Raw genomic sequence first — 57,671 nt, forward strand, 5'->3', positions numbered from 1 at the left:
TGATTTTTTAACAATAAATGGTTTTAGTAAATTATGGTCTTTACCACAATAAATACTCCACGTAGTAATAGCTATATCAATATCTTCTGGCGTAAGTTTAACTTTATCTCTATAATGTTTTAACAACTGACCCGCATTAAGTTCGGTTAAGCCTTTCAAATTTTTATTTCTATCAACTTTACCGCTGCAAATCAAATAGAGGGGGAGATTGATTTTTTGTTTTTGGATTAGGCTTATTATAGCTATCATGTTGATATGGCAAAACAAATCGTATTCAAACCAAAGAATTATTTCTGAATATTTTTCTGGAGTATTTAACTTATCTAGCTCCGATTTAATTTCAGGTATTACTAAATCAATGTCATAAAAATCACTAAAAAAGCTTTTTCTGAGTTTGGAAAATTCATCTGAATATACTTGTTCTACCGTCGGTCCTTCACAAAGCATTTCTTGCCAAGTAAGTATGGTTCCCTCAATAGTTAGGTCATTGAGGCGGTTGGTTAAAACAGAACCATTGGTGATATGAAGCGGGTGCTTGTCCATAAATTAACCGCCTACGCGTTTTACATTAAACCCTTTGTTTTTTAGTATCTTCATAATTTTATCACGATAATCGCCTTGAATAATAATTTTATCGTCTTTAAAACTCCCACCAACACTTAGCTGGGTTTTAATTTCTTTAGCTAAAATTTTAAAATCTTCGGTAGCCCCTGTGTAGCCTTCTAAAATAGTTATGGGTTTGCCTTTACGCTTTTCGTATTTACAAATAATAGGGTCGTCTTGCATCCATATTTTTGATACATTGTCAGAATCATCTATAGATTCTTCCTGTTTATGATCTGGGAACAGGTTTTTTAATTGGTCTTGTAAATCCATGTTATTGATTTATTTGTCTGTTCGAGCGCAGTCGAGAACTATAAAAACATCTCGACTGCGCTCGATGGGACAACGTCATTATTTTTTAATTAAACCAAGTTCTATTAAGCGTTCAGTTAAAAATTCGCCAGCTGTAATATCGTCAAAAGCTTTCGGATTGGTTTTATCTACACAACCTTCTAAAACATCTAGTTTCATATCGCTTATAGGGTGCATAAAAAATGGAATGGAATAGCGTGAAGTTCCCCAAAGTTCACGAGGCGGATTGATAACACGATGGATGGTAGATTTTAATTTATTGTTTGTGTGCCTAGATAGCATATCACCAACGTTAATCATTAGTTCATCTGGTTCTGCAATGGCATCAATCCATTCGCCTTTATGGTTTTGCACTTGTAGTCCACGACCTTGTGCCCCCATTAACAAAGTAATTAAATTAATGTCTCCGTGTGCAGCTGCACGAACAGCTTCTTTAGGTTCTTCAGTAATTGGTGGGTAATGTATTGGTCTTAAAATGGAGTTTCCGTTGTGTATATAATTATCAAAATAAGTCTCTTCCAATCCTAAGTGTAACGCCAAGGCACGCAAAACAAACTTTGCCGTTTTTTCAAGCATTTGATAAGCTTCTTTTCCAACTTTATTAAATTCTGGTAATTCTTCAACGATTACATTTTTAGGGTATTCCGCTTCTAGCTTTGGATTGTCTTCAACATACTGTCCAAAGTGCCAAAACTCTTTTAAATCGCCTTCTTTTTTGCCTTTGGCACTTTCTTTTCCAAATGAAACATATCCACGTTGACCGCCAATACCTGGAATTTCATACTTCTGCTTCGTTTCAACTGGTAAATTGAAAAAACGCTTTACTTCATTATATAATTTATTAACCAAATCATCATCTAAAAAATGACCTTTCAATGCTACAAAACCAATGTCTTCATAAGCTTTTCCAATAGCATCTACAAATTTTTGCTTTCTAACAGCATCTCCCGATGTAAAATCATTTAAATCTACACTTGGTATTATATTCATGAGAAATCTTTTTAATTTGTTCTATAACAAATGTACAAAAACATTGTAAAGATTTACGCAATACAATCCAGTTTACTTTACAATTGAATTCCTTATTTTATGGTATATTTGATTTTAATCAAATGCCCAATTTATGAGTGATGCATCAGCTTCAAATAATATAATATTCAATACAAATCATCTTGATACAAATACATTATTAGATTTATACAAAGCTATTTTAAAACCAAGGTTGATAGAGGAGAAGATGCTTGTTTTATTGCGCCAAGGTAAAATAAGTAAATGGTTTTCTGGTATTGGGCAAGAAGCTATTGCTGTTGGGGTTACAATGGCGTTGTTTAATGAAGAATACATACTCCCAATGCACAGAAATTTAGGAGTTTTCACATCACGAAATATTCCTTTGTACAGGTTGTTTGCCCAATGGCAGGGTAAAGCTTCGGGGTTTACAAAGGGAAGGGATAGGTCGTTTCATTTTGGTGCTCAGGAATTTAAAATTGTGGGCATGATTTCTCATTTAGGACCACAATTAGGTGTTGCCGATGGCATTGCATTGGCTTCAAAGCTAAAAAACACCTACCAAGTTACTGCGGTTTTTACAGGCGAAGGCGGCACGAGTGAAGGCGATTTTCATGAAGCTTTAAACATAGCGTCGGTATGGGAATTGCCCGTTTTGTTTTGCGTGGAGAACAATGGTTACGGGCTCTCAACACCCACAAATGAGCAGTATAATTGCCAGCACATAGCCGACAAAGGCATTGGTTACGGTATGGAATCACATATTATTGATGGAAATAATATTGTTGAAGTTTATACAAAAGTTAGGGATATTGCCATGAGTGTTCGCAATAATCACAGACCTGTTTTATTAGAATTTAAAACTTTTAGAATGCGTGGGCATGAGGAAGCAAGTGGTACTAAATACGTGCCTCAGGAATTAATGGATACTTGGGCGCAAAAAGATCCCGTATTAACTTTTGAAATGTTTTTAAAAGCGCAAGGTATTCTAACAGAAAACGAAGATGCATTAATAAAAGATACTTTTTTAAATGAAATTAACGAAGATCTAAACATCGCTTTCGCAGAAGAACCTATCATTCCAAATGAAACTATCGAGTTGAATGATGTTTATAAAAGTTTTGAATATCAAGAAATTGAAAATAATTCAGAATTAAAAGAAATACGATTTATTGATGCCATTTCTGAAAGTTTAAAACAAAGTATGGAGCGTTACCAAGACTTAATACTTATGGGTCAAGATATAGCTGAATACGGTGGTGCTTTTAAAATAACCGAAGGTTTTGTAGAGCAGTTTGGCAAAGAACGGGTTCGAAACACACCTATTTGCGAATCGGCAATTATTGAGACAGGTATGGGCTTATCTATTGCAGGCATGAAAAGCGTGGTTGAACTACAATTTGCAGATTTTGTTTCTTCTGGTTTCAATCCCATAGTAAATTATTTAGCAAAATCGCATTACCGTTGGGGGCAAAATGCCCATATGGTTTTAAGAATGCCTTGTGGAGGTGGTGTCGCGGCAGGACCGTTTCATTCTCAAACCAATGAAGCTTGGTTTACTAAAGTGCCGGGGTTAAAAGTAGTGTACCCTGCATTTCCCTATGACGCAAAAGGCCTATTGAACACTGCTATTAACGACCCAAACCCTGTGTTGTTTTTTGAACACAAGGGCTTGTATAGAAGCATTCGTCAAGAAGTGCCAACCGATTATTATACACTGCCTTTTGGAAAAGCATCACTCATTAAAGAAGGCAGTGCAGTTACCATTATAAGCTATGGAGCAGCGGTACATTGGGTTTTGGAAACGTTGGATAATAATACAGATATTCAAGCTGATGTTATCGATTTACGTACGCTTCAACCTTTGGATACTGAAACTATTTACACTTCAGTTAAAAAAACAGGAAAAGCCATTATTCTACATGAAGACACGTTGTTTGGTGGTATTGCAAGTGATATTTCAGCTTTAATAATGGAGCATTGTTTTGAATTTTTAGATGCTCCTGTAAAACGTGTAGGTAGTTTAGAAACTCCTATTCCTTTTGCTTCACAATTAGAAGCACAATATCTTCCTAAAAACAGATTTGAAACAGCTTTAAATGATTTAGTTAAATATTGACTAAATGACTGGTGTTAAGGCGTTTGTAATGAAAAAATGTCAGTTTTACTGAAAATTTTTCAGTTTTTACCAATTGGTATTTTATTTGTTTATAGTCTATAAAATTAATTGTATAACTTTAAAATATTTAATTATGAGTACTTTAATCCCAACAGTTAAAAATGGCAATAAAAAGCCAGCAGAATCTAATTTTAATTTATTACCAAGTTTACCATCTTGGTTTGATGATGTTCTAGGTAAAGGACTAGGAACAGAATTTATGTCAAACTTTAATACAGGCATCACTTTGCCAGCGGTTAATGTTATTAATTCTGATAATGAATTTGTAATAGATATGGCGGTTCCTGGATTGAAAAAATCCGATTTCGAAATTAATATCGATAATAATGTATTATCAATAGGTGTAGAAACAAAAACAGAAAACAACGAAAAAAAAGATAACTACACACGTAGAGAATTTGGATACTCTTCATTTAAAAGAACATTTACCATTCCTGATTCTGTAAATTCAGATAAAATTTCGGCAGATTATTCAGATGGTATTTTAAAAATCCATCTACCAAAAAGAGATGAAGCCAAAAGAAAGCCTGTAAAGCAAATCAAAATTTCTTAGCATAAGGGGGCAAAAAAGCTCCCTTTTTTATTGCAATATATTCGTAGAGTAATTTTGTATATTTAGAAATTAAAAATGTGATATGTATAAAAAGGCTCTTATAATACTGGTTTTAGTTTTTGCCTTTAGTTGTAAAAAAAAAGAAGTTCCTTTTGAAGCTAATTATGATTGGTACGATTTAAAAGTCACAGCTTCGGCATACAATTCGGTTGTTTCGCAAACCGATTCCAATCCACATATTACTGCGTTTGGAGATAGCTTAAAACCTGGATTGAACTACATTGCAGTATCCAAAGATTTGTACAGAAAAGGCTTAAAACATAATACGCCCGTAAAAATAAAAGGATTCGACAGTATCTTTTTTGTTAAAGACCGTATGCATCCACGATGGAAAAATAAAATAGATATTTATATGGGAATAGATGTTAAAGCTGCAAAAAAATGGGGTAGAAAAAAGGTCTCAATTTCCTATGGCATATTGAAACCTGTAGATAGTATTAAAAAGTAACCTTATTTAATTTCAGTTTCAATAAGCGTAAAAGGATACGCTTCTCTTACTTTTTTCAATTCTTCATTTGTTAGTTTGCCCGAAGGCTTTTTTAGCACGTGTGCAGAATAAGTGTTTCTTAGTTCATAATAAGCTTTTATTAATTCATTTTGTACAGCAACAAATTGTTTGTATGAAGTTTGTTGTCCGTTTTGCAAAGAAACAACTGCTACTTTCGGATTGTTTGATGCATCCAAAGATTTCTTGCCCGAGCAATATGAACAACTGCCATCACCATTATTATCAATAAAACTCTTGGTAATATCTTTTAAGCTTCAATAGAAACAATGTCTTTTCCAACCATTATTTCATCGTCGTTATTAATAACGATACGCAAAATATTTCGTTCGTTAACAGGACTTGTGCAATCTATTCCTGGAGGACATGCTTCAGGTAAAACTCTGTTAATTCCTTCGTCTGAAGAAATGGTTGCCGTTACCAAAAAGAAAATAAGTAACAAAAACGCAATGTCTGCCATAGACCCTGTATTTACTTCGGGCATTAATTTTGAATGTCTCATGATTTATAGTTTAAATGTTAATAAAAACCTAAATCACAAAAACAATACCATAAGCATAAGGGTATCAGAGGATTATAAATTGTATCTGAAAATAAGTAATGAACAATAGTGAATAGTGAATAGTGAATAAAATTTAGCTTTCGGAACGGTTTTTGTTAAATGATTCTAAAATAAAGGCGCTTACCAAGGTGATTTTAAGATAAAAAAATATCTTTGACAAATAATAAAGCCTTTAATTAGTATAAACCCAAAACTATTTTATAAAACTGATGAAGTTATTTTTATCATTTTTTATTTTCTTAACAGCAACGTTTTTTGCTAACGCTCAGATAGATAATCAAAAAAAATCTACAGCTATACCTGCGGTTGAAAGTAAAAAAGAAGTTGATAACACGCCCAAAATAATTCCTTCACAACCCGATAACACCAACAATAGAACTTTTGGAAGTTTAAACGTACCCAATCTGTCTACGGGTGTTGAAACCCCTAAAAAAGAGTTTTCATTATTTGGTGAAAAATTTGGAAATCCAGGAGAGCTATATGAAAAGAGACTTAACAAAAAAGAAGAAGAGTTAAAACCAGAAGGTCATGGTGAATATGCTGGTTTAAAAGAAGATGCATATTGGGGTGATTACAGAACCAAATCAGAATACATAGACATTTCATATAGAGACTATGGACAAGTTGATGGAGACTTTTTAAGAGTTTTAGTTGATGATGATATTATAAGGTCTAATGAAGGTTTAACTCAAAATTTCAATGGTTTTAGATTAAGGTTAAAAGAAGGACTGAATAAAATTGAATTCTATGCAATAAACGAAGGTTCGTTGCTTCCAAATACTGCTGAATATAGAATTGTTGACCAATGGAGTAAAATAATCACTGGTAAAATATGGGCGTTGTCAGCAAATGTAAAAGTTACTATTATTATCGTAAAAGAATAGATTTTTAATAAACAATCTTATCAATCATTTTTAATTCATCTTCAGTAAAACTCAAGTTATCCAAAGCTTTTACATTTTCCTTTAATTGATTGGCAGAACTTGCTCCTATTAAAACCGATGCAACTTGTGGTTGTCTTAAAATCCAAGCAATAGCCATTTGCGATAATTTTTGACCACGATTTTGTGCTATCGCATCTAAAAGTTGCACTTTTTCTAGATTATTGGTTACTGTATCAACATTCAAATACGTTAAATCTTTAGCAGCTCTAGAATCTTTAGGGATCCCTTTTAAATATTTGTCGGTAAGCATGCCTTGTGCTAAAGGAGAAAAAGCAATACAACCCACTCCGTTTTGGTCTAAAGTATCTAAAAGACCATTTTCAACCCAACGGTCAAACATAGAATAGCGTGCTTGATGTAATATAAAAGGTACATTTAAGCGCTTTAAAATTTTTGCGGCTTCTTGGGATTCCTTTGGTTGATAGTTGGAAATACCCACATACAAGGCTTTTCCTTGACGAACAATATCTGCTAATGCCCCCATAGTCTCTTCTAATGGCGTATCGGGGTCGGGTCTGTGGTGGTAAAAAATATCAACGTATTCCAATCCCATACGCTTTAAACTTTGGTCTAAACTCGAAATTAAATATTTTCTAGAGCCAAAATTCCCATAAGGACCAGGCCACATGTCATAACCTGCTTTACTGGCAATAAACAATTCATCTCTATAATTTTTAAAATCTTTTTTAAAAATGGTTCCAAAATTTTCTTCTGCAGAGCCATATGGAGGACCATAATTATTTGCTAAATCAAAATGGGTAATACCTAAATCGAATGCACATCTTAATACCTCTCTACCGTTTTGGATGTTATCAACAAATCCGAAATTATGCCATAAACCAAGTGACATAGCAGGTAAAAGCACACCGCTTTTTCCTGTTCGTTTATAGGTCATATTTTCGTAGCGACTAGAATTTGCTACATATTCTTTTGTTTCAGATTTATCGTTGATTTGCATATTCAAAAAAATTAAAGACCAAATATATAAATTACTTTTTTAGTAAAAGTGTTATACCCCATTTGATGCTATTTTATTAATAAAATTAAAATTCATTTGAAATTTTACAGCAAACATTCGTCATAAACCCTTTAAAGATGTTATTTTTGCACGCCTTATATTAAGAGATACATGTCCATATCAAAAACAGAATTAGAAGAAAGAAAAGCAGGTAAAGATTTATATAGCTACCAAAAAGGGGCTATAGATAAAATTTTTAAAGCTTTTGAGGAATCTCCTGACGATTATCATTTGCTCTACCAATTACCAACAGGTGGTGGTAAAACAGTTATATTTTCTGAAATTGTAAGACAGTACCTGAAGCACCACAAAAAGAAAGTGTTGGTAATGACACACCGTATTGAATTATGTAAGCAAACCTCTAACATGCTTACAGAATTTGATGTTGTAAATAAAGTAATTGACAGTAAAGCCGATTTAAGTGACCAAGGGAATTACAGCTGTTTTGTGGCCATGGTTGAAACCTTAAACAATAGGTTGAACGACGATAAACTCGATATTTCCGATATTGGTTTGGTTATTATTGATGAGGCTCATTACAATTCATTTACCAAATTATTTAAGTTTTTTAGTCAGTCGTTTATTTTAGGAGTAACGGCAACGCCTTTAAGTTCGAGTATTGAATTACCAATGACCGATAATTATGATGAGTTAATTGTTGGCGAAAGTATCGAGTCACTTATTGCAAACGGATTTTTGGCACAAGCCGAAATGTTTACCTACAACGTAGGCTTAACCTCGTTGGTAGTTGGAGCAAATGGCGATTATACAGTTAAATCATCAGAAGATCTGTACACTGACAACGACATGCTTACCAAGTTGTTACAGGCCTACGAAGAGCGTTCCAAAGGTAAAAAGACCTTAATTTTTAATAATGGTATAAACACATCCTTACATGTTTATGATACCTTTAGAAGAGCAGGCTATCCTGTGGCACATCTCGATAATACCAATACCAAAAAAGAGCGCGCCATGATACTTAAATGGTTTAAAAAGACACCTGATGCCATTTTAACATCGGTTAGTATTTTAACCACTGGTTTTGATGAACCTACAGTAGATAGTATTATTTTGAATCGTGCTACTAAATCGTTAACCCTTTATTATCAAATGATTGGTCGTGGTTCTCGTATTTTAAAAAACAAAAAAACTTTTAGTGTTATAGACTTAGGAAACAACTTTCACCGCTTTGGTCCTTGGGGAGATAATTTAGATTGGCAACGTATATTTAAGTCACCAAATTATTATTTAGATTCAATTTTAGGTGATGAAGAGTTGGAGAGCAATTTCAGATATGAAATGCCCGATGAATTGCGTGCAGAGTTTTCGAGGTCAAAAGAAGTGTATTTCGATATTCAAAAAACTTATGTAGATTCTATTAGAAACGGTGAGTCTTCAAAAGTGGTTTTAGAACGTTCTATTGAGCAACATGCAAAAATCTGCATAGAGAACAGTGAAGATGTTTATGATGCCTTAGGGTTGGCTAAAATGCTTGGTGATGATGTTGATTTTAGAATTCAACGCTATACAAAATGCATTAGCAAAAGCACCTTTAATTTTGTTGAATGGTTGAAAGACGATTATAAGAAAAAACTAAATTCGTATTTGCGATCTAATTTTGACACTGTTTTTGAAAATATTCATGGCTATCCTCCAGAAGATTAGTTAAATTAATTACGAATCAAGAATTACGGATTATCAATTGTTCTTTGTTAATTGTCAATTGATAATCGATAATTGTTAAAGAAGGCGTACATTTGCAGCATCGTAATTAAAAGTATGCCAACATTTTCAGATTTAGGGGTTCAAAAAGACTTTGTAAAAGCTCTTAAAGAATTAGATATTAAAACCCCAACCGATATACAGGAACAAGCCATTCCTGTATTATTGCAATCATCAACCGATTTTATAGGATTAGCACAAACTGGCACAGGTAAAACTGCGGCATACGGCTTACCTATTTTACACCAAATAGACACTTCTTTAAACCATGTGCAAGCGTTGATATTAGCGCCAACACGTGAGTTGGTACAGCAAATAAAGAAGCAGCTATTTAAGTTCACAAAATTTTCCGAAGAAAAAATATTTGCAGAAGGCGTTTATGGTGGCGAAAAAATAGACAAGCAAATTTCAGCTTTAAGAAGAACAACTCATATTGTTATTGCAACACCAGGACGCTTATTAGATTTAATAGAACGCGACCATGTAAACATAAAATACATTAAAACCTTAGTGTTAGACGAAGCCGATGAAATGCTAAGCATGGGTTTTAAAGAGGATTTGAATAAAATATTGAAATACAATACAGGTAAACGTCAAACATGGTTGTTTTCCGCAACTATGCCTGAAGAAATTCAGCGTATTATTAAAACTTATATGTCGCCAAATGCGGTTAGGGTAGAAGTAAACAGGAACGATTTGGTTAATGTTAACATTACTCACCAGTATATTTCAACCAATATTAAAGAAAAATTCAATATCTTAGTAACATTGTTAGGTAGAACAAAAGACGAACGAGGTATTATTTTTTGCAGAACAAAAGCAGGCACTAAAGATTTAACCGAAAAACTTCAAGACGAAGGCTTTTCAGTTGGTGCTTTAGAAGGTGATATGCAGCAAAAAGAGCGCGATAAAGTAATGCGTGCTTTTAAAAATGGTTCATTACGAGTTTTAATTTCTACCGATGTATCTGCAAGAGGTATTGATGTTGATAATTTATCATTTGTTATTCATCACCAACTCCCAGAACAATTGGAATATTACACACACAGAAGTGGTAGAACTGCACGAGCAGGGAAAAAAGGAAACTCCATAGCATTGATAATCCCTGGAGAATTACAAAAAATACACGATATTCAAAAGGCTTTGAATATTCAAATTAAAGAAACAATCATATAATTAATTAAACCCGTTAACATAAACAATGGCAAAATCACAAGTTACTTTTAACAAAATTGAAAAAGAGAAGAAGCGCTTAAAAAAACGAGAAGATAAGCAAAAGAAAAAAGAGGCTCGTAAAGCAGAAGCAAAAGACAACCCACAAGGTATCCAGTTTGCTTATGTAGATTATAATGGTAATTTAACCGATACACCTCCAGATCCTAATTTAAAAGTTAAGGTGGATGCAGAAAGCATTGAATTAGGTATTCCTAAAAAAGAGGATAGAGGTGAAGAAGAGCCAACAGGAAAAGAAGGTAAAGTATCATTTTTTGACACCTCTAAAGGTTTCGGATTTATTCTTGACAGTATCAATCAAGAAAAATATTTTGTGCACGTAAGTGGTTTGTTAGAGCCGATTAAAGAAAATGATAAAGTTTCTTACGAATTGGAGCGCGGTCAAAAAGGTATGAACGCAGTTCGAGTAAAAAAGATTTAACACTTTTTAATATATAGTCTATTTTAAGAATTTATGAGTATACCTCGTAAAACTATGCTCATAATATTGGCATTTTTTGCCATTTATATTATTTGGGGTTCTACATATTTGCTAAATAAAATTGTAGTTACAGAAGTAGCACCCTTGTATTTGGCTTCTATCCGCTTTTCCACAGCGTCTGTTTTAATATTTATAATTGCCAAGGTTTTAAAGCTTAGTTTAGTTATTAGCAAGAGGCAATTTTTAAACAATGTTTTTGCTGGTTTTTTATTTCTGGTGTATGGAAACGGTGTATTTGTATGGGCACTAAAATATGTTGATAGTGGTTTTGGAGCTTTAGAAGCATCTATCCAGCCATTAATGGTTTTGATAATGATGCGCATGATTGATGGCAAGAAAATTCAAAAAAAATCTATTATAGGTATTTCTCTGGGTATTATTGGCATGTATTTATTGGTTAGTCAAGACCAGATAGTTTTTCAAGAAAACAGTTTAATAGGTATTATCATGATATTTACCTGTGTAATTAGCTGGAGTTGGGGTAGTTTGTTTGTGGCAAGAGCCGAATTAGGCCCCAATTATTTTGTTAATACCGGTTACCAAATGCTATGCTCTGGTATATTACTTTCTTTTGTTAGTTTGTTGTTTGGCGAAGTTTGGCTATCTCCGCTACATTGGAGCGTTTCAGCTCAATGGTCAATGGGACTTCTTATTGTGTTTGGTAGTATTGTGGCATTTACAGCGTTTAATTATTTGCTTAAAGAAGTGTCTACCGAAAAAGTATCTACTTCGGCTTACGTGAATCCTGTGATAGCCTTAATTTTAGGATGGTATATTTTAGATGAACAGATAACGGGACAATCAGTAGTAGCCGCTATCATTTTATTAACAGGTGTGTATTTTATAAATTCTAGGCGTACCATAAAACCAAGAATGCATGGACGCTAAAAATGCTATAAAATTCATGATTTTAAGTACCATGGCATTTGCTTGTATGAATGCCGTTGTTAAATATCTAGACAATGTCAGCACCTATCAAATTGTGTTTTTTAGGTCGTTAGGCTCGCTATTCTTTACCTTTGGATATCTACTAAAAAACAAAATACCGTTTATTGGAAATAAGAATAAACTACTAATTTTAAGATCGTTAGTTGGAGCAACCTCCATGTTGTTTTTCTTTATGTCTGTTAAATATTTATCGGTTGGGACAGCTGTTTCTTTGCGTTACACGGCACCCATTTTCGCAGCCATTTTTGCCGTTTTTATTCTTAAAGAACAAATCAAGCCTTTTCAATGGTTGTTTTTTGTCGTTTCATTTATTGGGGTTTTGATTTTAAAAGGCATTGATAGCCAAATAGATACTTTTGGTTTATTGTTGGTTATAATAGCGGCGATACTTAGCGGCTTGGTTTATATTATGATTAACCAAATAGGGCAGAGTGAACACCCCGTTGTGGTTGTTAATTATTTTATGATTACTGCTATGATTTTAGGCGGCGTACTTTCTATTGGGAATTGGGTCACCCCATCAGGTATCGAATGGCCATTATTATTAAGTCTGGGTGTTTTTGGATATTTCGGACAAATTTATATGACCAAAGCATTTCAAACCGCTTCAACCAACATCATTGCGCCTTTAAAATATATAGAAGTTGTTTTTACCGTGTTATTAGGAATAACTTTATTTGGTGAGATATACACATTTTGGAGCTTATTTGGTATGGTTTTAATTATTTCTGGTTTAGTTTTAAATGTGTGGTATAAAGGCCGATTAAAACAATAAATTCAATATTTTTCAATTACAATTATACCTTAATTTGTAATTTGCAGCTTTAAAAAATCAGTTTTAATTACAATCGAATTATGGCATTTAAACAAAGTATTAATCAGGTTAGAAGACGGTTAATGCATAAAATTACTAGAAGTGTAGGTAATTCTCATTCGGAACCAAAAATTAAACCAGGGCAAAAAATTGATATCAAAAAGGTATTGATTATTAGACCCAATCACAGACTAGGAAACCAATTACTGTTAACACCTTTGGTCCAAGAGGTTATAAATACCTTTCCTGATTGTAAAATTGATTTATTTGTAAAAGGTGGCGTGGCATATCCTGTTTTTAAAAACTTTGAACACGTTAATAAAATTATTCAGTTACCTAGAAAACCTTTTAGCAATATACTAAAGTATGCAGGTGGTTGGGTTTCTATTAAAAGTAAGAAATACGATTTAGTTATTAATGGTGATAAAAACTCATCATCAGGGCGTTTGTTAACTCAAATTGCCAATGCGCCTTTTAAAGTTTTTGGAGATGTTAATGAGGTTATTCAAAAACAGTATCCAGATCACTTACATATTTCAAAATCTCCTATATATAACTTACGCCATTATTTAACAAAGTTGGGGTTTCCCGAAAATGATAATCCTGTTCCTGTTTTAGATATTAAATTAAGTGAATCTGAATTATCTAAAGGCAAGAAAATTTTAGACGACATTATAAAGAACAACAAAAAAACCATTTGCATCTACACCAATGCTACGGGCAATAAATGTTATTCTGAAACTTGGTGGGAAACCTTTTACAGGCGTTTACTAAAGGAATACCCAACATATAATATTATAGAAATGTTGCCTATTGAAAACATTTCGAAAATCAATTTTAAAGCTCCAAATTTTTACAGTAAAGATGTTCGAGAAATGGGTGCTATTATAAAAAATACGGCCGTATTTATTGCTGCCGATAATGGTGTTATGCATTTAGCCAGCGCATCTATTACACCAACGGTTGGATTCTTTTCGGTTACAAATCCTGATGTTTATGAGCCTTATGGCAATGGTAGTTTTGCTTTAAACACCAACGAAACTGATTTAGAAGATTGGATAAAAGCGCTTGACACCATATTAAAATAGGTTTATATCTATGTTTATCCATGTTAAAGGCAATCAATTCATAAAAAACAATCAACCCTATCATTTTATTGGTACTAATTTTTGGTATGGAGCACATTTAGCTGCAAAACAATCGGGTGATAGAGCGCGTCTTTTGAATGAACTTGATATTTTAAAGGAACACGGCATTACAAATTTAAGAATCATGGCAGGTTCTGAAGGTTCAAACCATTTGCCTTATAGTATTCCTATCTCCATGCAACCTGAACTTGGCGTTTATAATGATGATATTTTGGAAGGATTAGACTTTTTAATTGCTGAAATGCAAAAAAGAGACATGCACGCCGTATTATGTTTAAGCAATTTTTGGTACTGGTCTGGTGGCATGTCACAATTCCTTTCTTGGGTTACGGGTGAAGCTGTTCCGTATCCAAACGACACGAACGATTGGGAAAAATACATGCGTTTTACAGCTGAATTCTATACAAATGAAGCTGCTATTCAAGCATATAACAATCATTTAAAATTCATTATAGAACGTATAAACACCATTACCAATATCTCTTATTTTGAAGAACCAACTATTATGAGTTGGGAAATAGCTAATGAACCTTATGCGATCCAAAATCAAGTTGAATACCTTAAATGGATTGATAATTCCAGTTTATTGATAAAGCAATTAGCACCAAATCAAATGGTAACCATAGGAGGAGAGGGCAATACCCCATTTCCGTGGTTTACAAACAACAATAGTTTGACTGATTATAAGTTTGATGGTTTAGATTATATAACCATCCATATTTGGATTCAAAATTGGGAATGGTACAATCCAAAAAAGCATAACGAGACTTATAATGAAGCTTTGAAGAAAGCGAAAAACTACATAAACGAGCATTTGTCTATAGCGTCAACTTTTAACAAACCTATGGTTTTGGAAGAATTTGGTATTTCAAGAGATAATTTAGAACACACAAATCAATCACCTGTAAATCATAGAGATATGTATTTTAAAGACGTGTTTGATATTCTCTTAGAGAACATTAAAAATAAAACCAATTTTGTGGGCTGTAACTTTTGGGCTTGGGGAGGTTTTGGTAATGTAAACACCCCTGGAGAGGTTTCAAATAATAACATGGAATTTATTGGAGACCCCGCACACGAACCACAAGGTTGGTACAGTGTTTTTGAATCGGATGAAAGTACACTGCAACTTATAAAAACCTATAATTCTAAATTGAAAGAGTTAAATAATCTTGATTTATCATAAAAACCAATTACCTGTCAATCTCATTTTAACGTTTTTTATTACGTAAATTTACAAGTATTTAGTAATTTAGGAAGTGTTAAAAGTATTGAAAATGAAATCTGTTTATTTACTTATCGGGCTGTTTATAATCGCTATTACATCATGTAAATCGTCTAAACCTACTATAAATCAAACTGAAATAGATGCTTTTAATGCGATGGTAGCAAATAAACACTTCCGTATTGAATCGGATTGGGCATATCCACAAGTCACTAATGCTATGCAGCAAGTATTAAGTTCAGGATTATTACAACCTGGTAGTGCCGCAGGAAGTATTAATTTAATAGGGAATTCTAACTTTTTACGTATTTCTGGTGACAGTATCTCATCCTATTTACCCTATTTTGGTGAACGCCAAATGAACGTTGCTTATGGTGGAAGTGATAGTGCTATTCAGTTCAAAGGTTTAGTTGAAAACTACAAGGCCATACAAAACAACGACAATAGCTATACTATAAATTTTGAAGCAAAAAACAACTCCGAAAATTTTAATGTGTTTATAAAACTAAGTCCTAATTTAAACAGTAACATAACAATTAACGGTACGTCTCGAAATACCATTCGATACTCAGGTAACGTAAAACCAATTAACAATAAATAAATATATAAAATTATGAAGTTTACAAGAAAAGCAAGCGCTCAATGGAAAGGAAGCGGAAAAGATGGAAAAGGTACTGTAACCACAGCAAGTAATGTGCTTAACAAAACACCATATTCATTTCATACACGATTTGAAAACGCAGCAGGAACCAACCCAGAAGAATTAGTAGGGGCGGCCCATGCTGGTTGTTTTGCAATGCAACTAAGTTTTTTATTAAATGAATCAGGTTTCACTGCAACAACTTTAGATGTTTCTGCAACAATAACGTTTGAAGATGGCAGTATTGTTCTTATTGTTTTAAATTTAGAAGGACATGTGCCCGATATAAGCGAGAAGGAATTTGTACAAATAGCTACAAATGCTAAAGAAATTTGCCCAATATCGAAGTTATTAAATACAACTATAGAATTAAATGTAAACTTATCATAAGTTAAGACTGTTTTTAGATAAAAAAACGCGAAGCAATGCACAACTGCTTCGCGTTTTTTATTTATTTTTTTTAGCTCAAGAGACTGTTCCTTATTGTTTTATAAATTTAAATTGACTCCATTGGTTTGCCATCTTAACTTTTAAAATATATAACCCTGCATTGAAACCTTCTAAGGGGATACTTATTTTTCCGTTTTTAACTTGAGAAACTTTTGCATCAAAAGATTTTAATTTGCTTCCTAAAATATTGTAAATAGACACGTTGGCTTCACCACTAAAGTTATTTCCTAAAAGAACAAACAACTCTGTAGTTACAGGATTGGGATAGTATGCAATATCTAAACCTCCATCAGTTTCAAAATCATCAACCCCCAATGTGCTATCGGTTTGGTTGTTACTAATGTTTGCAACAAGACTATTAATATAAACTTCTACATTAGTATAGTTAGGATCTAAAGTATAGGTAATCCCATCAGAGGCATTATTGCTATTTAATCCATTGGCAGCTTCCCAAGTATCTGGCATGCCATCATTATCGGTATCGGTAGGAGCTGGACTGCTGTTGTAAACAGGCCATCCACCAACATCGCTCTGAGTATCAATAAGTCCGTTAGTACTTCCATTTGAACCTGTGTAAGTATACGTGCCATTTAAGGTTTCGTTTACAATTCTAGCATCAACAGCATCTCTAACTAAACTAGCACCAACGTAATTTAACACCTTATCATAAGCCACAGTAGCTAAACTAGTACTTATGGAGCCAGCATTAAATTCGGTATTAGATTTTAATTCGCTTTTACTTTTAGATGAAGGATTTGGATGCATGCCAACCCAGTTATCATTAGTAACCGTTGTATTTCCATTCACAAAATTACCATTGACATAAAACGAACCCCAAATACCTGCGGCTTGAGAATTACTGCCATTATCTGCATTGGGCGAAAATATACGAGCACTAACCCCCGATTTTGTTGCTGGACCTGGTTTGTAGTAATTATTAACCAAATCGTAGCGCCCGCCTTCACCAGCATAACCACTATTACCACCCCAATTATAAATAACATTATTACGAAAATCGATTAGCTCTAAATTAGCTTGGTTAGAATAACGACTTCCACAAAAACGCGGATTTCTACTATCGTGATGCGCCAATAAGTTGTGATGAAAACTAGCACCTTTACCACCCCAAATACCACCGTAACCATGTGTACCTTTAGCATGTACAGAAACTCTCAAACTTTCTGATAATACACACCATTGCATAGTGAAATTTGTATTATCATAAAATGAGGCACACTCATCGGTACTCCAACTCATCGAACAGTGATCTATAATAATGTTGCTTTTATTTCTACCATTTATGGCGTCGTTTTCATTAATGGTTTCATCGCCCATTCTAAATCGCATATACCTAATAATAACATTATTGGCATTTACTACTACGGTATAATTTTTTATGCAAATACCATCACCAGGGGCTGTTTGTCCAGCTATGGTTATATTATCATTATTTATACTAAGGTTAGAATTAAGAGCAATAATACCAGATACTTTAAACAATACAATTCTAGGGCCACTAGCTGCAACAGCAGCTCTAAAACTACCTGCTCCCGAATCGTTAAGATTAGTTACATAAATAACCTGTCCACCTCTACCTCCTGTTACGTTTTTTCCATAGCCATCTGCAGTAGGGAAGGCTAGAGAAGGGCTTGCAACGGGTGCGTCATTTACAGTTATAGTGCCACTTTTACTTGTGTTTAAGTTTCCTCCAACTGTTGAGATGGTATATGGAAACGAACCTGCTTCTGTAGGTGCTCCACTAAAAGTAACTTTACTTTGGCTGTTATCAATAACAACAGAAATTCCAGCAGGCATACCTGATACCGTTACTGTAGTGGCATTTTCCCAATTATAATAAAAACTTAGGATAGGGCTTCCCAAATTAACGGTTTGCGATGAACTGCCAGAACCATGTTTTATCAAAACGGCATCAGCTACAATGGTTTCTCCCTTGGCACTTAGCCAAAAAAGAGAAACAAAAATAAAGGGTAAAAATCTTTTCATTTTTTAATATTTAATTGCTTAGTAGTTAGTTGTGTTTTTCTGTTACTTCAAAGATATTCTAAAAGCTAGTATTTTATGTTAAATTAAAATATAAAAAAAGATAGAGATGAGTAAAAAGTGCCTCTGAGATAGTTTTTCTTGAAAGACTTTAAGAATGTCTTTTATCGATATTTTGTCATTTTAACGAGAATTTTTATAGTTTACATGATTTTTTAGGAAGTATCATGTGTAATTATTTAGTTTTAAACGAATTAAATAATAGTGCGCCCATGAAAAATCTATTAACCTTTTTCTGTTTTGTTGCTTTTGCAACGTCATTTCACACACTTATAGCACAAGAATATGCCAGTGTTTTAGACAATGTGCCTCTTAATTATAAGAAACAAAATCCTATTTATAATTTTTCTGAAAAGGAATTAACGAACACCGATACCGTTCCAGATTTCAACTCAAAACCCAATAAACTTAAAATATCGGGTACTATTTACCAAAGTGATGGAAAAACCCCTGCTAAAGACGTGGTGCTTTTTATATACCAGCCCGATGAAGATGGCAATTATGAAATTAAAAAAGACAGCAACCGCAAACGTTACGTACACCACCGCGCTTGGATAAAAACCGATGCCGATGGGCGATACACCTTTTATACTTTTATGCCTGGTAAATATTTGCGTAATAAAGAATTAAAGCAAATTCACCGTGTTATTAAAGAACCAGGAAAACCGGAATATGATATGGCTTCGTTCTTTTTTAATGACGACCCTTTATTACCAGACCTAACATTAACATGTCGTGCTCAAGCAGTACAAAGTATGTTACGATTAGAGAAAGCAGGCGATATGTATGTGGCAACAAAGGATATTAAGCTTACTAAAGACGTTTCAGTATTCCCATAAATTGTTATTTGTAAAACCTGATAGTTGGAGTCTGATAAATTACGATGTAATGATAAGTTATCATGTCCGAAATAAAAATATATAATCTAAGAATTGTACCTCCAAATCCCCTTTATACAGAGGTTAACAATTTCAAAAGCATATTTATTGACACCTTCGGGAAGCAACCGCTTTCCAAATCCAAGCCACATATCACACTGGCGGTATTTGAAATGGATGTACACTATCAAGAGTTTTTAATAAAAGCTTTTAATCAGCTATCGAGCATCAAACAATTCAAACTAAATATCCAAGAGTTTGATATATTTGATACTTCTAATGTTTTGGTTCTTAAAGTTCCCTCGACTGAGACTATAGAATATTTGCAAACACAAATTAAGATCCTTTGGATTAGAGAGCTTCACAGAAAGCATTCATCTCTTATAATACCCACGACACCATACATTACCATATCTAAAACCAATAGTAAAAAAATGCTGTATGACAGTTTAGATTTTTTTAGAAGAATTGATATCCCCAATAAACAAATTGATGTGAATCATTTGGTGCTCGTTTCAAGGCATAAAGGCCGCACTTGGGATTGGAAACATGACATTAAACTCTCTTAATTCTTACGGATAGCTGTAGAATTATTAATGAATTACTATTAAGTATTAATAAAAATGAAGTCTGTATAATAGTTCAACTTTAAGAATGGCACCATCTTTAAACGCTCATTCAATTGGTTTATAATTACTTGTATACAATCTTTGTATTAAAAAAAAGAAATTTTCATATATTATAAGTTATTATTCATCAAGTAAAATCAGCCAATATGCTACAAAATGTTTTAATAGCCCGCGACATATATGCATCAGAAGAACATAAAATGATGCAAAAAATGATTCAGGATTTCATCCACAATGAGATTATAGATCATATTGATACTTGGGAAAAAAATGGTATGGTAAGCCGAGACATTTGGGAACGCGCCGGAGCATTGGGTCTACTTTGTATTGATATGCCAGAACACTATGGTGGCACGGGTTTAGATTTCAGCTTTAGCGCTTTATTTATTGAAGAATTGGCAAAACAAGGCATCAACGGCCCCGGTTTTTCATTGCACTCTGATATTATTGCGCCTTATCTCTTAAAATATGGTAACGAAGCACAAAAGCTAAAATACCTACCCATTATGGCTACCGGAAAAATGATTACGTCGCTTGGTATGACAGAACCAAACTGTGGTAGCGATCTTAAAGCCATTAAAACAACTGCCGTAGATAAAGGAGACCATTATGTGGTAAACGGACAAAAAACTTTTATCACCAATGGTTATATGAGCGATATGAGCATCGTCGCCGTAAAAACCAACATGGGAACAGAGAAAGAAGGTGTGTCTTTATTGATTATGGAAAGCGCTTCTGATGGGTTTGAAAAGGGCATCCCTTTCAAAAAAATAGGCATGAAAGCCCAAGATACCTGCGAATTATTTTTGGACAACGTCAAAGTTCCAAAAGAAAATTTGTTAGGCGAAGAAGGCATGGGTTTTAAAATTATGATGACCGAATTGGCGAGAGAACGCTTAACCGTAGCGCTTAATGCTATTGGTGGGGCAGAAGGTGCTATCGAAAAAACCATTGAGTATACTTCTACAAGAACCGCTTTTAAACAACCCATTGCCAATTTCCAAAACACACAATTTAAACTGGCAGAATGTGCTACACAATTACAAATTCATCAGGCTTTTTTAGATCGCTGTACACGGTTATTAGTAAATCATGAACTTACTGCCGAAAGCGCCTCTATGGCAAAGTATTCAGCCACCGAAATGCACGGTAAAGTAGTAGATGAATGTTTACAATTATTTGGAGGTTATGGGTACATCTGGGATTACCCCATTGCCCGTATGTATGCTGATAATAGAGTCGCCAGAATTTATGCAGGCACCAACGAAATCATGAAATTATTAATCGCTCGTGGTTTGTTTAAAGAGTTGTTTCAAGAGATGAAACGTGCCAAGAGAAATAAATAATTTGAATTTAAAAGTTGTTTTAGAATTCCAAAATCGCACCTGTTTTATTTAAAAGTATGGCGTTGTTCTTCGGTAGCAGATGCTTTTAGCAAGTGGTTAAAAGTTCTAATAGAATCAAAATTTTTGGTAATGGCTTCCGATACCGCAACACCTGAAATACCCGTTTCTAAGATATATGTAACATCGTCTGTGGTGATGTCTCCAAAACCAACAATGGGTGTTTCCGTTTTTAAGGCGTCTATAATGGCGGTGTACCCATTTAAACCTAAAGCAGCACCTAAACCGGCTTCGGTTGTTGTTTTTCTAAAAGGCCCTAAACAAATATAATCAACATCTTTAGTAATTAATGTATTGCAATCTTGCAAGGTGTTTGCGGTACCGCCAATAATTTGCCAAGAAAACAAGTGCCTTCTAGCCACGGTAGGGCAAGGATCTGTTTTTTCTAAATGCACACCATCTGCTTTAACCGCTATCGCTATTTTATGATAGTCGTTAATAATTAACCGGGTTTGAAAATGCGATGTTATTTCTCTGGCTTCTGTAGCTAAATTTAAAAATTTCTTTTCTGATACATTTTTTAAACGAAATTGCACTAATTCGGCTCCAGATGTACACGCTTTTTGGATGTTTTCTAGAATCTCTTTTGGCGAGTTTCCCTGCGATATATAATGTAGTTTAGGTATAATCATGTCTTATATTTCTTGTAATTGGTAATATTCGTAAAGCATATTAAAATGAATTGAATCCCAAAAATACGATTATTATAATAGAGGATTTTGTTGCATAATTATTATTGAAATAATTCTTACAAAATTATATAGTATTTGTATTATAATGTTCTGCGCTATGTAACTTGAGCTTTGGTTAAAAGCAGGACAGAACGTTAAGAAGTAGTCCTGTGGACTATTTTAGCGAATGAGCCAGCTGGCGCTTTGGCATACTACTGTTTCTTGAGAAAATTTATTCTGAAAGTTTCTTTACAATGTTAAGAAACCGCTTACGGTTCACGCTCACCTATTTATTAAAATAGTGTATTCGAGTAAACACTCTTTTTATGCGATAACGTAAAAGGTGGAAGCATAATATGTATGAAAAGACTTTAAAATATTTTTATTATCTTTATTACCATCAATCAAGCCTTTATGTTATTTCCTTGTGTTTTTAAGCACTACTAGTAATTTTGAGGAAATACCCTTAACTATTGAGTTTCATAAGCCTTAACCTTAATTTTTGAATAGAACCAAGCTTTTTTCTATAAAAAGTGTTATGGAATTTGTATAGAAACAATTTTTATAATAGGTCATGGGAAATAGAATCATCAAATTACTTTTAATTTCTTTAATAACATTTTCAGTAGATGAGGCATCAGCTCAAAGCTCAATAAGTTTTAATGGTATAACAGATTATATTTCAGTTCAAGATAAACCGTCATTAGATATTAGTGCTGACTTTACAATCGAAGCTTGGATAAAACCTAATGATATATCTGGTGAGAAAACAATACTTATAAAGGGGAATAACGGGCAATGTGGAAATTATGGACTGTTTATTAAAGATGGTAATTTGGCATTTGTATCTGGTGGAGATTGTAATTGGGCTGTAAGTAGAGGAGTAAATTCGACGCTCCAAGTAGGAGTGTGGCAGCATGTAGCAGCTACTTCAAATGGAAATAATGTAAATCTTTTCATAAACGGTGTATTAAACGACACTTTAATTAGAAATGCTGCTGCTGGACCTATAAATAATGATGAATTATGGATTGGTCGCTCTATTTTCACAGTAACAAACTACTTTTTTAATGGGTTAATAGATGAAGTTAGAATATGGAGTGTAGTTAGAAGCTTAGCAGATATCCAAAATAATATCAATACTGAACTTTCGGGTTTAGAAACCAATTTGATAGCATATTATAAATTAGATGATATCGAAACCAATTGCGATGTTGAAGATTGTAGCCCAAATGAAAATCATGGAACTAGAATAAATATTAATGACAACAATAATCTACCAGCTTATAGTAATGAGCAACCTACCAACTTAGCAAATGTTGATTGCGGAGTAACCTTTAATGATTGTATCACATTTCAAGGTGAGTTTCAATTATTTGTTGATTCTGTTATGTTTAATTTGCAACCAGCCAATGCAAATAGTTTTTTAAACAATATATCCGAAGTTACTGATGTTATTCAAAATCTTCAATATTATTATGCAAACAGAAATCAAATTGTAGATGAGTTTTATGATTTCTTAGAAGATTTATGCACTACATACCCTAGTTTTTTCCAAATAAATCAAACTTTTGATGATGTACAATTCAAATATTTAGGCTCATTTAAAGAGCAGATTTATATGTATTTAAGAGATTATTTAAGGTATTATCCTGAAAAAGAACCACAATTATTAACTGCGCTAGATTTAACCAATTCTAATGCCACAAAATACTTTAAAATTTGGAATGATTATCAAATATTAGTAGTCGACAATTATAGCTTAAGTGAATTGCAATTAGATGTTATTGATATTATGCTTTCTACAATTCCAAGTTCTATAACTAATTTAGGAACAATTCTTTTTAGAGAATTTTATACTGATGATTATCAAAACGCAATCTATATAACGCAATTTGTCAGTGCTATTAATTCTTTTGGTAATTCTATAGGATCAGTCATTGATAATGGGTTTCCAAATAACTTTCAATCTTCAAATTCCGACCTTTTTACAATTGCATTAAGTCATGAAATTTGCCATACAGTTGATGCAGATTATATCACTTTTAATTCACGCCTTTTGAGTTGGAAGAACTCTTTATTTACTGCTGCTGGCACAACTTATAATGAGTATCTTAGAACAAAAGTGTTAGATGTAGGAGGTAATGATTTTTTTCAGATTTATCCTCAAGAATTTTTTGCGTCATTGGCCAATGTTTTTTATAACAATTCAATGTTAACGTTAGAATTAGCAATTGATAGATTTAATAGTGGCTTTAAACAGCCAATAAATCAATTTTTATTAATGGCTGATGCTCTTTCGTCTGAGGGTAATACCACACAGTTTTATCGGATTGATGAAAATTCAATTGTAAATTTAACTACTCATAATATTGAAAGAAATGCAAATGGATTTATAAGTAAACTTTATATAACCAATACTTGTGCAGTAGAATTCACATATGATACAAATAATCATGTAAGCTCTATGATTGTTCCAGATTTAAGTGGTTCAAATTGTGATACGGCACTTAGTATTGTAGAAAATACTTCTAATCAAAATCTTAAGGTTTACCCAAATCCAACTTCTGAATATATAAATATATATTATCCTTCAAATGAAAACTTCACAATTAAATTATGTGATCTATTTGGCAGGGTTATTCATCAAGAAAAGCACCCAAAATTTTTAGATATAAAACAACTAACTAACGGAACTTACTTTTTGCTAATACAAAGCAAAATAACAGGGCATATATCAATTAAAAAAATATTAAAGATTTAATTAAATATTAACCAACAAAAATAAAATATTATGAAAACAAAACTATTTTTATTCTTACTTCTACCAGCGTTAACTTTTGCGCAAATTCAGATTGGTTCAAATATTAATGGAGAAGCAGCTGGAGATTTTTCAGGCGATAGCCTATGCTTATCTGCCGATGGTACTATCTTGGCAATAGGTGCTTCAGAAAATGAAGGTGTTAATGGAATCGCCTCTGGTCATGTCAGGGTTTACGAAAACCAATCTGGAACTTGGGTGCAAATTGGCAGTGATATAGATGGTGAGGCAGCGGGCGATAATTCTGGTTTTAGCGTAAGTTTATCAAGTGATGGAAGTATTGTAGCGATAGGTGCATGGGACAATGATGGTGATAGTGGTACAAACTCAGGACATGTTCGAGTTTACGAAAACCAGTTTGGGAATTGGATTCAGGTAGGTGCAGATATAGATGGTGAAGCGGTAAATGACTTTTCTGGTGTAAGTGTGAGTTTATCAAGTGATGGTAGTATTGTTGCAATTGGTGCTGAAAGTAATGATGGCGCAAACGGTACAGATTCTGGCCATGTACGAGTTTATGAAAACCAGTCTGGGAATTGGGTTCAGATAGGAGCTGATATAGATGGAGAAGCTGCAGATGACTATTTTGGAACAAGTGTAATTTTATCAGATGATGGAAGTATTTTAGCAGTTGGAGCTCTTGGAAATGACGGTGCTAATGGTATTGATTCAGGACATGTACGAGTTTATAAAAACCAAAGTGGAAATTGGATTCAAATAGGTTCTGATATAGACGGAGAAGCAGCAAATGACTTTTCTGGATCACCAATTAGTCTGTCTGCTGATGGGAGTATAGTTGCCATAGGTTCTAATGAAAATGATGGTGCCAATGGTACAGACTCTGGTCATGCTCGTGTTTATGAAAACCAAAGTGGGAATTGGGTTCAGATAGGTTCTGATATAGATGGTGAGGCTGCTGGTGATGGGTCGGGAGTTAGTGTGAGTTTGTCTGATGATGGAAGTATTCTGGCAGTTGGAGCCTTTTTCAATGACGGAGTAAATGGTATAGACTCTGGGCATGTTAGAGTTTACCAAAATCAAGCAGGAAATTGGACGCAAATAGGTGTAGACATCGATGGAGAAGCTGTAGATGACTATTCAGGGTTTAATGTAAGTTTATCCTCAAATGGAACAGTTCTAGCAGTCTCAGCGGATAGTGATACTAACGGTATAGATTCTGGACATGTTAAAGTATATGATTTACTTTCAGTTTTATCAACTAAAAACTTTAATCAAGATTATTTTACATTATATCCTAATCCAGTTAAAGACATATTGAACATTAATTTAAGTAAAGATATAGACTTTGAAAATGTAAATATTTATAATATACTAAGTCAATTTTTATTTTCAACTCAAGAATTAAAAATTGATACGAGAAATTTGAAAAGTGGCATATATTTTATTGAGGTAGTAACTGATCGAGGAAAATCTACTAAAAAAATAATTGTAGAATGAGAATAGTTGACGTTACATAAGTCGAACATTTCCTGAAAGCACTATTACTCTATTAGTTCAATTAATTTGCACTATAATTAATATTATGTAAAATAGAATATTTTTAAAACACACTATTTCAGAACATTAAAAATTAATTTGAAATTTATTATTAATCAAATAATCTATATCCTCTTTTCTTTCGTAACTATAATCAAACAATAAAATTTATATTATGAGAAAAATAGCGTTCGTATTACTTGGAACAGTTTTAATGACAGCCTGTGTATCTAAAAAAAAATATTTGGCATTGGAACATGAAAATGGTGAAGTAAAAAGTGCTCTTGCAAAAACACAATTTGAAAAAGAAGAACTGGAAACTAAATTTGCTAAAATTGAAGCACGTGTTGAGGCTTACAATTCTAAAATAAATGCGTTAACCGAGGAAAACAACGTAAAAATGGAAGCCGTTGGCGATGTAGCAGTAATTTCAAACGAAACTAAAAAGCACATGCGTAACACGTTAACCAAGGTTGACCAAAATAAATTAAGACAAGCTACTACCCTTAAAGATTCTATGAATTTGGCGGTGTCGTACAACTTACAAAAATCATTAGATAACAGTACGTTAAACGAAGATGATGACATTGCTATTGATATAGACGAAACTGTGGTTATGATCTCTATTTCTGATAAAATGTTATTTAATACAGCTAGTTACCGCATAAGCAGTAAAGCGAACAACATTCTACAAAAATTAGCAAACGTTATAAATTCTGAACCTAGTATTGAAGTTATGGTTGAAGGCCATACCGATGCTAGATCTATAAACACCGAAAAAATTGCCGATAACTGGGATTTAAGTGTATTACGTGCTACATCCGTAGTTCGTGCATTACAAAATAAATATAATGTGGCTCCAGAAAAACTAATTGCTTCTGGTAGAAGTAGCTATTTGCCTGTTGCTAGTAACGATACTAAAGAAGACCGATCAAAAAATAGAAGAACTCGTATTGTTATTTTACCAAACATCAATAAATTCTTTGCGCTTATGGCGTCGAATGAATAATAAAATCCCTCTTAATTAATCCATTAAAAAAGGCTGTTTGTAATTTTATAAGCAGTCTTTTTTTGTTTAATGAATTGTATAACAGTTATCACCCATGAACTTATTTTCAGGGTCTCATAAACGGAATACCATACAAGTGTTATAAAATTATTAAAGTTGTAAATCTGCCGGCATAAACATATTATTTGGAGTATATTTGTACTCCTAAAAAAGTATAGCTTTTTATGAAACCTAAGTCAAAACCTAAAACAGAAAAATCACGTTGGAAACTTCTCCATCAGTATTACAGCTATACGGGTTTTTACAATTTTGTTTGGCAAGCCGTAAAAAAAGCACTGCCATTTATTATACTTATTGTGGTTGCTATTTATATTGTAAACCATTATTATGATATTAATGCGGCCTTGGTTCATTTAACCGAAACACTTCCCGTGTATGGTGTTTTAGGCTTCTTTTTTGTATCAGAAACTTTGTTGGGCCTCGTACCACCCGAAATATTTATTGCTTGGGCAGGTAAAATGTACGCGCCATGGTTGTTTCTAATGCTTTTGGCATTATTGTCGTATTCTGGTGGTTTGCTGTCTTATTATATTGGACAAATTATCACCAAAATACCCAAAGTGCATACCTATTTAGAGGTAAAAATGGAAAAACAGCTTAAAAACTCAAAAAAATGGGGAGGATTTTTAATAGTAGTTGGTGCCCTTTTGCCACTACCCTTTTCAATTTCTTGTATGGCTGCGGGTATTATTGGGTTTCCCTTTAGAAGCGTCATGGCCTATGGTTCGTTACGTCTACTTCGATTTTTAATTTACGGACTGGTTATTTTCCACGTATTTTAAAAAAATCTTAAAGACATTTACTTTTTAAGTATTGTACCGTATTTTTGTACACAAATTATATATACTATGTTTTCATTCCTTAATATTTTCAGAATTACAGCCCTTTTAGAAGGTGTATCGTATATTTTATTATTGTTTATAGCAACTCCAATAAAATACATGTTACACGATCCACAATATGTAAAAATGTTAGGCATGCCACATGGTATCCTATTTATAGGCTACGTAATTATGGCTTTTATGCTTAAAAAAGACCTGAACTGGAACACCAAACAGTTTGGAGAGGTTTTATTGGCATCCATTATTCCGTTCGGTACTTTTTATATTGATAGGAAGTATTTAAAGCCCCTAAAGAATGGATAATTACAAGCATTTTATATACGATTATCTTTTAACGGTTGGTACCAACGAAGCTGTAGCAAAATACCTAAACATGTTAGGGTTAGCGATAACCTTGTTTGTTATTATTTTTGTTATCGATTTTATTATCAGAAAGGTGTTGATTGGTGTTTTCTCGCAGTTTGCATCTAAATCTAAAACCAATTTTGACGATTTATTGGTTGCAAACAAAGTACCCCGAAACATTGCGCACATTATTCCCTTATTAATAGCCATCGAGTTTGTGCCTTTTGTTTTTTATGATTTCCAAGGGTTTGAAACGGTTATGGAACGTGGACTAAAAGTCTACGCCATTTTATTAACCTTATGGATTGTACGAAGCATTTTAAACACCCTTAAAGATTATTTTAAAACCTTACCAAATTTAAAAGACAAACCCATTGACAGTTACATACAGGTTTTCATGATTTTTGCATGGATAGTTGGTGTGTTTTCTGCCATTGCCCTTATTACACGCACACCATTTGTGCATTTTATAACAGGTTTGGGTGCTGCTTCGGCCATCATCATTTTAATATTTAAAGACACTATTTTAGGGTTTGTAGCAAGTATACAGGTATCCATAAACGATATGGTACGCATTGGCGATTGGATTACATTTCAAAAATACGGCGCCGATGGTGATGTGATTGAAATAAACCTAGCTACTGTAAAAGTTCAAAATTTCGATAAAACCATTACTACCATTCCCACCTATGCCCTTATTTCAGATTCGTTTCAGAACTGGCGTGGTATGACGAATTCGGAAGGGAGACGTATAAAACGTGCTTTGTATATCAAACAAAATGGTGTAAAATATTTATCGGATGACGATGTAGACGATTTAAAGAACATTCAGCTATTAAGTTCGTACTTAGAAACCAGACAGGCAGATATTAAATCGTACAACGAATCGAATCAAATTAATAAAGAGTTTTTATTAAACGGAAGAAACTTGACTAATTTAGGGGTTTTTAGAAAATATATCGATTCGTATTTACAAAATCATTCTGCCATCAATAAAGATATGATGATTATGGCGCGCCAGTTAGCACCTACCACACAAGGCATACCTTTAGAAATTTATGCTTTTAGTAGCGATAAACGTTGGGAAAACTACGAGTATATCATGTCTGATATTTTCGATCATCTTATTGCGGCACTTCCTTATTTTGATTTAGAGGTTTTTGAGTTGCCTAGTAGCCCAGGTTTTTTAAATTAAAATGGTCCCACTTATTTAACAATCAATTTTTTTGTTTCTTTTTCGTTTATATTAATAAGGTAAATACCCGTACTTAAGTTTTTAAGGTTCAATTTCATTTAAATCATTATAATTTTTATCAAGGAGTTTCATTCCTAATATAGAATACAGTTTGATATTGTTTATTAATGCTCCTTTAATGGTGATGTTTCCAACAGATTCTACAGGATTGGGGTACATGCTAAATTCGTTTAAAACCTTATTTTTAACCGAAAGGGTTGATAAGTTTTCAGTTAAAGCAACAACTAAACTGGTTCCTTTGGAAAAAGATACGGTATTTCCAGCAGCATCCAATTGGTTAGCGGCATTTCCAGAATCTGGATGCATTATGGACATAAACAGATATTTATAATCTGGAGTAAACGTAATGCCTGTTGGTTCTGACCCGATTGGTGCAGTACCAAATATTTCTACTTTCGGACTCGCTTGGGTATGTCCGTTTTTCACCACCCAAATATAATTATTACCACCGTCTTGTAACACCCACAAGTTGCCATCCGCATCAAAAGCCAAATTATCATTGCCGTTTCCCCAAGGAACAGATGTGATGGTTGTTCCGTTATTAATGTCATAACTTGCCATCCCAACAAATGTTTCCATGGTAACCGTTGATGTAGACGCCTCCAGTACATCGGAATCTGAAAAGCGATACACTTGACCTTCATTTTTTACTGCGAAATATACCATCCCATCAGGGCCAATTTCAACATCTTCAATTCCATTAAATACGGTCGCTCCAACAGCATTGCTTTGGGCAAGTGTTGAATTTTGTTCTGCGGGTGTTCCATTATTTAAAAGTATCCAGCTACCTGTACCGTTTTTAGAACCAGAATAGACATAAAGATTTCCAACACTTAAAATTTCCTCATTGACAGCAACAAACTTATATAGATATCCGGGATTGGAATCTGCTCCTTGGTATACGGTTCGTTTATTAGTGTGGATAGTAACGTTTTCATGTGCCATATTGCCCATGGCATAATGTTTTGTGATAGCTTTTGTAAAAGGGTTCACTTCTAAATTCCATCCAGCATCATTATAACCATCGGGAACAAATATATCGCCAACAACTACTTCCTCGCAAGAAATGATAGTATTCCAAGACGTAACTGTTCCCGAGCAATTCGCTGCAGTACCTCCAACAGAGCTAAAATCGAGATTTTCAGACTTGGTAGTTTCCCAGAGTTTAGTAATAGGACTAAGATTGATTTCAAAAAGCGTAACGCCTCCTCCTCCATCGGTTAAGGCACTTCCTTCTGAGTTTATACCTAAATATCCATTTGTGCTACTGTTTGCAATTGGCACATAGGCAGTGAAATCTGGTTTCACCTTAAATGTACCTCCTTCTGTTAGAGCATCTCCAACTTCTATTATTTTTTGAAATGCATGACTGGAAGGAATAACAAATTGAGCTGTTTGTGCTGTTGGTGTAATAGAGGTAAAATCACCAATATTTTGGGCGGTTAGGCCATCAATCGCTAATAAAAAGATCAGGGCTTTGAAATGTAATTTTATTTCCATAATTATAAAGTATTTGATTACCAGTAATTTAATTATTTTTTTCAAAATATTATTTCCTATTTTAAAAAACTTAATACATAAATAATATGAATAAAAAAACCTGACCAGTTTAAAAACCAATCAGGTGTATAATAGATTAAAAATATTTTTGCTAAATATTTGCTGCTAACCAGTCCCCTACTTCTTTAGTACCATAGGCTTTTCCTCCATCGGCTAAATCTTCAGTTACAATACCTTCAGCTAATGCTTTGTTTACTGCATCTCTAATTGCTTTTCCTTCTTCGTGTAAGTTAAAAGAAATTTCAAACATCATGGCAGCAGATAAAACCATAGCCATTGGATTCGCAATATTCAACCCTGTTGCTTGCGGATAAGACCCGTGAATAGGTTCAAACAACGCAATATCAGCGCCCATAGATGCCGATGGCATTAATCCCATAGACCCCGAAATAACCGAAGCTTCATCCGTTAAAATATCTCCAAATAAGTTTTCAGTAATTAATACATCGTAAGAGTTTGGCCACTGTACCAAACGCATAGCCACTGCATCAACCAACTCATAAGAAACAGTAACTTCTGGATAGTCTTTTTCCATAGCCTGAACCGTTTCTCTCCATAATCTAGAAGTTTCCAATACATTTGCTTTATCAACACAACACAATCTTTTAGAACGTGTCATGGCTAATTCAAATCCTTTTTTAGCCAAACGCTGTACTTCAGCTCTTGTGTAAACACAGTTATCAAAAGCAGTTTCTCCACCATCTCTTCTACCTTTTTCTCCAAAATAGATACCACCAGTTAATTCTCTAAAGAAAACCAAATCAGTACCCTCTATACGTTCTCTTTTTAAAGGCGATTTATCCAATAATGAAGGAAATGTAAACGTTGGACGTAAATTAGCAAACAAACCTAATTTTTTACGCATTTTTAATAAACCTTGCTCAGGACGTACTGGTGCAGAAGGATCATTATCAAAACGAGGCAAACCAATAGCGCCGAATAAAACAGCATCTGAAGCTAAACAAACCTCGTGAGTTGAATCTGGATAAGGCTCTCCTACCGCATCAATAGCGGCAGCACCAGTTAATGCTGGCTTCCAAGTTATTTCGTGTCCAAATTTTTGAGCAACCGCTTCACTCACTTTTTGTGCTTGCTCCATGACTTCAGGTCCAATACCGTCACCTGCTAAAACTGCTATGTTAAATTTCATTTTTATATTTATTTTAATCTTTAATTTATATTTTTTTTGGCGTTCCCCAAGGGGTCGGGCTTTTCGCTATATCTTTTTTAGGTCATTGCGAAGGAAATTTCTAATTTTCTGTGGCAATCTCTTTATTCAGAGAGATTACTTCGTCGTACCTCCTTGTAATGACTACCATTTGCTATGATAAAAAAGGATGTCGCTGCAATCCCTAACGCAAACCAGAACTAAATTCAGCTTCACACTCCATTCGTAATTCTGAATTCCTAATTCTTAATTGGTAATTATATTCAACATCTTCTCCGTGGCTTTTATAGCAGAAACCGTTTGATCGGAATCCAAACCACGAGTTTTAAATTCTTTTTCTGGGCTTTTCCAAGTAATTATGGTTTCACACAAAGCGTCGGAATGACTCCCTGGAGGTATTCTTACAGCATAATCTATCAAATCCGGAAGCACCATTTTTTTATTGATATAGATACTTCGAAGCGCATTCATAAAAGCATCAAACTGTCCGTCGCCTTGGGCATTTTCTTCAAACGTTTCACCATTAATAGAAATTGAAATGGTTGTTGAAGGTTTTAAGCCTTTCGCATGTGTTAATACATAAGAGTTCACTTTTACCTTTTCTTCATATGAATAACTATCCAGCACATCAGAAATGATATAAGGTAGGTCTTCTTTGGTAACCACTTCTTTTTTATCGCCCAGTTCAATAATACGTTGGGTTACTTTTTTCAAGTCTTCATCGTTAAGTTGAAGTCCTAACTCTTGTAAATTCTTTTGGATATTCGCTTTCCCAGAAGCTTTACCTAATGCATACTTTCTGGTTCTGCCAAAGCGTTCCGGCATTAAATCGCTAAAATACAGGTTCTTTTTGTTGTCGCCATCCGCATGAATTCCAGCCGTTTGTGTAAATACGTTCGCACCAATAATAGGTTTATTGGCAGGAATCATAATGCCTGAAAAGTTCTCGACCAATTTACTCATGGTATACAAAAACCCTTCATTTACATCTATTTTTAGATGAGGCATAAAATCGTTAACAACAGCAATAGTACTAGCCATAGGTGCATTTCCTGCACGTTCACCCATACCGTTAACTGTTAAATGCAATCCATCTGCACCCGCATTTAAAGCAGCCATAACGTTGGCAACCCCTAAATCGTAATCGTTGTGTGCATGAAAATCGAAATGCAAATTAGGGTATGCGTCTTTAATTTCTTTTACAAACTCAAAAGATTCGGTTGGAGTTAACACACCTAAAGTATCTGGAAGCATAATGCGCTTCACGGGTTGAGTGGCTAACAACGCTAAAAACTCAAAAACATAGTCTTTGGAATTGCGCATACCATTACTCCAATCTTCTAAATAAATATTGGTTTCAATCCCCTTTTCTTTGGCTAAAGAAATGGTTTCTGAAATCTCATTAAAGTGCTGAACAGGAGTCTTTTTTAACTGATAAGTTAAATGATTTAATGAACCCTTGGTGAGTAAATTTTGAACCTTTGCTCCTGCTTCAAGCATCCAATTGATGGATACACCTTTATCTACAAAAGTCAAAACTTCAACTTTATCTAAATAATTGTTTTCCTTGGCCCAATTGGTAACACTTTTTACTGCTTGAAACTCACCTTCAGATACTCGGGCTGAAGCAATTTCAATACGGTTTACCTTTAATTCTTCAAGTAAAAGTTTGGCAATAGTTAGTTTTTCAGAAGCAGAAAACGACACACCCGAGGTTTGTTCACCATCGCGGAGTGTCGTATCCATTATTTCAATTTTTTTTGGAGTCATTTACAGTAGTAAGCCGTTTGCAAATGTTTCTATATCTCCTTTTATGTTTTGTAAGTAATCAATATCATCAAAACCATTCAGCATATTTTCTTTTTTATAGCTATTGATTTCAAAAGATTCTTGAGCACCTGTTGAAAGAATAGTAATGGTTTGATTTGGAAGATTGACTTCAATTTCCGTATTCGGGTCGTCGTAAATAGCATTGAATATTTGTTCTGAAAATTCAGCCGATACTTGAACTGGTAATACACCAACATTCAAACAGTTGTTTCTGAAAATATCAGCAAAAAAGCTAGATACAACACAACGGAAACCATAATCGTAAACCGCCCAAGCAGCGTGCTCTCTTGAAGAACCAGAACCGAAGTTCTTACCACCTACCAAGATTTTTCCTGAGTAGATAGGGTTGTTTAATACGAAACTTTCTTTGGGTGAATTGTCGTTATTATATCTCCAATCACGAAATAAGTTATCTCCAAAACCTTCACGTTTTGTTGCTTTTAAGAAACGTGCTGGTATAATTTGATCGGTATCCACGTTTTCTAATGGTAATGGAACCGCTGTACTTGTTAATATATTGAATTTATCGTATGCCATTTTTTTAATTTGCTTTAGGCTATAAGCTATACGCTCTAAGCCATTATAATTATTGTGTTTTTGCTTACAGCATAAAGCTTAAAGCATATTGCTTTTTAAAGTAAATCTCTAGGATCGGTTACAACACCTGTAACAGCAGCCGCAGCAGCTACTAAAGGACTTGCTAGCAACGTTCTAGAACCTGGTCCTTGACGACCTTCAAAATTTCTATTTGAAGTACTTACCGCATATTTTCCTGCTGGTACTTTGTCATCATTCATCGCTAAACATGCCGAACAACCTGGTTGCCTTAATACAAACCCAGCTTCTGTAAGGATATCTAAAATACCTTCTTCCTTAATTAAAGCTTCCACTTCATGTGAACCCGGAACTAACCAAGCGGTTATATTATCAGCTTTTTTCTTTCCTTTAATTATAGATGCGAATGCACGGAAATCTTCAATTCTACCATTAGTACAGCTTCCTAAGAAAACATAGTCTACTTTTTTACCAATCATAGATTCGTTTTCACCATAACCCATATATTCTAAAGACTTTTTATAAGTAGCAACACCACCTTCAACAGCTTCTGCATTTGGTATGTTTTTAGAAATACCAATACCCATACCTGGGTTTGTTCCGTAAGTAATCATTGGTTCAATATCGCTTGCTTTGAATGTTAATTCTTTATCAAAGATAGCATCAGCATCGGTTTTTAAAGTTTTCCAATGAGCAACGGCTGTATTCCAAGCATCACCTTTAAGTGATAATGGCTTATCTTTTAAGTAAGCAAAGGTTGTTTCATCAGGAGCAATCATACCACCACGTGCACCCATCTCGATAGATAAGTTACAAACGGTCATACGTCCTTCCATAGTCATGTTTTCAAAAACATCACCTGCATATTCAACAAAATAACCGGTTGCACCAGAAGTTGATAATTGTGAAATAATATATAAAGCGACATCTTTAGGTGTAACACCTTTTCCTAATTGCCCATTTACATTAATGCGCATTTTTTTAGGTTTTGGTTGCATGATACATTGTGTAGACAAAACCATTTCAACCTCTGAAGTACCAATACCAAACGCAATAGCACCAAAAGCACCATGTGTTGATGTATGTGAATCACCACAAACAATTGTTGCTCCTGGAAATGTAATACCATTTTCAGGTCCTACAACGTGTACAATACCGTTTTTTTGGTGACCAAGCCCCCAGTGGCTTATACCGTATTCATTTGAGTTATCTTCTAAAGCTTTTAATTGGTTAGCAGATAATGGATCTTCAACTGGTAAATGTTGGTTAATTGTTGGTGTATTATGGTCGGCCGTTGCAAATGTACGCTCTGGATATAATACCTTTAAACCACGACTTTTTAACCCAAGAAATGCTACAGGACTTGTAACTTCGTGTATAAAATGACGATCTATAAAGAATACATCCGGTCCTCCTTCAATTTTCCTTACAACATGTGAATCCCATACTTTATCAAACAATGTTTTGCTCATATTCTATTTTAATTTAATTTAAATCTTTGTGAATTTTTACTAATGTTTTTCACTTAGTAAAAAGGCATACAAAGTTAGGAAAAACTGCTGTTTTTATTAAGCATATCACAGTATTTAAGACGCTGTCCTAATTATTTTTATAGTATTATTAATGGAAACTTAAAAAATCGATGATATTTTAATAGAATAGCATTATTGGTTATAAATTTTAAAGTATATGTGTTTAAAAATTACTTTAACCTATCTACTACGTATTCAATTTGAGTTTTGCCATGTGGTTTTGCTTTGCCATCAATCCCTACATTTACCATAACAATATTTGAAATGGTGATAATGGTTTCATGAGTCATTTTATTTCTAACCTCACAACTTAAGGTTAAAGATGCTTTTCCAAATTTCACAACATCAATACCAATTTCGATAATATCACCTTGTTTCGCCGAAGCTTTAAAGTCTATCTCGCTAATGTATTTGGTTACCACTTTAGGGTTTTCAAGCTGAATGATGGTGTAAAGAGCCGCTTCTTCGTCTATCCACTCTAATAATTTGCCACCAAACAGCGTTCCGTTGGCATTTAAATCTTCTGGTTTTACCCATTTTCTGGTGTGAAATCTCATAATTTTATAATAATGTTTGTTGTACGTTTTTGTTATTATTTGGAATAACTAAATTATAACCCAATTCCCTGTTTAGCTTTTTTATAAAATAGGCTGAAAGTAAAGGTGATTCTTTTTCAATGTTTTGATGAATAAAAAAATCTATTTCTTTTATGCCTTGTTGTTTCCAAACCTTCAATCGCTCAATCCAATCGTCTAAGCGTCCATAATCACTTGCATGGTTTGCTCCCACATAACGCACAAATGCGGTAGCGTTAGTTAGGCGCATGTGCATAATATCGCGTCTTCCGGCAGAATCAACTAAGATGTTTGAAATATTATTTGCTTCTAAAAGTTGAAACAAATCGTTTGAAATTGAAGCATCATTATACCAATTGGTATGTCTAAACTCCATAGCCAGTGGTATTTCTTTTGGCCAATCTTCAACAAATTTTACAACTCTGATAAAATCCTTTGGTGCGAAATTATCATTCATTTGCAAAAAAACCGTTCCCAATTTTTCTTTTAAGTTGGATGCATTGTATAAATAATGATCAACTACTTCTTTGGTTTCTTGCAAACGTTTCCAATGGCTTATTTCTTGGTTAAGCTTCGGAAAAAACTTAAAATTTTCGGGTGTTTTATCATACCATGACGCAAATTGTTCTGCTGGAAAAATTCTGTAAAATGTGGCGTTCAACTCAATGGAATTAAACTGACGGGAGTAATATGCCAATTCATCTTTAGTCCCTTTAGGGTAAAATCCTTTTAAATCGGCTTTATTCCATTTGGCACAACCTACATAAATTTCAGGGATACTATCATCTTTAAATTTACTTAAAACACGTGCTGTATCAGGATGGTCTTTAGGCAATGTAAAGTCAATTTGCTCTGGATTTTTAACACTTCCAAACTTCATTTGTTTTTTTGTTTAAAGATAAAAAATTCTGAGTTGTTAATAACCCCGTTAACAACTATAAACGCTTCAAAACATTTTAAACTTTAATATTCTATAATTTTAATAAAAACTCTTCAACCATGAACACACGACAATTTAATTTAAAGAGCATTCGTCCTGAAATTCTTAGCGCAACAATTAACGATAGTATGAGTAATGACGAGCGTTTTCAAAATTTAGTACTACGCCCAATAATAAAGTTACAAAATGATTTGTTTATTGAAGTTTTTAAAAACTATATTGCTAAACACAAAATGGTGTTTTACAGTTACCCTTTGGAGAAGCGTTTATTATATATTGAAAACGCTGTAAATAAAGATATAAAATTCCGTAACTCACTAAAAGGCATTGTAATAGGCATGTTTACTGTAGAGGAATATTTAATATACATCCAAAATTCTTCAGCTTTAAACAAACGTATGATGCAGATTGTAAAAGAACGATTGATTAGTAATGTGCAACTTTTTGACCAACCAGAAGTGCTTAAAGCAGTATAAAAATTTAATGACAACAAAACAGAAACTATTGCAAATTTGTAACGAACATGTAGATAAACGCATAAACGATTACAAAGAAGAAGTTAATTTAATAAAAGAATCGATCGCTAGTAACGACAAAGGAAGTTCTGAAGACGATGATTCTGGTAATGGCAAATTATTAAATGACCTAGAAAAAAACATGACTTATTTAAATGATGCCAAAAAAACCAAAGAGTATTTAAGCAATATAAAAACGAATGTAGAAAGTAAAGATGCTATGTTGGGCTGTATTGTAAAAACGAATGTGATGAACTTTTACATTTCCACCAGCATTGGTAAAATCGAACTAGAGAATGAGGTTTTTTATGCTATTTCGGTAAATTCACCCATTGGGCAACTATTAATAAACAAACCTGTAAACACTAGTTTTGAGTTTAATCAAAACAAATACGTTATTACAGAAATTATATAAGAGAAACGCCATTTAAATCGGTAGTAAGCACATCGCTCATATAATTAAAATATGGGCGAATGGCTTTAAATGACTTTGTTACATCATCAATAAAACCATCACTCTGCACTTGTAAATCGGTATATTTTTTAACAAAAATAAATTGTTTCTTTTTTATTAAATCAATGGCTTTATGGTCTTTACTAAACCCTTTTGGTGCCGTTTTTACTTCATCTCCTACAAAACCACCCCAAATACTGTTGAATGTTTTGTCTTTTAAAATAGCTCGTATTTCGGTATCGTCCATTTCAAATTCTTTTCGAATACGTAATAAATCGGCTGGCGCAGGTTCCCAAAACCCAGTGGCTATAAAACTTTCATTATTGGGTTGAATATGTAAATAATAGCCGCCTCTTAATTTTGGTTTTGTTCTATGAAACGAACCGCCAAAATGTGTTTTATAGGGTGATTTATCTTTTGAAAAACGTACATCACGATAAATACGGAACATTTTGAGCTTGTCAACTTCGTCATGTTCATTTAAACTTTTTAAAATACTATTATAGAAAACTTTAGTGTCTTTCTCTATTTTTTTAAATTCAGACTTATGCTCATTAAACCAATCTCTATCATTATTTTTTTCTAGTTTTTTAAAAAACTCTAAAACTTCTTTTGAAATTTTTGCATTCATAATATCAAATTAATTCTATAAGTTTCTAAAATACAAAAAAGTCCTGTACTAGCAGGACTTTTAATACGTCTTAAATTAGTTGTTTCATTAATTATTTCTCTATCAAAATAAATTCTTGACTTGTAACTGTTCTGGTATCTTTGTCATAATATTCTATGGTAAAACTTCCATCTTCATTGAAGTATCCAATACCCGTGTCGTCATTACTATTTTGAAATAAATAGTGATTATCTCTATTGAACTTAACAATGTTACCGTAGCTTTTTTGGGTTTCGTGATCGTTTAACAATACCGAAAAGCCATTATCAACTTTCTTAAAACCGTATTGTCTTCCATTAAACTCATAGTACCCAATTTCCGTCTTAGAGTCATAAGAACTTCCCATATCATTATCAATTTCAATAGTTTTTTTAACTTTCACAGGACTATCAACAATGTCTTTATCTCTTTTGTTTTCATCCTTTTGAGCGAATTCAATATCTTGCTCTTCTCTAGTTGTTACTTTAATTTTTCTCTCAACTATTCCAGATCCATTATTGGTTTTTACAGTTTTTATAGTGGACTCCTCTGAAACATTTTTAGGTGTTTCTTGTGCCCAAATACTACAAGAAAACAAGAATAAACAAGTATAAATTATTTTTTTCATTTTTTTAAATTTTAAATTATTAATGATTCTTTTTATTGAATAAAAGGTTTTTATTACGATGTATATTAAGGCTTTTAACTTTTTTTAAAACCACCTTTTATTAATGATAATACAACAAGTATAATAAATATAAAAAAGCATATTTTAGCTATTCCAGCTGATGCTCCTGCTATACCTGAAAAACCTAAGACCCCAGCAAATAATGCTATGATAATAAATATGATTGTCCAACGTAACATAATTTCAAGTTTTAATGATTTATATTAATTTTTGAAGATTTAACTTCTATTAATACAAAGATGTCAATTATTGGCTTGTTACGTCTTACATGTTTTTTACTAAAATTTGTATAATTCACATGAAAACACGTCAAGCAATTGATAATCAGTATGTAAATAAAAAATATATAATCGCTAAGAGAATTCTATATTATTAAGGATTAAGCCAGAAGCAGGAGCAATATATTCCATTTTAATAAAACAGTCTTGTTCTAAACTTTTTGAAATGGTTTCTAAGTTTAATTTCCCTTTACCTAAATCTATAAGTGTACCCATCATTAAGCGTATTTGGTTACGCATAAAACCTTTACCTCTCACTCTTAAGATATATGATTTTTCAGGAAAGTAATTAGCTGTATATATAGTGTTTTCAACCAACTCGCAGGTTATAATTTCCCTATTATAAACACCATTGTCTGTAGGTTTGAAGCAATAAGACTTAAAGTAGTGCTCCCCTTCAAAAAGTTTAGCCCCTTGTTTCATTAAATCAATATCTAAATCATCTAAAATAGTAGTCATGATTGGCGCGCAAAACGGATGGCATTTTTCACCATAAGTAAATAAATACAGGTATTCTTTTATTTTTGAATGGTTGATGATGTTGAATTTATCATCAACTTCTCTAATACTTATTGCCCGAATATCTTGAGGTAAATTAAAGTTAAAAAGATTTAAAAATGCATTTTGGTCTTCTAAGGGCTCTTCTAAAAACAATTCAAAAGCAGCACATTCTGCCGATACCATGGCGTCGGTTCTACCAGAACTTAAACTTTTAAAATAGTTGCCCTCCAATATAAAATTCAACGTTCTATCTACCATTAAATGCAAGGTTTTTACATTGGGTTGTTTTTGCCAACCATGAAAACGGTAACCTAAATATTGAATAGAAATGACGTAAAAGTATTTTTTCATTGCTTTTTTAATGATTGGGGAAAGTAAGTTTTTTATTAATATATGACAAAAAATTAATAAATTGTATTACTATTTTACTAACTAAAAACCAATCAACATGACAAATTTTAAAAAAAAACCACCGGTTTGGTTTTGGATTGTAAGTGTTATTGCTCTATTATGGAACGCTATGGGTGTAAAACAATACTTAGGTCAAGCTTATCAAACTGAAAGTTGGCGTGCAGCGTTAACTGATGAGCAATTTGAAATGGTTTCAAATTTTCCGAGTTGGTTAACAGCTGCCTTTGCAATTGCAGTGTTTTCTGGTGTTTTAGGTTCTTTAGGACTCTTACTTAGAAAAAAATGGGCTTACATGGTATTGTTATTATCTTTAATTGCAGTGATAGTTCAAATGGGGTATATTTTAGCACAAGAACATTATGATGGTATTGCTATGACTATTAGCATTATTGTTTTTGCCTTATTCTTAGTTTGGTTTTCTAAAAACTCGGTTTCTAAAGGCTGGATTTCTTAACTGGAATTTTATTAAACAAAAGGCTTTAGAACATTCTAAAGCCTCTCGGTTTATTTATGTCTTCCTTTTAACTCTGCTTCAATATCCTTTAATGTGAAACCTTTGGCTTGTAAAAGCATTAAATAATGAAACAGTAAATCTGAAGATTCGTAAAGGAATAATTCATCATTAGTATCCATGGCTTCAATAACGGTTTCAATGGCCTCTTCGCCTACTTTTTGTGCTATTTTATTAATGCCTTTTTCAAATAAACTTGCCACATATGAATTGTTGGTGTCTTTATTGGCAACACGTTCAGCAATAACAGCTTCTAAAGTTGATAAAAAACTATAATTAGGCTTATTTTCTTCTCCCCAACAGTTATCAGTTCCTTTATGGCAAGTAGGCCCTACGGGATTCACTTGAATTAAAAGCGTATCCTTATCGCAATCATTTTTAATATCAACAAGATTTAAAAAATTACCACTTTCTTCACCTTTTGTCCACAAACGCTGCTTACTTCTACTAAAAAAAGTAACCTGTTTGGTTTCTACGGTTTTTTGATAAGCTTCTTCATTCATATAACCCAACATCAATACATTTTTTGTTGTGGCGTCTTGAATGATGGCAGGCACTAGTCCGTTGGTATCGTATTTAATTTCCATAGTTTTTGTCATTGCTCCGAAAGCAGGAATCTATTTTAATTTTAAGGGATTACTTCGTCATTCTTCCTTGTAATGACGTTACAATCGTACTTCTATATTATGTTTCTTTAATTCTTTTTTTAATTCTGGAATAGGAATTTCACCAAAATGAAAAACACTCGCTGCCAAAGCAGCATCAGCTTTACCTTCTTTAAATGTATCAACAAAATGCTGGACCGTTCCTGCACCACCTGATGCTATAATTGGGATGTTTAATGTTTCAGATAATTTAGCTAAGGCTTCATTTGCAAACCCGTTTTTTGTACCATCATGATCCATAGATGTGAATAAAATTTCACCTGCACCACGTTTTTCAACTTCTTTAGCCCATTCAAATAAATCAATATCTGTTGGAATACTTCCACCTGCTAAATGTACTTTCCAATTACCATCAATTTGTTTAGCATCAATGGCCACTACTACACATTGACTTCCAAACTTATCGGCTAATTCATTTACCAATTCGGGTCTTTTTACAGCCGAAGAATTAATAGAAACCTTATCGGCTCCACATTGCAACAAAGCATCTACATGTTCTACTGAAGAAATGCCTCCACCAACTGTAAACGGAATATTAACTTGTTCTGCAACATGCATTACCATATCTAAAGTAGTTGCACGCGCTTCTAAAGTGGCAGAAATATCAAGAAAAACCAATTCGTCTGCTCCTATTTCAGCATATTGTTTAGCTAATTCTACAGGATCGCCAGCATCGCGTAAATCGACAAAATTAACACCTTTTACGGTGCGTCCGTTTTTAATATCTAAACAAGGTATAATTCGTTTTGTTAACATCTTTCAAAGTTAAAAGTTAAAAGTTAAAAGTTAAAAAGTTGAACAAACCTTTAAACCCATCTTTCAACTTTATTATACAAATTTTTCTAATTGTTTTAGGGTTATTCTATTTTCATAGATAGCTTTTCCAATGATAACACCTTCACAACCTATTTCCTTTAAAATTGGTAATTCTTCAATAGTTGATATACCTCCAGAAGCTATAAGTTTAATGGATTGCCCATTACTGCTATTGGTGCATTCTGAAATAATTTGTTTGTACAAATCTACCGAAGGACCTTCAAGCATACCATCTTTAGAAATATCGGTACAAATAACGTACTGAATACTTTTCTTTTGATAGCTTTTTATAAACGGAATCACATCTTCTTTGCTTTGTTCCATCCATCCGCTTATTGATACTTTTCCATCGTCGCTATCGGCTCCCAAAATGATTTTCGCAGCTCCATACTTTGATATCCAACCTTCGAATGTATTTGGGTCTTTAACCGCAATACTACCGCCTGTGATTTGTTTTGCTCCAGAATTAAAGGCAATGTGTAAATCTTCATTAGTTTTTAAGCCGCCGCCAAAATCAATTTTAAGATTGGTTTTAGATGAAATTTGTTCAAGCACTTTATAGTTTACAATATGCTGTGCTTTTGCGCCGTCTAAATCTACTAAATGTAAATATTCAATACCCGCACCTTCAAAGGTTTTTGCTATTTCTAGCGGACTTTCACTATATATTTTTTTAGTTCCGTAATCGCCCTTGGTTAAGCGAACACATTTACCTTCTATGATATCTATGGCTGGTATTATTCTCATTTTTTATTGGTTATTGGTTATTGGTTATTGGTTTATGGTTATTATATTGTTTGTTTTTCAACAACCATAAACTACCAACTATCAATCTTTTTATAATTCTAAAAAGTTCTTCAAAATTTGTTCTCCTGCTAAACTACTCTTTTCTGGATGAAATTGAACACCATAAAAGTTATTATGTTGCAATGCCGAGGCGTAATTCACACCGTAATCGGTAGTGGCAATGGTTTCATCGCAATGTTCAGCGTAATAACTATGCACTAAATACATATATTCATTTTCTTTAATGCTTTTAAACAAATCTGATTTCAACTCTTTAATAACGTTCCAACCCATTTGTGGTACTTTTACATGATTATCAAAACGTTTTACATTGGTTTTAAAAACACCCAAACCTTTGGTATTGCCTTCTTCGGTGTATTCACAAAGTAATTGCATCCCTAAACAAATACCTAAAACCGGTTGTTTTAATTTTGGAATCAATGTGTCTAAACCAGTAGCTTTCAGCATTGCCATAGCAGAACTTGCTTCACCAACACCTGGAAAAATGATTTTATCGGCTGCTAAAATTTCTTCAGGATTATCAGACAAAATAGCATCAATTCCTAAACGGTTAAAAGCAAATTGTATGCTTTTAATATTTCCTGCGCCGTAATTTATTATAACTAATTTCAATTGATTTTTGATTTGCGATTTTTGATTTACGATTTCAATTCGTAATTCTAAAATCTATATTCGTAAATTTAAAGCATTCCTTTTGTAGAAGGCAAAAACATTTTGTTTGAATCTCTTTTTACCGCCATTTTCATAGCTTTTGCAAACGCTTTAAAAATGCCTTCTATTTTGTGATGCTCGTTAGTGCCTTCCGCTTTAATATTTAAATTGCATTTAGCACCATCGGTAAACGATTTAAATAAGTGATAGAACATTTCGGTTGGCATATCCCCTATTTTTTCTCGCTTAAATTCAGCATCCCATTCTAGCCAATTTCTACCACCAAAATCAACTGCCACTTGTGCTAAACAATCATCCATTGGTAAACAAAAACCGTAACGTTCTATTCCTAATTTATTACCTAAAGCTTTATTGAATAATTCACCAAAAGCAATCATGGTATCTTCAATGGTGTGGTGTTCATCAACTTCTAAATCGCCTTTTACGTTTATAGTCAAATCCATAGCACCATGGCGACCAATTTGATCTAACATATGGTCGAAAAACGATAACCCTGTATTAATATCATTTTTACCAGATCCATCTAAATTTAATTTTATATAAATCTGAGTTTCATTGGTATTACGAGTAATTTCAGCTACTCGATTTTCTAATTTTAAAAACTCATATATTTCCTTCCAATCGGTAGTTGTTAATGCAATAGAATTTAAAATATCCTGCTTAGAAGTTTCTATTTCATCAGCACCCAACTCAGGGTTTTCAGATAAATAAATACCTTTTGCACCCAAATTTTTGGCCAACTCCATATCGGTAATTCTATCGCCTAAAACATACGAATTTTGTAAATCATAATCTTCTGAAAAGTATTTAGTCAACAAACCTGTTCGTGGTTTACGTGTTGGTGCATTTTCATGGGGAAATGTTTTATCAATAATCACCTCTGAAAATTCAACCCCTTCTTTAGCTAAAGCATTTATAATTTTATTTTGTGCTGGCCAAAAGGTATCTTCAGGAAATGAATCGGTACCCAAACCATCCTGATTGGTAACCATTACCAATTCGTAGTCCATCTCATTAGCTATTTTTGCCATATATTGAAACACTTTTGGGTAGAATTCTAATTTTTCCAAACTATCTAATTGGTAATCTACAGGTGGTTCTAAAACCAAAGTGCCGTCGCGGTCTATAAATAATACTTTTTTCATATTGAATACAATAACACCTACAAGGATTCCAAACCTCGTAGGATATTAATTAAAATTTTATTTTCTTTTGGAGTTCCAACGGTTAAGCGCAATGTGTTTTCGCAACCAGGTTGTGTGGTACGGTTTCTTATAACTATCCCTTTTTCTATAAGTTGATTATAACGTTTATTGGCATTATCCACTTTAGCCAATACAAAATTAGCATCGGATGGATAAATTTTTGAAATATAACTGATAGATTTCAACTCTGAAATTAAAGCGCTGCGTTCCTTTAAAATATCGGCAATTTGATTTTTAGCCAAATCTTTGATATTTAATAACTCAATCGCTTTTTTCTGCGTTAACTCATTGATGTTGTAAGGCGGTTTAATCGTATTTAAAACGGTAATAATTTCAGTTGAAGCATAACAAATTCCTAAACGAATTCCTGCCATAGCATACGCTTTAGATAAAGTTTGCGACACAATTAAATTAGGATATTGCTCTAATTTTGAAATCCAACTGGTTTCCTTTGAAAAATCGATGTAAGCTTCGTCAATAACTACAATACCTTTAAATTCACGAACCAATGTTTCAATGGCTTTTGAAGTGAAACTATTTCCTGACGGATTATTTGGCGAACAAATAAACAGCAATTTACTATTCGAATCAACTTCGCTTAAAATAGCATCAACTTTTGGTTGAAATTCCGCATCCAAATTCACCTTTTTAATAGCAATAGCGTTCAGGTTTGCAAGCACTTCATACATACCATATGTTGGTGGTAAAATAACGACGTTGTCTTGATTAGGTTCACAAAAAGCCCTGAAAACTAAATCTAAAACTTCATCACTTCCATTTCCTAAAAGGATGTTTTTTGCAGAAATGCCTTTGATTTCTGAAAGAATGGCTTTCAATTTTCCTTGTTGCGGATCTGGATATCGGTTTACGCCATTTTCAAACGGATTCTCATTAGCATCTAAAAACACCATGTCATCGGTCACACCTTGAAATTCATCACGTGCTGATGAATACGGTTTTAGAGCTTTTATAGTTGGACGTATTAAATCTTGTATGTTCATTTTTTTAAATCCTTTAATCTAATGGAAACCGCATTTTTATGAGCTTGTAATCCTTCAGCTTCTGCCATGAGTTCAATAGTTTCACCAATATTCAAAATACCTTCTTTAGATATTTTTTGAAAGGTCATACTTTTTGAAAAACTATCTAAATTCACCCCTGAATAGGCTTTTGAGAACCCATTTGTTGGTAATGTATGGTTTGTTCCAGAAGCATAATCGCCCGCACTTTCTGGCGTATAATCGCCAATAAATACAGAACCTGCGTTAGCGATATTATTTACGTAAAAATCTTCGTTTTTGGAACAAATAATAAAATGCTCTGGACCGTATTCATTTATTAAAGCAAGTGCTATTTCATCGTTTTCAACATAAATAAGCTTTGAATTGGCAATGGATTTTTCAGCAATTGCTTTACGCGGAAGTATTTCCAACTGTTTTTCAACTTCTTCAGAAACTTTATCAATTAAAGTGTTAGAGGTAGAAACTAATATAACCTGACTATCTGTACCATGTTCGGCTTGACTAAGCAAATCAGATGCTATGTATGAAGCATTTGCAAACTCATCGGCCACAACCAATAATTCGCTAGGGCCAGCAGGCATATCGATAGCTACACCATATTTAGTAGCTAATTGTTTTGCAACGGTTACATACTGGTTTCCAGGACCGAAAATTTTATAAACCTGTGGAATGGTTTCCGTACCAAAAGTTAATCCTGCAATAGCCTGAATACCACCTGCTTTTATAATTTTTGTAACACCACATAAATGGGCTGCAAACAATATTTCTGGTGCCAACTCCCCATTTTTATTTGGTGGCGAGCATAATACAATTTCTTTGCAACCAGCTATTTGTGCTGGTACTGCTAACATTAGTACAGTAGAAAATAAAGGTGCTGTACCTCCCGGAATGTACAATCCTACTTTTTGTATCGGGCGTTTTTCTTGCCAACATTGCACTCCTGTAGTAGTTTCTACTTCAATTTTTGAGGTTTTTTGTGCCTTATGGAAAACCTCTATATTTTGTTTAGCAACCTTAATAGCTTTTTGAAGCTTTACAGTAACTGCCGCAATAGCTTTTTGAATTTCTTCAGAAGTCACAATGCTTGATTCTAATGAAATACCATCAAATTTAGATGTATATCTTCTTATGGCTTCATCGCCATTTTTAGAAACATCATCAAAAATCTGAATAACCGTTGCTTCAATATCACCAAGTGTTTGTGTAGGTCTTTTTAGAACCTGACGCCATTCGTTTTTATTTGGATTTTTAATTATTTGCATGACAAATTTTTACAATACCATTTTTTCAATAGGACACACTAAAATGCCTTGAGCACCTTTGGCCTTTAAATCATCTATAACGTCCCAAAATTCATTTTTGCTTATTACAGAGTGGATCGAACTCCAACCTGCTTCCGCTAATGGCAATACGGTTGGGCTCTTCATTCCTGGTAATACATTAATAATGTCTTGAACTTTATCATTTGGCGCATTTAGTAATACATATTTAGATTCTCTTCCTCTTAAAACCGATTTAATTCTGAATTGAATTTTATCTAAAATAGCCTGTTTTTCAGCATCTAAAATAGGGGACACTGCTAAAACTGCTTCTGATTTTAAAATCATCTCCACCTCTTTTAAATTGTTTTTAAACAAGGTGCTTCCGCTAGAAACAATATCAACAATAGCATCTGCTAAACCTATATTTGGTGCAATTTCAACTGATCCGTTAATAATATGTAGGTTGGCTTTAATGCCGTTTTTGTCCAAATAATTTTGAACGGTATTTGGGTATGATGTTGCTATACGTTTACCATCTAAATCTTTGATGCTTTTGTAATCCATTGTTTTTGGAACAGCAATACAAACACGACAACTAGAAAAACCTAATTTTTCGGCAATATTAATACCACTACCTTTTTCTATTAATACATTTTCGCCAATAATGGCAGCATCTACTACGCCGTCTTTTAAATATTGAGGAATATCACCATTTCTAAGGTAGAAAACTTCTACTGGGAAGTTTCTAGCGGATGCTTTTAATTGGTCAATGCCATTGTCAATAGAAATACCAATGTCTTTAAGTAATTCCATAGATTCGTCGTGTAAACGACCTGATTTTTGTACTGCAATTCTTAATGTACTCATTATCTTGTTTTTATGAGTTTGAAACAATCTGGTTGGATTAAAAATTAAAAACCCGTTTGATTGTCTCAAACGGGTTTAAAAATATGTTGATTTTATTCAATACATCTTCACTTCGCTTGAGAGCAAATTTGAAAATGGTGATGATGAGATTGAATAAAGTTCATTTTATTTTTATTTTACTTTTGCAAATATCACTAATTATAGTGAATTATTCCAAATAATTTCAACAAAACTTATGAGTATTGAATATTATATATTTTTAATTAAAATAATTAGTTAATATTCAATGTTTTCTTAAAATTCCTAAATTATTTTATTCGAATTTTTATTGATTTCCTAAAATAATAGGTAAACCACTATCTCCAGAACCGATAACAATTACTTTACTATTTGGTGATTCTGCTAATTTCATAGTAGCATCAATACCTTTATCTTGTAAAATTTTATCGGTTAATGAAGCACTAAGTATTCTATTAGATTCTGCTTTACCTTCTGCCTCGATAATTACTTTCTCAGCTTCTTTTGCTGCGGTAACTAATCTAAATTCATATTCTAACGATTCTTGCTCTTGCTTTAATTTACGCTCAATCGCATCTTTAATGGTGTTAGGTAATGTTACATCACGAACTAAAACTTCATTTAATTGTACATACTGTTTTTCTAAAATCTTTTTAGTTTCTAAAAAGATTTCATCTTGTATGGCGTCTCTTTTACTAGAGTACAATTGTTCAGGCGTGTAGCGCCCTACAACACTACGAGCCGCACTTCGAATAGCTGGTTGAATAACGCGTTGCAAGTAGTTTTCGCCTAAGTTTTGGTGTAATCTACCCAAATCGCTATATACAGGTTGGTACCATGCAGAAGCATCAATTTGAATTTCCAATCCATTTGACGATAGTACTTTCATTTTTTCAAAAAGTTCTTGTTGGCGTACTTCATAAATAATCACCTTGTTCCAAGGCGCTACAATGTGAAAACCTTCTCCTAAAGGCGGCTCATCAATTACAACACCGTTATCAAAGGTTTTATAAAGTACTCCTGCCTCACCAGAACCAACAGTGACTGCCGATTTAGCTAGTAATACAATTAATATAATTGCTCCAATTATTACTGGGAATGCGATTTTTGGTAATTTTTCCATGTCTATTTTTATTTATTTTAATCTGTTATATTTTCTTAAAAACCACTTAAAGCGGTTATATCCTCCCTTGGTTCACCAACTGACCGCCATCAATAGTCAATAACTGTCCAGATGTTGTTACTGCGTCTACTGCTAAATAAACAATGCCTTTAGCAATATCTTCAGGTAATGATGTTCTATTAATAAGGCAGGATTTTTCAATATTTTTTTTAACAGACTCATACCTGTCTCCTAAAAAACCTTTAGTCCATCTAGTTTGAATAAAACCTGGACAAACCCCATTGACTCTAATATCAGGTGCAAGTGCATGCGCCAGAGAAAGCGTCATAGTAGACAAAGCTCCCTTAGATGCCGCATAAGCGATAGAACTCCCTACGCCAGATATAGCACTAATAGAAGATATGTTAACAATAGAGCCATTAACTTTTTTCAAGTATGGTGCTGCGAGTTTTACCATTTGATACGCCCCAATAACGTTGACTTCATATAGATCTTGAAAATCCTTTTTGCTAAGTCCTTCTAAATTGTCATAATTACAATATCTAGTAGTGCCCGCATTATTAACTAATACATCAATTCTACCCATGGTTTTTATTGTCTCGTCAATCATTCTTTTGCAATCTTCTTCAATAGCAACATTTGCTTGACATACCAAAGCATCTACTCCAAAGCTTTTGCATTTTTCAGCTACCGCATAAGCTTCACTTTTATTTTGAGAATAGTTAATGACTACATTCCATCCTCTTTGAGCTAATTCAATGCACGAAGCAGCCCCCACTCCTGATGATGATCCTGTTACAATAGCAGTTTTAGTTTCTTTGTTCATTTTAAATTAATCCGTTATATTTTCTTAAAAACCACTCTAAAGACAAACTTAAAGCGATTATGATGAGTAGATATTTCCAGTCTATCAAAGATAAACTATTTTTATTGCTTTTTTGAATAGTAACAAATCTGTTATCGCCTAAAAGAGTTTCTATTAAATTTTCTGTATTATCTATAAAAAAACTTTGACCTTGACTGTTAGTAGCTAACTGTTGCAGTTTAGTTACATCGGCATTTAAAAATTGCTCCTCCACATTGTATTCTAAAATTTTAAAATTGCCTGATTTTGATATGTTTTCTTTTGAAGCACTCACCGTAAATTCATAATCGGAAGCTGGCAAACTACTTAAATCTACTTGATAATTAGTATTGTTTAGAATAAATGGAAAACTATTAGTTTCATTACTTATCACATTTCTAACAGAAATATTAAGTGTTTCTCTGGTATCAAACACATAATTTTTATCGAAAAATTCAGCCTTTATAATAACATTTGTGTTCCCGTTATAAAACGATTCGTATTCAATATTCAATCTGCTTTTTTGTTTATTAGAAGCAGTGTACTGAATAAGTTTTCCTATAAAATTATCGAATTGATGAAACGATTTAGTATTTAAATAACTTTGGGCGCGCCATTGCCAAATATTCTCACCAAATAAAACGGTTTCTCGCCTACCGTTTGTTTCAAAAGTGGCAAGTAATGGGTCTTTTTTTGAAATGCCGTTAATGGTTTTATTTAAAATAGTTTCAAAAGGAATTGAAAATGATGCAGCACCATAATGAGTGTTTAGTGGAGGAAACGATTCAAAATTAATATCTTCAATAATAAATGGTGCATAATTTTTGTTTAATACTGCTTGATACGTTTCTGTTTGATTTGATATTTCGTAAGTAAACGTTTTATTAACTTTGTTTAGAAAATTTAAATCGGTTTTTGTTCCAATAATTGTGAATCTATTTTTATTTTCTGAATTTAAAGCCTCATATAATTGATTAAACTTACTATTTGGCTGATATATAATAACTATTTGAAAATCATTAATTTGATTCAAAATAGTACTTGAATTTAATAGTGTAACGGAACGCTGTTCGTTACTTTCAATACTTTTTTTCAGAACACCTAAATCGGGGTGTATAAAATCGCTTACCAATGCAGTTTTGGTTTTTTGGTCAATAACTTCAATAGCAAAATTTTTAAAATTGTTGATGGTGTTTTTTTCATTATCTAACGGCTCTAATAAAGCTTTGTACGCATGCACACCAACCGAATTTGCTGGCAAATTGAAATTAATAACCTTAGAATTATTTTGTTTTGTGAAGTAGATAGTTTCGGAGTGTACAACCGTATTGCCACTTGTAACGACAAACCTAGAATTGACATTAGTGTTACCATTATACACCAGAATAGTTTCAACTGGAAACTGATTTTTTAAATAAGCATATTTATTTACATTAAGTTGCTGAATTTTTAAATCGGTATGATTAACAGTGTCTCCTAATATGACTGAATAAATGGGTTGTTTATAGTTATTATACTCAAACTCATAGCTACTACCATAGGTTTGGTTTCCATCGGTAATTAGAATAGTAGGCGAAATAGTTTGTTTGTAAATTTGAGATAACTGACCAAAAGCACCTTGTATATTGGTTTGTTTCTCGTTAAAATCAAAACTATTTGACGCTTTTAATTTCTCACCTAATGTATAGGTTTCAATATTAAATTTATAGTTTAAACTTTTATTAGAAGTTAATTTCTCAACTAAATTATTGACTGCATTATATTGTCTTAAATACTTTACAGAACTCGAATTATCAACCGCAATAACCAAATTGGGTTTTATGGTAGAAAGTGTTATTTGCTCCAATTTTGGATTGATAAGCAACAAAAGCACAGAAAAAATGGTTACAAATCTTAAAAACAAAAAAAGCATGTTTTGTTTAGACATGCTTTTTTTGTTCAATTTATAATGGAATCCTGCTATGAATAAAGCTAGGATTCCTGCTAAAATTGTATATACTAAAGTTTCTGCTTGCATTTACGATTGACGATTTTTTTTTTGATTGACGATTTTAAAATTCTAAAATCGTAATTCGTAAATCTTAACTAGGTTAACATGCCTCCGTCAACATTAAGCGTTTGTCCTGTAACATATGCACTCATATCGCTGGCTAAAAACACACATACATTAGCTACATCGTCTGGAGTGCCACCACGTTTTAACGGAATTCCAGCACGCCATCCTTTTACAACTTCTTCGTCAAGTTTTGCTGTCATTTCGGTTTCAATAAAACCTGGAGCAACTACATTGCTTCTAATGTTCCTAGAACCTAACTCTAAGGCTACCGATTTTGAAAACCCAATAATCCCAGCTTTAGAAGCAGCATAATTGGTTTGACCTGCATTTCCTTTCACGCCAACAACTGAACTCATGTTAATAATAGAGCCTTTACGTTGCTTAAGCATGGTTTTTTGAACTGCTTTTGTCATATTGAAAACCGATTTTAGATTCACTTCAATAACAGTGTCAAAATCTTCTTCGGTAATACGCATTAACAAATTATCTTTTGTAATGCCCGCATTATTAACCAATACATCAATACTACCAAATTCAGCAACAACATCGTCAGCTAATTTTTGGGCTTCATCAAAGCTAGCCGCATTACTTTTATAGCCTTTCGCTTTTATGCCTTGAGCATTTAATTCATTTTCAAGTTCGTTAGCAGCTTCTACAGAGCTACTATATGTAAACGCAATATTAGCACCTTGGGCTGCAAATATTTGTGCAATACCTCTACCTATACCTCTACTCGCTCCTGTAATTATGGCTGTTTTTCCTTCTAATAATTTCATCTATAACTTATTTTAATTTCTTAATGAACACTTGAATGATTGTGTTACATTAACAGTTGGTTGTTTCCTAAATTCAAATATAACAAATACAAATTGCAACAAATAAAAAACCTCACAAATAATTGCGAGGTTTTTCAAATATTTTAAAAGATATTATGCTAAAACTTCAGCTACTTTTTTACCAATTTCAGCTGGAGAATCTACTACGTGAATACCGCAAGCTTTCATGATTTTCTTTTTTGCTTGTGCCGTATCATCGCTACCGCCAACAATAGCACCAGCGTGTCCCATGGTACGACCAGCAGGAGCTGTTTCACCGGCAATAAAACCTACAATTGGTTTCTTGCTTCCGCTAGCTTTGTACCAGTTGGCCGCATCTGCTTCTAACTGGCCTCCAATTTCACCAATCATAACAACCACTTCTGTTTCTGGGTCGTTAATTAAAAGCTCCACTGCTTCTTTAGTGGTAGTTCCAATTATTGGATCTCCACCAATACCAATAGCTGTTGTGATGCCTAAACCTTGTTTTACAACTTGGTCTGCCGCTTCATACGTTAATGTTCCAGATTTAGAAACAATACCTACTGTTCCTTTTTTGAAAACAAAACCAGGCATGATACCAACTTTAGCCTCACCCGGCGTGATAACACCTGGACAGTTAGGGCCAATTAAACGGCAATCTTTATTTTTTATATAATTTGAAGCCGTAATCATATCGGCAACAGGAATACCTTCAGTAATAGTGATAATCACTTTAATACCTGCATCTGCAGCTTCCATAATAGCATCCGCTGCAAAAGCTGGTGGCACAAAAATAATGGTTGTATCTGCTCCAACTTGCTCAACAGCATCTTTAACGGTATCAAATACCGGTTTATCTAAATGTGTTTGACCACCTTTTCCAGGAGTAACACCACCTACAACGTTCGTTCCGTATTCAATCATTTGACTAGCATGAAATGTACCTTCACTACCTGTAAAGCCTTGAACTATTATTTTTGAATCTTTGTTTACTAAAACACTCATTTTATATTTTTTTATTTAAATAAAGCTGCACAAAAATACTTTTTTTGATCATACTTTTAGCAGCATTTTAGATTTATTTTTTAGATTTTATAAACTGTAATATTTCGGGTATTTGCTTGATGTTTGCCATTTCCTTCATTTCTGCTCTAGCTTCTTGCGCAGGTGTTCCCCAATAGGTTTTATTACCTTCTAACGATTTACTAATACCTGTTTGTGCATGAACTACCGCTTTTTTACCAATGGTAACACCACTAGTGCAGCCTACTTGCCCCCAAATAGTCACTTCATCTTCTACAACAACACAACCGGCAATACCAACTTGCGAAGCTATTAAACACTTTTTACCAATAACCGTATCGTGTCCAATTTGTATTTGATTATCTAGCTTAGAGCCCTCTTTTATGGTGGTATCACCAGTTACCCCTCTATCAATCGTGCAATTAGCACCAATGTCTACATAGTCTTCAATAACAACACGTCCACACGATTTTAATCTATCAAAACCTTCAGGTCTTTTTTTATAGTAAAAAGCATTCGCACCCAAAACGGTACCAGAATGGATGGTAACATTATTCCCAATAATGGCATCATCATAAATGCTTACGTTAGAATGAATGATGCAATTTTCACCAATTACCACATTATGCCCAATAAAAGAATTTGGTTGTACTACCGAATTCGCTCCAATAATAGCAGAATCGGAAATACTACTAGTAGCTATATTGAACGGTTTAAAATAATCTGTAAGTTTATTAAAGTCTCTAAAAGGATCGTTGCTAATTAACAGCGCTTTCCCTTCAGGACACACCACTTCTTTATTAATTAAAATAATAGTAGCTGCGGAATTTAATGCCTTGTCGTAATACTTTGGATGATCTACAAAAACAATGTCACCAATTTCTACAACATGAATTTCGTTCATTCCTAGCACAGGAAAGTTGTCATTACCTACAAAATCGCACTCAATTAATTGAGCAATTTGTTTTAAAGTGTGTGGGTTTGGAAACTTCATTTATTTGTTTAGTTGTTAAATCGTTAAGTTGTTAAGTTGTTTTAAAAACAAACAAACACATCAACAAATAAACTTTTTTCACTCTTTTACGCGTTCTTTGTAAGTTCCTTTTTCAGTTTCTACTTTAATTTTATCGCCTTCATTAATAAATAGAGGTACATTTACAATAGCACCCGTTTCTACGGTTGCAGGTTTTGTAGCATTGGTAGCCGTATTACCTTTAACTCCAGGCTCGGTAGCCGTGACTAACAAAACCACACTTGCTGGCATTTCAACGGAAAGAGGCATGTTATCTTCAGCGTTTATAATTACTGTAACTACCTCGCCTTCTTTCATTAAACCTGGGTTATCTAAAGCAGATTCACGCAATTGAATTTGAGTATAATCTTCAGTGTTCATAAAGTGGTAATACTCGCCATCGTTGTATAAAAATTGAAATTTATGGGTTTCAACACGCACGTCTTCTAATTTATGTCCGGCTGAAAACGTGTTATCTAATACTTTTCCGTTGGTTACACTTTTCATTTTCGTTCTAACAAACGCAGGACCTTTTCCTGGTTTTACGTGTAAAAATTCTATGATTTTATAGATGTCGTTATTATATCTAATACATAATCCGTTTCTAATATCACTTGTATTTGCCATTATATGCTTGTTGTTTATTTATTATTATAAAATTGTAAAACTAAAATAATTAGTTTGCCTTAAAGTAACCTTTCATGATACCTCGTTGTGAATCTTTTATGAACTGAAGAATTTCATCACGTTCTGGAGTTGCTTCCATTTCAGCTTCCATTATTTCGGTTGCCTGAGTATTATTATAATTTTTTTGGTAAAGAATTCTATAAATATTTTGAATTTCTCTAATTTTTTCGGTTGAATACCCACGTCTTCTCAATCCAACGGAATTAATACCAACATACGATAAAGGTTCTCTTGCCGCTTTTACAAATGGAGGCACATCTTTGCGAACTAAAGACCCACCAGTTACAAAGGCATGATTTCCTACCGAGACAAATTGATGAACAGCTGTCATACCAGCTAAAACCACATAATCTCCAATGGTAATATGTCCCGCTAATGTACTATTGTTAGAAAAAATACAGTTGTTACCCACAACACAATCATGCGCAATATGGCAGTACGCCATAATTAAACAGTTGTTGCCTATTACGGTTTTCATTCTATCGGCAGTACCTCTGTTAATGGTAACACATTCTCTAATGGTTACGTTATCCCCTATTTCAACAGTGGTTTCTTCGTCGTTATACTTTAAATCTTGAGGAACAGCAGAAATGACTGAGCCTGGAAAAATATTGCAATTTTTACCAATACGAGCACCTTCCATAATGGTAACATTACTTCCTATCCAAGTACCTTCACCTATGGTTACATTATTATATATAGTTGTGAAAGGCTCTATTACAACATTCTTTGCAATTTTAGCACCTGGATGC

Annotated in this window: 60 protein-coding genes (2 of these 60 cut by a window edge); 25 read left to right on the forward strand and 35 right to left on the reverse strand. The window is 33.4% G+C overall.

Annotated features, from left to right (window positions below; translation table 11 throughout):
- From VP395_RS09895 to VP395_RS09905, 3 genes are all read right to left on the reverse strand, one after another.
- Positions 1-543, reverse strand: the 5' portion of a protein-coding gene (locus VP395_RS09895) for a DUF1835 domain-containing protein (protein ID WP_346241845.1). 399 nt of this gene lie to the left of the window's left edge; 543 of the gene's 942 nt are visible here — the first part of the coding sequence; it begins with the start codon at positions 541-543; its stop codon lies off the left edge, out of view.
- A gap of 3 nt (positions 544-546) precedes the next feature.
- Positions 547-876 (reverse strand): translation initiation factor, encoded by a 330-nt coding sequence (locus tag VP395_RS09900; protein WP_346241846.1) that lies wholly within the window; start codon positions 874-876, stop codon positions 547-549.
- A gap of 78 nt (positions 877-954) precedes the next feature.
- Positions 955-1,905 (reverse strand): isopenicillin N synthase family dioxygenase, encoded by a 951-nt coding sequence (locus tag VP395_RS09905; RefSeq protein ID WP_346241847.1) that lies wholly within the window; start codon positions 1,903-1,905, stop codon positions 955-957.
- Between the two features lie 133 nt (positions 1,906-2,038).
- On the opposite strand from VP395_RS09905, the gene VP395_RS09910 reads away from it, so the two are divergent.
- The 3 genes from VP395_RS09910 to VP395_RS09920 all read left to right on the forward strand — a co-directional run bounded on the left by VP395_RS09910 (position 2,039) and on the right by VP395_RS09920 (position 5,163).
- Positions 2,039-4,042: an alpha-ketoacid dehydrogenase subunit alpha/beta gene (locus tag VP395_RS09910; protein WP_346241848.1), complete on the forward strand. Its 2,004-nt coding sequence runs from the start codon at positions 2,039-2,041 to the stop codon at positions 4,040-4,042.
- Positions 4,043-4,175: 133 nt separating this feature from the next.
- Positions 4,176-4,655 (forward strand): Hsp20/alpha crystallin family protein, encoded by a 480-nt coding sequence (locus tag VP395_RS09915; protein ID WP_346241849.1) that lies wholly within the window; start codon positions 4,176-4,178, stop codon positions 4,653-4,655.
- Positions 4,656-4,737: 82 nt separating this feature from the next.
- A complete protein-coding gene (locus VP395_RS09920; RefSeq protein ID WP_346241850.1) occupies positions 4,738-5,163 on the forward strand; it encodes a 3D domain-containing protein in 426 nt (141 codons plus the stop codon).
- A 2-nt stretch (positions 5,164-5,165) separates the two neighbouring features.
- Here VP395_RS09920 and VP395_RS09925 read toward each other — a convergent pair whose 3' ends face one another.
- Together VP395_RS09925 and VP395_RS09930 are read right to left on the reverse strand one after the other, a co-directional pair.
- Positions 5,166-5,399 carry a hypothetical protein gene (locus tag VP395_RS09925; RefSeq protein WP_346241851.1) on the reverse strand — a complete coding sequence of 78 codons (234 nt, stop codon included), beginning with the start codon at positions 5,397-5,399 and terminating at the stop codon, positions 5,166-5,168.
- Between the two features lie 71 nt (positions 5,400-5,470).
- Positions 5,471-5,722: an ExbD/TolR family protein gene (locus VP395_RS09930; RefSeq protein WP_346241852.1), complete on the reverse strand. Its 252-nt coding sequence runs from the start codon at positions 5,720-5,722 to the stop codon at positions 5,471-5,473.
- Between the two features lie 269 nt (positions 5,723-5,991).
- On the opposite strand from VP395_RS09930, the gene VP395_RS09935 reads away from it, so the two are divergent.
- Positions 5,992-6,666, forward strand: a complete 675-nt coding sequence (locus VP395_RS09935) for a hypothetical protein (protein ID WP_346241853.1) — start codon at positions 5,992-5,994, stop codon at positions 6,664-6,666.
- 4 nt (positions 6,667-6,670) lie between these two features.
- Here the strand turns inward: VP395_RS09935 and mgrA are convergent, their stop codons facing one another.
- Positions 6,671-7,684, reverse strand: coding sequence for an L-glyceraldehyde 3-phosphate reductase (gene mgrA / locus VP395_RS09940; protein ID WP_346241854.1), 1,014 nt, complete (start codon positions 7,682-7,684; stop codon positions 6,671-6,673).
- Positions 7,685-7,855: 171 nt separating this feature from the next.
- On the opposite strand from mgrA, the gene VP395_RS09945 reads away from it, so the two are divergent.
- The 9 genes from VP395_RS09945 to VP395_RS09985 all read left to right on the forward strand — a co-directional run bounded on the left by VP395_RS09945 (position 7,856) and on the right by VP395_RS09985 (position 16,345).
- A complete protein-coding gene (locus tag VP395_RS09945) occupies positions 7,856-9,409 on the forward strand; it encodes a DEAD/DEAH box helicase (RefSeq protein ID WP_346241855.1) in 1,554 nt (517 codons plus the stop codon).
- Between the two features lie 114 nt (positions 9,410-9,523).
- Positions 9,524-10,642, forward strand: coding sequence for a DEAD/DEAH box helicase (locus VP395_RS09950; RefSeq protein ID WP_346241856.1), 1,119 nt, complete (start codon positions 9,524-9,526; stop codon positions 10,640-10,642).
- A 25-nt stretch (positions 10,643-10,667) separates the two neighbouring features.
- Positions 10,668-11,120, forward strand: coding sequence for a cold-shock protein (locus tag VP395_RS09955; protein WP_346241857.1), 453 nt, complete (start codon positions 10,668-10,670; stop codon positions 11,118-11,120).
- Positions 11,121-11,174: 54 nt separating this feature from the next.
- The gene (locus tag VP395_RS09960) at positions 11,175-12,068 is read left to right on the forward strand and encodes an EamA family transporter (RefSeq protein WP_346241858.1); all 894 of its coding nucleotides are present in this window, start codon (positions 11,175-11,177) and stop codon (positions 12,066-12,068) included.
- On the forward strand, positions 12,058-12,903 hold the full coding sequence (locus VP395_RS09965) for a DMT family transporter (RefSeq protein WP_346241859.1): 846 nt from the start codon (positions 12,058-12,060) through the stop codon (positions 12,901-12,903). Before VP395_RS09960 ends, VP395_RS09965 begins: the two co-directional genes overlap by 11 nt.
- Positions 12,904-12,983: 80 nt before the next feature.
- Positions 12,984-14,030 carry a glycosyltransferase family 9 protein gene (locus tag VP395_RS09970; RefSeq protein ID WP_346241860.1) on the forward strand — a complete coding sequence of 349 codons (1,047 nt, stop codon included), beginning with the start codon at positions 12,984-12,986 and terminating at the stop codon, positions 14,028-14,030.
- 10 nt (positions 14,031-14,040) lie between these two features.
- Entirely contained in the window at positions 14,041-15,276 is a 1,236-nt protein-coding gene (locus tag VP395_RS09975; RefSeq protein WP_346241861.1) for a glycoside hydrolase 5 family protein, read from the forward strand.
- Between the two features lie 91 nt (positions 15,277-15,367).
- Positions 15,368-15,916, forward strand: coding sequence for a DUF4251 domain-containing protein (locus tag VP395_RS09980; protein WP_346241862.1), 549 nt, complete (start codon positions 15,368-15,370; stop codon positions 15,914-15,916).
- Between the two features lie 12 nt (positions 15,917-15,928).
- Positions 15,929-16,345 (forward strand): OsmC family protein, encoded by a 417-nt coding sequence (locus VP395_RS09985; RefSeq protein WP_346241863.1) that lies wholly within the window; start codon positions 15,929-15,931, stop codon positions 16,343-16,345.
- A gap of 90 nt (positions 16,346-16,435) precedes the next feature.
- Here VP395_RS09985 and VP395_RS09990 read toward each other — a convergent pair whose 3' ends face one another.
- A complete protein-coding gene (locus VP395_RS09990) occupies positions 16,436-18,409 on the reverse strand; it encodes a T9SS type A sorting domain-containing protein (protein WP_346241864.1) in 1,974 nt (657 codons plus the stop codon).
- A gap of 269 nt (positions 18,410-18,678) precedes the next feature.
- Between VP395_RS09990 and VP395_RS09995 the strand changes: the two genes are divergently transcribed.
- The 3 genes from VP395_RS09995 (at position 18,679) to VP395_RS10005 (ending at position 21,319) form a co-directional block, all read left to right on the forward strand.
- Positions 18,679-19,305, forward strand: coding sequence for a dioxygenase family protein (locus VP395_RS09995; RefSeq protein ID WP_346241865.1), 627 nt, complete (start codon positions 18,679-18,681; stop codon positions 19,303-19,305).
- Between the two features lie 62 nt (positions 19,306-19,367).
- Positions 19,368-19,913 (forward strand): 2'-5' RNA ligase family protein, encoded by a 546-nt coding sequence (locus VP395_RS10000; RefSeq protein ID WP_346241866.1) that lies wholly within the window; start codon positions 19,368-19,370, stop codon positions 19,911-19,913.
- 206 nt (positions 19,914-20,119) lie between these two features.
- Positions 20,120-21,319, forward strand: a complete 1,200-nt coding sequence (locus tag VP395_RS10005) for an acyl-CoA dehydrogenase family protein (protein WP_346241867.1) — start codon at positions 20,120-20,122, stop codon at positions 21,317-21,319.
- 44 nt (positions 21,320-21,363) lie between these two features.
- Here the strand turns inward: VP395_RS10005 and VP395_RS10010 are convergent, their stop codons facing one another.
- Entirely contained in the window at positions 21,364-22,008 is a 645-nt protein-coding gene (locus tag VP395_RS10010) for a thiamine phosphate synthase (RefSeq protein WP_346241868.1), read from the reverse strand.
- A 613-nt stretch (positions 22,009-22,621) separates the two neighbouring features.
- Here VP395_RS10010 and VP395_RS10015 point away from each other — a divergent pair.
- The 6 genes from VP395_RS10015 to VP395_RS10040 all read left to right on the forward strand — a co-directional run bounded on the left by VP395_RS10015 (position 22,622) and on the right by VP395_RS10040 (position 29,816).
- Entirely contained in the window at positions 22,622-24,811 is a 2,190-nt protein-coding gene (locus tag VP395_RS10015) for a LamG-like jellyroll fold domain-containing protein (RefSeq protein WP_346241869.1), read from the forward strand.
- 30 nt (positions 24,812-24,841) lie between these two features.
- Positions 24,842-26,326, forward strand: coding sequence for a T9SS type A sorting domain-containing protein (locus VP395_RS10020; RefSeq protein WP_346241870.1), 1,485 nt, complete (start codon positions 24,842-24,844; stop codon positions 26,324-26,326).
- Between the two features lie 214 nt (positions 26,327-26,540).
- Positions 26,541-27,374, forward strand: a complete 834-nt coding sequence (locus VP395_RS10025) for an OmpA/MotB family protein (RefSeq protein ID WP_346241871.1) — start codon at positions 26,541-26,543, stop codon at positions 27,372-27,374.
- Positions 27,375-27,598: 224 nt separating this feature from the next.
- Positions 27,599-28,216: a YqaA family protein gene (locus VP395_RS10030; RefSeq protein ID WP_346241872.1), complete on the forward strand. Its 618-nt coding sequence runs from the start codon at positions 27,599-27,601 to the stop codon at positions 28,214-28,216.
- Positions 28,217-28,282: 66 nt separating this feature from the next.
- A complete protein-coding gene (locus VP395_RS10035; protein ID WP_346241873.1) occupies positions 28,283-28,579 on the forward strand; it encodes a DUF3817 domain-containing protein in 297 nt (98 codons plus the stop codon).
- Positions 28,572-29,816 (forward strand): mechanosensitive ion channel family protein, encoded by a 1,245-nt coding sequence (locus tag VP395_RS10040; protein ID WP_346241874.1) that lies wholly within the window; start codon positions 28,572-28,574, stop codon positions 29,814-29,816. The genes VP395_RS10035 and VP395_RS10040 overlap by 8 nt, the downstream gene beginning before the upstream one ends.
- Positions 29,817-29,897: 81 nt before the next feature.
- Here the strand turns inward: VP395_RS10040 and VP395_RS10045 are convergent, their stop codons facing one another.
- The 7 genes from VP395_RS10045 to VP395_RS10075 all read right to left on the reverse strand — a co-directional run bounded on the left by VP395_RS10045 (position 29,898) and on the right by VP395_RS10075 (position 37,976).
- On the reverse strand, positions 29,898-31,376 hold the full coding sequence (locus VP395_RS10045; RefSeq protein WP_346241875.1) for a PhoX family protein: 1,479 nt from the start codon (positions 31,374-31,376) through the stop codon (positions 29,898-29,900).
- A 151-nt stretch (positions 31,377-31,527) separates the two neighbouring features.
- Positions 31,528-32,586, reverse strand: a complete 1,059-nt coding sequence (leuB, locus tag VP395_RS10050; RefSeq protein WP_346241876.1) for a 3-isopropylmalate dehydrogenase — start codon at positions 32,584-32,586, stop codon at positions 31,528-31,530.
- Between the two features lie 264 nt (positions 32,587-32,850).
- Positions 32,851-34,374 (reverse strand): alpha-isopropylmalate synthase regulatory domain-containing protein, encoded by a 1,524-nt coding sequence (locus VP395_RS10055; protein ID WP_346241877.1) that lies wholly within the window; start codon positions 34,372-34,374, stop codon positions 32,851-32,853.
- Positions 34,375-34,971 (reverse strand): 3-isopropylmalate dehydratase small subunit, encoded by a 597-nt coding sequence (leuD, locus tag VP395_RS10060; RefSeq protein ID WP_346241878.1) that lies wholly within the window; start codon positions 34,969-34,971, stop codon positions 34,375-34,377.
- A gap of 95 nt (positions 34,972-35,066) precedes the next feature.
- Positions 35,067-36,461 carry a 3-isopropylmalate dehydratase large subunit gene (gene leuC, locus VP395_RS10065; protein ID WP_346241879.1) on the reverse strand — a complete coding sequence of 465 codons (1,395 nt, stop codon included), beginning with the start codon at positions 36,459-36,461 and terminating at the stop codon, positions 35,067-35,069.
- A gap of 230 nt (positions 36,462-36,691) precedes the next feature.
- Positions 36,692-37,078, reverse strand: a complete 387-nt coding sequence (locus VP395_RS10070; protein WP_346241880.1) for an acyl-CoA thioesterase — start codon at positions 37,076-37,078, stop codon at positions 36,692-36,694.
- A gap of 4 nt (positions 37,079-37,082) precedes the next feature.
- Entirely contained in the window at positions 37,083-37,976 is an 894-nt protein-coding gene (locus VP395_RS10075; RefSeq protein ID WP_346241881.1) for a DUF72 domain-containing protein, read from the reverse strand.
- 119 nt (positions 37,977-38,095) lie between these two features.
- Between VP395_RS10075 and VP395_RS10080 the strand changes: the two genes are divergently transcribed.
- Positions 38,096-38,512: a glyoxalase gene (locus tag VP395_RS10080; protein ID WP_346241882.1), complete on the forward strand. Its 417-nt coding sequence runs from the start codon at positions 38,096-38,098 to the stop codon at positions 38,510-38,512.
- A gap of 7 nt (positions 38,513-38,519) precedes the next feature.
- Positions 38,520-38,966, forward strand: a complete 447-nt coding sequence (locus VP395_RS10085) for a hypothetical protein (RefSeq protein ID WP_346241883.1) — start codon at positions 38,520-38,522, stop codon at positions 38,964-38,966.
- On the opposite strand, the gene VP395_RS10090 is transcribed toward VP395_RS10085, so the two are convergent.
- The 4 genes from VP395_RS10090 to VP395_RS10105 form a co-directional block, all read right to left on the reverse strand.
- Complete coding sequence (locus tag VP395_RS10090; RefSeq protein WP_346241884.1) at positions 38,959-39,636, reverse strand: DUF2461 domain-containing protein; 678 nt, start codon at positions 39,634-39,636, stop codon at positions 38,959-38,961. The two genes, VP395_RS10085 and VP395_RS10090, sit on opposite strands and share 8 nt — an antisense overlap.
- Positions 39,637-39,727: 91 nt before the next feature.
- Complete coding sequence (locus tag VP395_RS10095; protein WP_346241885.1) at positions 39,728-40,282, reverse strand: hypothetical protein; 555 nt, start codon at positions 40,280-40,282, stop codon at positions 39,728-39,730.
- A gap of 74 nt (positions 40,283-40,356) precedes the next feature.
- Positions 40,357-40,521, reverse strand: a complete 165-nt coding sequence (locus VP395_RS10100; protein WP_346241886.1) for a DUF1328 domain-containing protein — start codon at positions 40,519-40,521, stop codon at positions 40,357-40,359.
- A 174-nt stretch (positions 40,522-40,695) separates the two neighbouring features.
- Positions 40,696-41,472 carry a tRNA pseudouridine synthase A gene (locus tag VP395_RS10105; protein ID WP_346241887.1) on the reverse strand — a complete coding sequence of 259 codons (777 nt, stop codon included), beginning with the start codon at positions 41,470-41,472 and terminating at the stop codon, positions 40,696-40,698.
- A gap of 97 nt (positions 41,473-41,569) precedes the next feature.
- On the opposite strand from VP395_RS10105, the gene VP395_RS10110 reads away from it, so the two are divergent.
- Positions 41,570-41,986: a hypothetical protein gene (locus VP395_RS10110; protein WP_346241888.1), complete on the forward strand. Its 417-nt coding sequence runs from the start codon at positions 41,570-41,572 to the stop codon at positions 41,984-41,986.
- A 50-nt stretch (positions 41,987-42,036) separates the two neighbouring features.
- On the opposite strand, the gene hisIE is transcribed toward VP395_RS10110, so the two are convergent.
- From hisIE to lpxA, 16 genes are all read right to left on the reverse strand, one after another.
- The gene (gene hisIE / locus VP395_RS10115; protein WP_346241889.1) at positions 42,037-42,630 is read right to left on the reverse strand and encodes a bifunctional phosphoribosyl-AMP cyclohydrolase/phosphoribosyl-ATP diphosphatase HisIE; all 594 of its coding nucleotides are present in this window, start codon (positions 42,628-42,630) and stop codon (positions 42,037-42,039) included.
- Between the two features lie 78 nt (positions 42,631-42,708).
- Positions 42,709-43,464 (reverse strand): imidazole glycerol phosphate synthase subunit HisF, encoded by a 756-nt coding sequence (hisF, locus tag VP395_RS10120; RefSeq protein ID WP_346241890.1) that lies wholly within the window; start codon positions 43,462-43,464, stop codon positions 42,709-42,711.
- 72 nt (positions 43,465-43,536) lie between these two features.
- On the reverse strand, positions 43,537-44,271 hold the full coding sequence (gene hisA / locus VP395_RS10125; RefSeq protein ID WP_346241891.1) for a 1-(5-phosphoribosyl)-5-[(5-phosphoribosylamino)methylideneamino]imidazole-4-carboxamide isomerase: 735 nt from the start codon (positions 44,269-44,271) through the stop codon (positions 43,537-43,539).
- 90 nt (positions 44,272-44,361) lie between these two features.
- Positions 44,362-44,943, reverse strand: a complete 582-nt coding sequence (hisH, locus tag VP395_RS10130; protein ID WP_346241892.1) for an imidazole glycerol phosphate synthase subunit HisH — start codon at positions 44,941-44,943, stop codon at positions 44,362-44,364.
- 68 nt (positions 44,944-45,011) lie between these two features.
- Entirely contained in the window at positions 45,012-46,148 is a 1,137-nt protein-coding gene (gene hisB, locus VP395_RS10135) for a bifunctional histidinol-phosphatase/imidazoleglycerol-phosphate dehydratase HisB (RefSeq protein ID WP_346241893.1), read from the reverse strand.
- 17 nt (positions 46,149-46,165) lie between these two features.
- A complete protein-coding gene (gene hisC, locus VP395_RS10140; protein ID WP_346241894.1) occupies positions 46,166-47,209 on the reverse strand; it encodes a histidinol-phosphate transaminase in 1,044 nt (347 codons plus the stop codon).
- Positions 47,206-48,492 carry a histidinol dehydrogenase gene (gene hisD / locus VP395_RS10145; protein WP_346241895.1) on the reverse strand — a complete coding sequence of 429 codons (1,287 nt, stop codon included), beginning with the start codon at positions 48,490-48,492 and terminating at the stop codon, positions 47,206-47,208. Before hisD ends, hisC begins: the two co-directional genes overlap by 4 nt.
- Positions 48,493-48,501: 9 nt before the next feature.
- The gene (gene hisG / locus VP395_RS10150) at positions 48,502-49,359 is read right to left on the reverse strand and encodes an ATP phosphoribosyltransferase (protein WP_346241896.1); all 858 of its coding nucleotides are present in this window, start codon (positions 49,357-49,359) and stop codon (positions 48,502-48,504) included.
- Positions 49,360-49,684: 325 nt separating this feature from the next.
- Positions 49,685-50,500 (reverse strand): prohibitin family protein, encoded by an 816-nt coding sequence (locus VP395_RS10155; protein ID WP_346241897.1) that lies wholly within the window; start codon positions 50,498-50,500, stop codon positions 49,685-49,687.
- Positions 50,501-50,555: 55 nt separating this feature from the next.
- Positions 50,556-51,326 carry an SDR family NAD(P)-dependent oxidoreductase gene (locus tag VP395_RS10160; RefSeq protein WP_346241898.1) on the reverse strand — a complete coding sequence of 257 codons (771 nt, stop codon included), beginning with the start codon at positions 51,324-51,326 and terminating at the stop codon, positions 50,556-50,558.
- A 1-nt stretch (position 51,327) separates the two neighbouring features.
- Positions 51,328-53,361 (reverse strand): vWA domain-containing protein, encoded by a 2,034-nt coding sequence (locus VP395_RS10165; RefSeq protein ID WP_346241899.1) that lies wholly within the window; start codon positions 53,359-53,361, stop codon positions 51,328-51,330.
- 68 nt (positions 53,362-53,429) lie between these two features.
- Positions 53,430-54,176 (reverse strand): 3-oxoacyl-[acyl-carrier-protein] reductase, encoded by a 747-nt coding sequence (gene fabG, locus VP395_RS10170; RefSeq protein ID WP_346241900.1) that lies wholly within the window; start codon positions 54,174-54,176, stop codon positions 53,430-53,432.
- 153 nt (positions 54,177-54,329) lie between these two features.
- Positions 54,330-55,202, reverse strand: a complete 873-nt coding sequence (sucD, locus tag VP395_RS10175) for a succinate--CoA ligase subunit alpha (protein WP_346241901.1) — start codon at positions 55,200-55,202, stop codon at positions 54,330-54,332.
- Positions 55,203-55,275: 73 nt separating this feature from the next.
- Positions 55,276-56,214: a UDP-3-O-(3-hydroxymyristoyl)glucosamine N-acyltransferase gene (locus tag VP395_RS10180; RefSeq protein WP_346241902.1), complete on the reverse strand. Its 939-nt coding sequence runs from the start codon at positions 56,212-56,214 to the stop codon at positions 55,276-55,278.
- Positions 56,215-56,292: 78 nt separating this feature from the next.
- Positions 56,293-56,859 carry an elongation factor P gene (gene efp, locus VP395_RS10185; protein WP_346241903.1) on the reverse strand — a complete coding sequence of 189 codons (567 nt, stop codon included), beginning with the start codon at positions 56,857-56,859 and terminating at the stop codon, positions 56,293-56,295.
- A gap of 49 nt (positions 56,860-56,908) precedes the next feature.
- On the reverse strand, positions 56,909-57,671 hold the 3' portion of the coding sequence (lpxA, locus tag VP395_RS10190) for an acyl-ACP--UDP-N-acetylglucosamine O-acyltransferase (protein ID WP_346241904.1). Its footprint extends 23 nt past the window's final position; 763 of the gene's 786 nt are visible here — the last part of the coding sequence; its start codon lies off the right edge, out of view; it ends in the stop codon at positions 56,909-56,911.

Source organism: Mariniflexile soesokkakense, assembly GCF_039650365.1.
In the GTDB taxonomy this organism is placed as follows: Bacteria; Bacteroidota; Bacteroidia; order Flavobacteriales; family Flavobacteriaceae; genus Mariniflexile; species Mariniflexile soesokkakense.

What these genes read in the sequence shown, in the direction of transcription:
- VP395_RS09900 (WP_346241846.1), bottom strand. Translation starts at nt 876, where the DNA reads ATGGATTTACAAGACCAATTAAAAAACCTGTTCCCAGATCATAAACAG.
- VP395_RS09905 (WP_346241847.1), bottom strand. Translation starts at nt 1,905, where the DNA reads ATGAATATAATACCAAGTGTAGATTTAAATGATTTTACATCGGGAGAT.
- VP395_RS09910 (WP_346241848.1), top strand. Translation starts at nt 2,039, where the DNA reads ATGAGTGATGCATCAGCTTCAAATAATATAATATTCAATACAAATCAT.
- VP395_RS09915 (WP_346241849.1), top strand. Translation starts at nt 4,176, where the DNA reads ATGAGTACTTTAATCCCAACAGTTAAAAATGGCAATAAAAAGCCAGCA.
- VP395_RS09920 (WP_346241850.1), top strand. Translation starts at nt 4,738, where the DNA reads ATGTATAAAAAGGCTCTTATAATACTGGTTTTAGTTTTTGCCTTTAGT.
- VP395_RS09930 (WP_346241852.1), bottom strand. Translation starts at nt 5,722, where the DNA reads ATGAGACATTCAAAATTAATGCCCGAAGTAAATACAGGGTCTATGGCA.
- VP395_RS09935 (WP_346241853.1), top strand. Translation starts at nt 5,992, where the DNA reads ATGAAGTTATTTTTATCATTTTTTATTTTCTTAACAGCAACGTTTTTT.
- mgrA (WP_346241854.1), bottom strand. Translation starts at nt 7,684, where the DNA reads ATGCAAATCAACGATAAATCTGAAACAAAAGAATATGTAGCAAATTCT.
- VP395_RS09945 (WP_346241855.1), top strand. Translation starts at nt 7,856, where the DNA reads ATGTCCATATCAAAAACAGAATTAGAAGAAAGAAAAGCAGGTAAAGAT.
- VP395_RS09950 (WP_346241856.1), top strand. Translation starts at nt 9,524, where the DNA reads ATGCCAACATTTTCAGATTTAGGGGTTCAAAAAGACTTTGTAAAAGCT.
- VP395_RS09955 (WP_346241857.1), top strand. Translation starts at nt 10,668, where the DNA reads ATGGCAAAATCACAAGTTACTTTTAACAAAATTGAAAAAGAGAAGAAG.
- VP395_RS09960 (WP_346241858.1), top strand. Translation starts at nt 11,175, where the DNA reads ATGCTCATAATATTGGCATTTTTTGCCATTTATATTATTTGGGGTTCT.
- VP395_RS09965 (WP_346241859.1), top strand. Translation starts at nt 12,058, where the DNA reads ATGGACGCTAAAAATGCTATAAAATTCATGATTTTAAGTACCATGGCA.
- VP395_RS09970 (WP_346241860.1), top strand. Translation starts at nt 12,984, where the DNA reads ATGGCATTTAAACAAAGTATTAATCAGGTTAGAAGACGGTTAATGCAT.
- VP395_RS09975 (WP_346241861.1), top strand. Translation starts at nt 14,041, where the DNA reads ATGTTTATCCATGTTAAAGGCAATCAATTCATAAAAAACAATCAACCC.
- VP395_RS09980 (WP_346241862.1), top strand. Translation starts at nt 15,368, where the DNA reads ATGAAATCTGTTTATTTACTTATCGGGCTGTTTATAATCGCTATTACA.
- VP395_RS09985 (WP_346241863.1), top strand. Translation starts at nt 15,929, where the DNA reads ATGAAGTTTACAAGAAAAGCAAGCGCTCAATGGAAAGGAAGCGGAAAA.
- VP395_RS09990 (WP_346241864.1), bottom strand. Translation starts at nt 18,409, where the DNA reads ATGAAAAGATTTTTACCCTTTATTTTTGTTTCTCTTTTTTGGCTAAGT.
- VP395_RS09995 (WP_346241865.1), top strand. Translation starts at nt 18,679, where the DNA reads ATGAAAAATCTATTAACCTTTTTCTGTTTTGTTGCTTTTGCAACGTCA.
- VP395_RS10000 (WP_346241866.1), top strand. Translation starts at nt 19,368, where the DNA reads ATGTCCGAAATAAAAATATATAATCTAAGAATTGTACCTCCAAATCCC.
- VP395_RS10005 (WP_346241867.1), top strand. Translation starts at nt 20,120, where the DNA reads ATGCTACAAAATGTTTTAATAGCCCGCGACATATATGCATCAGAAGAA.
- VP395_RS10010 (WP_346241868.1), bottom strand. Translation starts at nt 22,008, where the DNA reads ATGATTATACCTAAACTACATTATATATCGCAGGGAAACTCGCCAAAA.
- VP395_RS10015 (WP_346241869.1), top strand. Translation starts at nt 22,622, where the DNA reads ATGGGAAATAGAATCATCAAATTACTTTTAATTTCTTTAATAACATTT.
- VP395_RS10020 (WP_346241870.1), top strand. Translation starts at nt 24,842, where the DNA reads ATGAAAACAAAACTATTTTTATTCTTACTTCTACCAGCGTTAACTTTT.
- VP395_RS10025 (WP_346241871.1), top strand. Translation starts at nt 26,541, where the DNA reads ATGAGAAAAATAGCGTTCGTATTACTTGGAACAGTTTTAATGACAGCC.
- VP395_RS10030 (WP_346241872.1), top strand. Translation starts at nt 27,599, where the DNA reads ATGAAACCTAAGTCAAAACCTAAAACAGAAAAATCACGTTGGAAACTT.
- VP395_RS10035 (WP_346241873.1), top strand. Translation starts at nt 28,283, where the DNA reads ATGTTTTCATTCCTTAATATTTTCAGAATTACAGCCCTTTTAGAAGGT.
- VP395_RS10040 (WP_346241874.1), top strand. Translation starts at nt 28,572, where the DNA reads ATGGATAATTACAAGCATTTTATATACGATTATCTTTTAACGGTTGGT.
- VP395_RS10045 (WP_346241875.1), bottom strand. Translation starts at nt 31,376, where the DNA reads ATGGAAATAAAATTACATTTCAAAGCCCTGATCTTTTTATTAGCGATT.
- leuB (WP_346241876.1), bottom strand. Translation starts at nt 32,586, where the DNA reads ATGAAATTTAACATAGCAGTTTTAGCAGGTGACGGTATTGGACCTGAA.
- VP395_RS10055 (WP_346241877.1), bottom strand. Translation starts at nt 34,374, where the DNA reads ATGACTCCAAAAAAAATTGAAATAATGGATACGACACTCCGCGATGGT.
- leuD (WP_346241878.1), bottom strand. Translation starts at nt 34,971, where the DNA reads ATGGCATACGATAAATTCAATATATTAACAAGTACAGCGGTTCCATTA.
- leuC (WP_346241879.1), bottom strand. Translation starts at nt 36,461, where the DNA reads ATGAGCAAAACATTGTTTGATAAAGTATGGGATTCACATGTTGTAAGG.
- VP395_RS10070 (WP_346241880.1), bottom strand. Translation starts at nt 37,078, where the DNA reads ATGAGATTTCACACCAGAAAATGGGTAAAACCAGAAGATTTAAATGCC.
- VP395_RS10075 (WP_346241881.1), bottom strand. Translation starts at nt 37,976, where the DNA reads ATGAAGTTTGGAAGTGTTAAAAATCCAGAGCAAATTGACTTTACATTG.
- VP395_RS10080 (WP_346241882.1), top strand. Translation starts at nt 38,096, where the DNA reads ATGAACACACGACAATTTAATTTAAAGAGCATTCGTCCTGAAATTCTT.
- VP395_RS10085 (WP_346241883.1), top strand. Translation starts at nt 38,520, where the DNA reads ATGACAACAAAACAGAAACTATTGCAAATTTGTAACGAACATGTAGAT.
- VP395_RS10090 (WP_346241884.1), bottom strand. Translation starts at nt 39,636, where the DNA reads ATGAATGCAAAAATTTCAAAAGAAGTTTTAGAGTTTTTTAAAAAACTA.
- VP395_RS10095 (WP_346241885.1), bottom strand. Translation starts at nt 40,282, where the DNA reads ATGAAAAAAATAATTTATACTTGTTTATTCTTGTTTTCTTGTAGTATT.
- VP395_RS10100 (WP_346241886.1), bottom strand. Translation starts at nt 40,521, where the DNA reads ATGTTACGTTGGACAATCATATTTATTATCATAGCATTATTTGCTGGG.
- VP395_RS10105 (WP_346241887.1), bottom strand. Translation starts at nt 41,472, where the DNA reads ATGAAAAAATACTTTTACGTCATTTCTATTCAATATTTAGGTTACCGT.
- VP395_RS10110 (WP_346241888.1), top strand. Translation starts at nt 41,570, where the DNA reads ATGACAAATTTTAAAAAAAAACCACCGGTTTGGTTTTGGATTGTAAGT.
- hisIE (WP_346241889.1), bottom strand. Translation starts at nt 42,630, where the DNA reads ATGGAAATTAAATACGATACCAACGGACTAGTGCCTGCCATCATTCAA.
- hisF (WP_346241890.1), bottom strand. Translation starts at nt 43,464, where the DNA reads ATGTTAACAAAACGAATTATACCTTGTTTAGATATTAAAAACGGACGC.
- hisA (WP_346241891.1), bottom strand. Translation starts at nt 44,271, where the DNA reads ATGAGAATAATACCAGCCATAGATATCATAGAAGGTAAATGTGTTCGC.
- hisB (WP_346241893.1), bottom strand. Translation starts at nt 46,148, where the DNA reads ATGAAAAAAGTATTATTTATAGACCGCGACGGCACTTTGGTTTTAGAA.
- hisC (WP_346241894.1), bottom strand. Translation starts at nt 47,209, where the DNA reads ATGAACATACAAGATTTAATACGTCCAACTATAAAAGCTCTAAAACCG.
- hisD (WP_346241895.1), bottom strand. Translation starts at nt 48,492, where the DNA reads ATGCAAATAATTAAAAATCCAAATAAAAACGAATGGCGTCAGGTTCTA.
- hisG (WP_346241896.1), bottom strand. Translation starts at nt 49,359, where the DNA reads ATGAGTACATTAAGAATTGCAGTACAAAAATCAGGTCGTTTACACGAC.
- VP395_RS10155 (WP_346241897.1), bottom strand. Translation starts at nt 50,500, where the DNA reads ATGGAAAAATTACCAAAAATCGCATTCCCAGTAATAATTGGAGCAATT.
- VP395_RS10160 (WP_346241898.1), bottom strand. Translation starts at nt 51,326, where the DNA reads ATGAACAAAGAAACTAAAACTGCTATTGTAACAGGATCATCATCAGGA.
- VP395_RS10165 (WP_346241899.1), bottom strand. Translation starts at nt 53,361, where the DNA reads ATGCAAGCAGAAACTTTAGTATATACAATTTTAGCAGGAATCCTAGCT.
- fabG (WP_346241900.1), bottom strand. Translation starts at nt 54,176, where the DNA reads ATGAAATTATTAGAAGGAAAAACAGCCATAATTACAGGAGCGAGTAGA.
- sucD (WP_346241901.1), bottom strand. Translation starts at nt 55,202, where the DNA reads ATGAGTGTTTTAGTAAACAAAGATTCAAAAATAATAGTTCAAGGCTTT.
- VP395_RS10180 (WP_346241902.1), bottom strand. Translation starts at nt 56,214, where the DNA reads ATGAAGTTTCCAAACCCACACACTTTAAAACAAATTGCTCAATTAATT.
- efp (WP_346241903.1), bottom strand. Translation starts at nt 56,859, where the DNA reads ATGGCAAATACAAGTGATATTAGAAACGGATTATGTATTAGATATAAT.